We start from the raw sequence: 52154 nt of genomic DNA, 5'->3' as shown, positions 1-52154 counted from the left end.
GGTCCTTCCCCAGGAAAGTGGCCCCCGCCGGGCCGGGGGGCCCCGGTTCCCCCCGCGGGCCCCAGCCCCGCCAGTCGCGTGCCGAACGGCGGGTGCCCGGCGGTGGCGGGGGCGGCGCGCAGGTCGGCCGGTGTCGCGACGGAGGCGGCGGACACCTCGGTCGAGCCGTAGAAGTTGTAGAGCACGTCGCCGAAGGCGTCCTGGAACGCGGTGACGAGCGAGGCGGGCAGGGCCGACCCGCTGCTGGCCACGATCCGGAGGCTGCTGGTGTCGTACCGCGCCCGGACCTCCTCGGGCAGCGCCATGATGCGTTGCAGCATCACCGGAACGGCGAACACCGCGGTGCACCGGTGTTCCTGGATCGCCCGCAGGCACGCCTCCGGGTCGAACCGGCGCTGCATCACCAGCGTCGCGCGCAGCGGCATGCCGACCTGCAGCGCGGACAGGCCCCAGCTGTGGAACAGCGGCGCGGCCATCAGGATCCGCTCCCCCGCCCGCAACGGGATCCGCGACAGCAGCGCCACCGCGGCGCCGAGGCCCTTCGGAGTGGGGCGCCGCGCGCCCTTCGGCGTGCCGGTGGTACCCGAGGTGAGGACGACGATCGGCGCGGGCCGCTCCGGCGGGGCGAACTCGGCGTCCGGGGTGTCGGCGATGACCTCGGTCAGCGTCGGCTGGCCCGGCGGGCCGTCGTCGGCTCCGGTGAGCAGGACCGCGGTGAGCGGCAGCCCGGCGACCAGCGGCGCGAACTCGCCGTCGGCCACCAGCACGCGCACGTCGTGCCGGTCCACCGCGTGGGCGACCTGCGGCCGGGCGAGGCCGGTGTTGAGCAGCACGGTGCTCGCGCCGAGCCGCCCGCACGCCAGCAGCGTCTTCACCATCGCGCTGTGGTTGCGCGCCATGATCGCCACGGTGCCGTGCGGGCCGACGCCGACCGCCCGCAGTGCGGCGGCGAGCCGGTTGGCGTCGGTGCTGAGCGCGGCGAACGTGGTGCGGGCGCCGTCCTCGTCGATCACCGCGACACCGCGGGGTGAGCGGGCGGCGGCCGCGGTGTAGCCGCCGGCGAGGGTGGCGCCCCACCGGGCCAGCGCACGCAGCTGCCGGACCATGCGGTCGGGCCGGGCCGGCGTCAGGATTCCCGCCGCGATCAGCGTGTTGGCGACCTGCCGGGTCGACGGTGGGCGGTCCGGCGGCCACGCTTCCGCGGTGCCCCGCAGGTGGCGGTGGATCCGTTCGAGACCGTCCTGCGCCCAGGACCGCACGTCGGCCGGTCCGGGCGCGCGGCCGGGGCTGGGCACGCCGGGGCGGAAGTAGATGACCTTGAGCCGGGTGCCGTGGGGATCGTCGAACAGGCGTACCGACAGGCAACCGCCGGTGTCCGGCACCGTTTCCAGCACCAGCTGTTCCTCGCGGCGGCTCAGCAGCACCCGCATGTCGTGCTCGACCGGCCGCCCGCTCAGCGTCAGCCGGATCCGGTAGCGCGGGTGGCGTCCGGTCGTGCCCGTCCGCTCGACCGACCCGACGCCCCGGAAGAACCGGGGGTACAGTTCCGGCGAGCCGAGCAGCGGCCACAGCGCGGCCCGCGGCTGGTCGGAGAACAGGTCGAACGTGACGCAGTCGGGCATCCGCGGAAAGTAAGCCTGGCCCCCCTCCCGGTCAAGGCCGGCCACACGTTCTTGACACCCCAGCGCGAGCCGGTGAGCCGATTCTTGTCACCCCGGTGAGTGCTTCCGCCGACGGCCGCCGAACATTGTCCGTGCCGTGCGGGTCGGACCGGCGCCGTCCCATCGGCCGGTGACAACTTCCTTGGCCCGCAACGACTTTATCGGCGCACATATTGCCAATGCCGACGCCGCGAAACTAGCTTACCCATCGGTAGCAACCAATTCCGATGACCTCGCCGGCAGTTTCCCTTGCTGTCGCGTGGTTTTCGTATCACTGCCGATACACCGGAGGATAGGTGTGCGAACTAGAACCAGAATGAGAAGGATGGTCGCGGCGGCCGCGTCGGCGACCGTCGCGACCGGTGCGGCGCTCACGGCCGTGCTGGCCGGCGCCGGGACCAGTGCGGCCGATCCGGTCTCGCTGACCCTGAACTACAGCTGCCCGTTCCCGCTGATCGGTACCCAGACCCTGCAGATCGTGATCAGCGCGGACATTCCGACGACCGTGAACGTGGGCGAGCCGACCCCGGCCTTCACGGTCACCGCCGTGGCGACCGTCCCGCCGACCGCGACGCAGGGCCTGACCCTCGTCGGGGCGGCCACGGTCGAGGGCTCGGCCAAGGCGAGCTCGACCGTGACGGCGCCGGAGGCCACCATCCCGGTGACCGTGCCGGCGACGATCCCGGTCACCCCGGTGCCCGCGTCGGGCTCGTTCGACACGGTGGCCACCGGTGACGCGCCGTCCCTGACCTTCACCCAGGCCGGGCAGGCGACGATCACCGTCGGCGACATCCTGCTGACCCTGCACCCGAAGCGCGCCGACGGCACCGACACCGGGCTGGGCGTCTTCGACTCGCAGTGCACCCAGGTGGCCGGTCAGAACAACACGCTCGCCAACATCACGATCAACGGCGGCACGACGACCGAACCGACCACCACCGAGCCCACGACCACCGAGCCGACGACGACGGAGCCGACCACCACGGAACCGACGACGACGGAGCCCACCACGACCGAGCCCACGACCACCGAACCGACCACGACCGAGCCCACGACCAGCGAGCCCAGCACGACCGAGCCGACGACCACCACCAGCAACCCGCCGACCGGGATCGACTACAGCTACGCCCTCGAAGGCGATTCGGTGGTCAAGAAGCTCAACGCCACGGTGCCGCTGTCCGGCGGGATCGACGCGAACCTCGACCTGGCGTCCGGGAACTTCACGGCCGACCTGTCGCTGGAGCCGTCGAAGCTGAAGGCCACGCTGTTCCACTTCATCCCGATCACCGCGAAGGTGGCCTTCGAGCAGGCGGGCAAGACGACCGGGACGCTGGCGGGCGGTGTGCTGAACTCCACCAGCCACACCACCATCAAGCTGCCCAGCGTGAAGGTCTTCGGCTTCCCGATCAGCAAGTCGCCGAAGTGCCAGAGCTCGGAGCCGTCGGAGATCAACCTCACCTCCGGCCCCGGGTTCGACCCGCTGGCGGGCGGTGACCTCAGCGGCACCTACGAGATCGCCCCGCTGGAGAACTGCGGTCCGCTGACCGGGCTGATCAGCCCACTGGCGACCGGCCCCGGCAACACGATCGACGTCACCCTGTCCCCCAAGGAGTCCTGATCCGCTGACGGAAACGGGCCCGCTCCCCTGTCCATCGGGGAACGGGCCCGTTTTCCGTTGCCGGCGGGCTCAGCGGAGCAGCGGCAGCACCTCCGCGCCGAGCCGCGTCACGTTCGCCAGCACCCGCTCCCGCGCGCCGGCGCCCTCGACGAACAGGATCGTGTGCGCGATGCCCGTCCGCTCCGCCGCCGCGGCCAGCCGGTCGGCGCACGCGCGGGGGCTGCCGACCGGGTGCAGCCGGCACAGCAGGTCCGTGTATTCCGCCGCGTCGCGCGGGCGGTACGGGCGGCCGTCCACCGGCACGTACCCGGCCAGCCCCTCGCGCAGCCAGCCCGGCATCGACGCGCGCAGCTCGGCCTCCGCGGCCGCGCGCGAGTCGCCCACCTGCGCCAGCACCGCGGACACGTGCGGAGCCGACGGGTCCTGTCCGGACGCGGCCGCCGCCTTCCCGTAGTGCGCCACCATCGCGGCCTTCTCGTCGTCGCCGATGTGCATCCCCAGCAGCATCGGCAGCCCGCGCGCGGCCGCCAGCTCCACCGTCTCCCGCGACGTGCACGCCACGGTCACCGGCGGCAGCGACACCGGCCGCGGCACCACCGGCACCTCGCGGAACGCGAAGAACTCGCCCGCGGCGCCCACCGCGGCCGAGGAAAGCGCTTGCACCAGCAGGTCCAGCCCCTCGGCGAACCCCCGCTCGTACCGGTCCGGCCCGGTGCCGAAGACTTCGAGGTCCACCCACGGCCCGCCGCGACCGACACCGAGCCGGAACCGCCCGCCGGACACCCGGTCCAGCATCGCGGCCTGCTCGGCCAGCGCGACGGGGTGTGCACTGGACAGCACGCTCACCGCCGTCCCGACCGTGATCCGCCGCGTCCGGCCCAGGGCGTGCGCGGCGAACGTCACCGCCGACGGGCACACCCCGTAGGACATGAAGTGGTGCTCGGCGATCCACGCGTCGTCGAACCCAGCCGCCTCCGCGCGCTCGACCACGTCCAGCGACCGCGCGAGCGCCTCCCCGTCGTCCTGCCCCGGAAACCGTCCGGCGAGGACAAAAACCCCGAACCGCATGACGGCGAACCTAGGGCATGGTCCGGAAGTGGCCTGCGTGGCGGTGCGGGTGGCGGAACCTGAGGCGGCCCCTGGCTGTGGGATCGCCTCCTCATGACCGCCAGGTCACCACGTCGGCGCTGTCCTCGCCAGGAACCACCTCAGAACCCGCGGCGGCGCCAGGTGACGGCCCACCGCAAGCGGCTCCGCCGCTTAGGAAACAGAATCTAGCGGTCCCGCCAGAACCCGCAGTGGTGCGCCGCGGCGAAGTCACCGATCGTGCGAGGGCCGTCCGGCGCGAGCGCGCGCACCTGCTCGTGCGCTGGGTCGTAGCGCGGCCAGTCCGCACCGGGCGCGCCGGTGCGCACGAACGACGCCCAGTCGGCGACCATCCGCGCCGACAACCGCCGCTGACCGTCGTCGAACGACGCGCCGCCGCCGAACAGGTAGGACAGCTCCAGGCTGTGCGCGGCGCCGAGCGGGAACGGCGTGCGCGACAGGGTGTCCGGGACCGGGGCGCGCGAGTCGCCGAACTCGTAGGCGTAGACCGGGCCGGTGCGGGACAACGCGCCCGCCATGTCCCGCGCCGGGCACGCGAACGCGGCGTCGGTGAGCGCCGCCGCCAGCGCGCGCGGGGCCGAGCCGCCGTGGGCCGCGAGCGGGTACTCGGCGGCCACGGCCGCGGCGTCCGCCCCGAACGCGCGCGCCAGCGCCGCCGGATAGCCGTCGGCGGTGACCGTCTTCCCGGTCGCCGCGTACTGCTGGGCCAGGAACAGGGTGAACTCGTCCCGCGTCACGCCGACGAGCACCGGCACCCTGGCCGCGTCGCCGTCGCGCATCGCGTCGACCGGGTTGACGGGCAGCGCGCCGCCGCCGGTCACCGGGCCCGCGACCGGGACACCGGCGAGGTCGTAGTAGCGCGGCGGGGTGAGCAGCCGGGACGGCGGCAGGGCACGCAGGCACGCGGCGGCGGTGGCCGGATCAGCGCAGCCGAGTCCCGCCGCGTACGCCGTGCTCGCCGTTTCCGCCACCGTGGCCGGGGCGTGCGCCTGGCACGGTCCGCTTTGGACGATCGCGGCGTGGAACAGTCCGGCCGAGCCCGGCGAGACCAGGTGGTCGCACACCGACATCGCCCCGGCGGACTCGCCGGCGAGGGTGACCCGCGCCGGGTCGCCGCCGAACGCGGCGATGTTGTCCCGCACCCACCGCAGCGCCGCCTGCTGGTCGAGCAGGCCGAAGTTGCCGGTGCCGCCGTCGTGCCCGAGCGCCGGGTGCGCGAGCCAGCCGAGCGCGCCGAGCCGGTAGTTGACGGTGACGACCACCAGTCCGCGCGCGGCCAGGTCCCGCGCGTCGTAGGAGTCGCCGTTGCCCCCGACGAACGCGCCGCCGTGGATCCAGACCAGCACCGGGAGCGGCCCGGCGACGGCCTCCGGCGTGGTGACGTTCAGGAACAGGCAGTCCTCGCTGCCCGCCTCACCCGGCTGGGGGCACCGCGGGCCCGGCGCGGTGGCGTCCCGCACGCCGGTCCACACGGGAGCGGGCGCGGGTGGCTGCCAGCGCGCCGCGGTGGCGTACGGGATGCCTTGGAACAGCCGGTGGCCGCCGCCCACCGTGCCGCGGACCTGCCCGGCGGCGAGGGACACGACGTCCGGCGGGGCGGGCGCGGGCGCCGAGCAGGCGGCCAGGACGACGGTGAGGAGCAGGAGCAGGCGCGTCACGGTCGGGCGGCCACCGGTCTCGTCGTCACCGGTGCAGCCTAGACGGTGCGGAAACGGCGGTCGCATGTGGATTCGACGTCACCGGAAAATGTTTCACCGACCAATACCGCAATTAGGTTTTCACCCGGCAGCGCGGGTCGTTTTACCCACGGCGGCGCCCATTCACCCGCCATTAACCGGAGGACTCTCGGTGACCGCCCGGAAACAGCTCGCCGATCACGACAGAGGGCCATTGCGACATTTGGCCGAACGTCGTTCACCAGGTGCGACGCGCAGGGTTGACAAGGTCGCCCGGCTGCGGTTTTCTCCTGACACCGATCACCTGGGGAAGCTAATCACCGCGTTCCGCTTTCGCCGCGATCCCGCGCGGAACGGGGCATGGACACGAATCGGGCGGGCAAGGAAGAAATGGATACAGCGGGCTCCGGCCCTGGGGCATGGCATCCGCGCGGCTGGAGCCTGCGCACGAAAATCTCGGTCGTGCTGTTGCTGCCGGTGGTGGTCGCGCTGGCGCTGGCCGGGGCGCGGGTGCGGGCCGAGCTCGCCGAGGCGAGCAAGCTCAGCGCGGTGCGCGACCAGCTGCCCGCACTGCAGGCGACCCTGGACCTCACCGCGCTCGTCGAGGACGAGATGGTGCTCGCGGTCGCCTCGCCCGCCAGCAGCGAACTGGGCAGGCAGATCTCCACCGTCGACGCGAAGACCGCCGCGGTGCAGAAGCAGGCCGAGTTCGCGCAGCTGCCCACGGACACCGCGCGCACGCTGGACACCGCGCTCGGGCGGCTGGCCGGACTGCGGATGGCCGGCGCCGCGACGGGTTCGGCGACGGTGGCGATGACCGTCGGCTACCACGACATCGCCGTGGACCTGAGCCGGATCCTGCCGGAGTCCATCGCCGCGGCGGGCAGCTCCGCGATGGACACCACGGCGGCGACCGCGGGCGCGCTGATGCAGCTGCGCACCACCCGCGCGGTCGAGGAGGCGCTGATCCGCGCGTCGGGCACCGGCCCGGTCAACGACACGCTGCTGGCCGCTGCCGCCCGCGCGGCCGCCGAGGAAGGCGTGCTGGCGAGCCAGGTCGAGCGCGGCCTGCCGCAGGACGTGCTCGGGCGGTTCCGGTCCATCACGGGCAGCAACAGCAACCGCCAGGCCGTCCTGCTGGACGCGCTCACGACCGGCAACGGGAGCAGGCTGCCCGGCCTGCTCACCGCGCTGTCGACCGAATCGGCGGCACTGTCCGACCTGCTGGCGGGACAGGTGCGCGATCTGGCGACCACCGTCGGCGAGCGCACCAACGAGGCCCGCTCCAGCGCCCTGCGCGACACCGCGCTCGTGCTGGGCGCCCTGCTGGGGGCGCTGGCCATCGCGTTGCTCGTCGCGCGCTCGCTGGTGACGCCGGTGCGCCGCCTGCACGCGGCCGCGCTGACCGCGGCGCGCCGCGAGCTGCCGGAGACGATCGAGAAGGTCCGGGCGGGCGAATCGGTGTCCTGGGAGTCGATCGAGCCGGTCCCGGTGGACGGCGACGAGGAGATCGGGCAGCTGGCGCAGGCCTTCGGCGACATGCACCGGCAGGCCGTGCGACTGGCCGCCGACCAGGCCGAGCTGCGCCGCCAGGTCAGCGAGATGTTCATGACGCTGGCCCGCCGCAACCAGTCGCTGGTCGAGCAGCAGCTCACCCTGATCGAGGACCTCGAAGCCGACGAGCGCAACCCACAGCGCCTGGAGGAGCTGTTCCGCCTGGACCACATGGCGACCCGGCTGCGCCGCAACGGCGAGAACCTCCAGGTCCTCGCGGGCGGCAGCCCGGCCCGGCGGGACCACGGCCCGGTCTCCACCGCCGAGCTGCTGCGCGCCGCGACCTCCGAGGTGAAGGACTACCGGCGGGTCACCATCGTCAATGCCCCCAACGGCGCGCTGCGCTCGCACGCCGCCAGCGACGTCGTGCACATCCTCGCCGAGCTGCTGGAGAACGCGATCCGGTTCTCCCCGCCGGAGCACAAGGTGCTGCTCGCCGCCGACCGCGGCGCCGACGGCGGACTGCTCGTCGAGGTGGTCGACAGCGGGCTGGGCATGCAGCCGGACGACCTGGCCGCGGCCAACCAGCGGCTGGCCTCGGGTGACACGGTCAGCCCGGAGACCACCCGGCGGATGGGCCTGTTCGTGGTGGGGAGGCTGGCCGCGCCGCTCGGGGTCACGGTGCGCCTGCGGCCGACGCACCCGGGCGCGAAGCACGGCGGCATCACGGCCAGCGTGCACGTCCCGGGCGCACTGGTCCTCGCCGACGGCCTCGCCGCGCCCGACCCGGCGCCCGTGCGCCGCGAGCCGGTGCCCGCGCAGGCCCGCCCGGCCGCCACGCCCGTGCGCACCCCGATCTTCGACGGGGTGGTGTCCGGGTGGTTCACCGCGCAGCCGGGACCGGACTTCAGCAGCCCGGCCGACGAAAGCTGGCGCGCCGCGGAGATCGCGACCGAGCAGCCGGTCGCCGTGCAGGTCACCAGCGCCGGGCTGCCGACGCGCCGTCCCGGCGCGCAGCTCGCGCCGGGCGCGGCCATGCCGCGGCAGGCCGCGGCACCCGATCCGGCCGGTTTCCGCGACCCGAACGCGGTCCGGAACAACCTGGCCAGGCACTACAACGGAATGCGCGCCGCCCGGGCCCGCACGGGGAACGGGAACGGGCAGGCGCCACAGGGGAAGGCGGAACCACGATGACCGAAGAGCACGGCCCGGGCTGGCTGGTGTCGGCGTTCACCCAGGAGGTGGCCGGGGTCGCGCACGCCGCGCTGGTGTCCGCGGACGGCCTGCTGGTGGCGGCGAACGAGAGCCTGCCCAAGGACCGGGCCGACCAGCTCTCGGCGATCGCGTCCGGTCTCGCGAGCCTCGCCGTGGGCACGGCGGAGTTGTTCACCGCCGGCCGCGTCGTGCAGTCGGTGATCGAGATGGAGGACGGGTTCCTGCTGCTGATGAGCGTCGGGGACGGGTCGAACCTCGTCGTGCTCGCGAGCCCGGGTTGCGACATCGGGCTGGTCGGGTACGAGATGACGCTCCTGGTCGACCGCGTCGGCCGCATGGTCGAGACGCCGGCGCGCCAGGTCGCGTACCGGGCAAGGCCGTGAGTGAGCCCGACAGCTTCGGGGACCGCAGGCCGAACTCCCGCTCGCCGTCCCTGGCTCGCCCGTACGCCTGGACCGAGGGCCGCACACAGCCCGCGGTCGAGCTGGCCATCGAAGCGCTGGTGCAGACCACGACCGAAGGTCAGACCCTGCCCTACAACCGCGCGAGCGCGCCGTCGGTGGTGACGCAGCTGTGCCTGCGGCCCCGTTCGGTCGCCGAGATCGCGGCGCACCTGAACATCCCGCTCGGTGTGGCGAAGGTGATCGTCAGCGACCTGCTCGGCGCCGGGCTGGTGACCGTGCGGGACACCCTCGGCGACAACGCCACCTGGGACGAACGCCACGACCTCCTGGAAAGGGTCCTGAGTGGACTACGCACGCTCTGAGACGCGGAACCGCATCACCTCGGCCAAGATCGTGGTGGCGGGCGGGTTCGGCGTCGGCAAGACGACGTTCGTCGGGTCGATCTCGGAGATCATCCCGCTGCGGACGGAAGCCGCGATGACCGAAGCGTCGGTCGGCGTCGACGAGGTCGGCGCGATCCCCGGCAAGGCGGCGACGACGGTGGCCATGGACTTCGGCCGCATCACGCTCGCGCAGGACCTGGTGCTGTACCTGTTCGGCACGCCGGGCCAGCACCGGTTCTGGTTCATGTGGGACGACCTGGTGCGCGGCGCGATCGGCGCGGTGGTGCTGGTGGACACGCGGCGCCTGGCGGAATGCTTCCCCGCGATCGACTTCTTCGAGACCCGCCGCCTGCCGTTCGTGGTGGCGCTCAACCAGTTCCCCGGCGCGCGGCGGCACTCGGCCGACGACGTGCGGGAAGCGCTTTCCGTCGCGCCCGAGGTCCCGATCGTCAGCTGCGACGCCCGATCGATGGAGTCGACGAAGCAGACGCTGATCACGACGAGCGAGCACGCCATCGGCCGGATGCGGGCGCGCCTGCGCCGTTGAACGAGGAGTCTGCAATGGATCACGTCCACCACTTCGAAATGGGCACCTGGGTGATGGTGCTCGCCTACCTCACTTCGGTGGCGGGCTGCGCGCTCGGCCTGGCCTGCACGCTGCAGGCCCGCACCGCGATCAGCCAGCGGGCGCGTCTCGCGTGGCTGGCGCTGGCTGCCGTGTCGATCGGCGGCGTCGGCATCTGGGTCATGCACTTCATCGCGATGCTCGGGTTCGCCACGCCCGGGTTGCCGGTGCGCTACGACATCCCGCGCACGATCCTGTCCGCGGTGCTGGCCGTCCTGTCGGTGTTCGCCGGGCTGCTGGTGTTCGGCGTGCGCGAGCGGTTCCGGTGGTGGCGGCTGCTGGCGGCCGGGCTGATCACCGGGCTCGCGGTGAACCTCATGCACTACACCGGCATGTGGGCGGTGCAGATCAAGGGCACGATCGGCTACCAGGGCGGCCTGGTCGCGCTGTCGATCGTGATCGCGGTGGTCGCGGCGACGGCGGCGCTGTGGTTCACCGCCGCGCTGGACAAGCTGCAGTGGCGGCTGCTCGCCGGTCTCGTCATGGGCGCGGCGGTCACCGGCATGCACTACACCGGCATGGCGGCGGTGCGGGTGCAGGTCGACGTCAGCGCGCCCGACCCGTCCGGCGCCGAGGTGTTCTCGTTCCTGTTCCCCGTGTTCGTGCTGGCCGCGATCGCGCTCGCGGTGCCGGTCTGCGCCGTGCTGATGGCGCAGGCGCCGCCGGAGCCCGCCGGGGAGGACATCACCCCGGACGAGCAGCCGCTCCCCGCCGGTGCCGCTGCGGGCTCACCCCGTGAGCTCGTTTGAAGGCGGCGCTGAGCGCGAACGGACTCGAGTAGCCGACGCGGCGGGCGACGGCCGCGAGCGTGGTGTCCGGGTCGCGCAACAGGTCCGCGGCGAGCGCGAGCCGCCAGCCGGTGAGGTAGGCCATCGGCGGCTCACCGACCAGTTCGGTGAACCGGCGGGCCAGCGCGGCGCGGGACACGCCAGTGGCGGCGGCGAGCGTGGCGACGGTCCACGGGTGTTCCGGGCGGTGCTGCAGCAGGCGCAGCGCCCGGCCGACGACCGGATCGGCGTAGGCGCGGTACCACGGGCCCGATTCGGGGCCGGCGAACCATTTCCGCAGCACGTCGATGAGCAGCAGGTCGAGCAGCCGGTCGAGGACGGCCTCCTGGCCCGGCTCGTCGCGGGAGATCTCGGCGCCGAGCAGGGTCATCACCGGTGAGTCCGGCACGGCCACGACGACCAGGACGGGCAGCGCGCCGAGCAGGCGGCGGCTGACCTCGCCGCTGAGCTGGTAGGTGCCGACGAGCAGCGTGGTCGGGCCGTGCGGGTCGTTGCCCCAGGTGCGCAGGCCGAGGCCGGTCATCACGACCTCCTGCCCGCCCGGCGTGGTGCAGACCTGCTCGGGCCCGACGACGACCTGCGGCGTGGTGTCCGGGTGGTCGCAGAAGGTGTAGGGGTCGGGGCCGCGCAGCACCGCCACGTCACCGGCGGTGAGCTTGCGGGTGGTGCCGTCGTCGAAGCACACCCACGCGCTGCCGCGCAGGACGGCGACGAGCGTCAGCGGCGCCTCGTCCTGGATCCGCATCGACCACGGCGGCGCCAGCTGGGCGCGGAGGAGGAAGGCGCCGCGGGCGCGGGGCCCGTCCAGGAGGCCTGCCAGCTCGTCCACGGGCCCAGCGTAGACGAACGCGCATGCGGACGAGCGCGCTCAGCATGGTCCGCCCGTCTGCCGGCCGGTTTCCTTGGTGGCATGACGAATTTCCTGGTGATCGGCGGAACGGGCAAGACGGGACGACGGGTCGCGGACCGGTTGCGGGCGCGCGGCGAGCAGGTGCGGATCGCGGCGCGGTCCACCGGGTTCGACTGGGACGAGCCGGGCACGTGGGAACCGGCGCTGAAGGACGTTACGACGGCATACGTGACGTACGCGCCGGACGCCGGTTTCCCCGACGCGGCGCCGAAGATCGGCGCACTGGCCCGCCAAGCCGGCGAGCAGGGCGTGCGGCGGCTGGTGCTGCTGACCGGCCGCGGCGAGGAAGGCGCGCGGCGCAGCGAGGAGGCGATCCAGGACGCCGGTCCGGAGTGGACGGTGGTGCGGGCGAGCTTCTTCGCGCAGAACTTCAACGAGGACTTCCTCGCCGAGTCGGTGGTGGCCGGCGAGTTCGCGTTCCCGGCGGGCGAGGTGTCGGAGCCGTTCATCGACGCCGACGACATCGCGGACGTGGCGACGAAGGCGCTCACCGAGGACGGGCACGCGGGGCTGGTGCACGAGATCACCGGGCCGCGGCTGCTCACCTTCGCCGAGGCCGCGGCGGAGATCTCGGCCGCGCTCGGCCGTCGGGTGCGGTACGTGCCGGTGAGCGCCGCCGAGTTCGCGGCCGGCCTCGTCGCGGCCGGCGTGGAGCCGGAGTTCGCGGGGCCGTTGAGCGAACTGCTGGCCGAGGTGCTGGACGGCCGGAACGAGTCCGTGACCGACGGGGTGCGGCGCGTGCTGGGCCGTCCGCCGCGTGACTTCGCGGACTTCGCCCGCACGGCGCACTGGGGCTGACCCCAGGGACGATTCGGGGGTTTCCACCGATGCGCGCAGCCGCGGGCGCGGGCATCGTGGTGACATGACGACGACAACGACGACACTGACGAGGTCCCGGCACAACCGCGTGATCGCCGGGGTGTGCGCGGGCCTGGCCTACCGCCTCGGGTGGAAGCCCCGCACGATGCGCCTGCTGTTCGTGCTGTCCTTCCTGCTCCCGGGCCCGCAGTTCCTGGTCTACCTGGTGCTGTGGATCATCATCCCGAACGAGAAACGCTGACCCGTATCACCCGATCGGGTTTGAAATTCACGAAGGGGGTTACTCCTTCGCATGGCCAGAACGGGAATCTACCGTGGACGCGGCACCGCCGTGCGAGTGGTCACCGGGATCGGGGCGCTGTTCGCGCTCGTCGAGGCGATCTACATCGTCCTGGTCCTGGCCGGCGCCAACACGGCGAACGCCTTCTACCGTTTCATCGATTCGATCGCCCAGCCGCTGGCGCTGTTCTTCCCGGGGCTCTTCCCCATCGCGAACGGGCAGCTCAACGTGCTGGTCAACTACGGTCTGGCGGCGGTCTTCTGGCTCGTCGTCACCGGCCTCATCGCCCGCCTGCTCCGCTGACGGTGCGTCGTCCTCGTCGGGCTCCTCCGGTGGAGGGGCCTGGCGGCGGGCGACCACGATGAGCACCACGATGATCGCGATCGGCCCGACGATGATCAGCGTCTCGTCCCACCCGCCCTGGTGGGCCAGGATCATCCGCTCACGCATTCACGCTCCCGAGACCAGTGCGATGCCCACCGCCGTGTAGCAGACCATCACGGCGAGCATCGGGTACTGCCCCACCTTCGCATAACCGTCCCGCAGCACGCCCAGCGCGCGGTCGTGCGCCGAAGTCACCGCCAGCACGTGCCCGGCCACGATCCCGGCGATCTGCGTGAACGCGATCGCCGCCGGGGAGACCACTGTGTAGTCCACGCCGCCGCCGAACCCGCGCTGCCCCTCGAACACGGCGAACGAGAAGTAGTGCGCGACGGTGTACCCGACCATGATCGGCACCAGCGACGGCGCGAAGGCGTCGTAGGGGCCGGTGACCGAGCGCCGCAGGTACGGCCGGGTCAGGCGGATCGCGCCGGCGTAGGCCAGCGCGGTGAGCCCGATCGCCGCCGCCAGCCCCGCGGTGCCGAGGAGGACGCGGTTGCCGTCGCGGGTCAGGTCGCCCCAGACCGGCAGCCGGGTGAGCCCGTCGAACGCCGTGGAGCCCAGCACGACGAGCACGAACGGGGTCAGGCCGCGGTCGCGTTCGAGCGTGCGCAGGCCGTCCAGCGGATTCCGCAGCACCAGGCGGCCATCCGCGCGGCGGCCCCACGGCGACAGCGCGGCGATCAGCGCCGAGTAGACCTCGAACCCGTCGCCGCGGTCGAACCAGCGCGCCCCGAACACCGCACCCGCCCCGACGTGCACGACCGCGTAGGCGGTGACGAACACCGCGACCGCGCGCGGCGAGTCGGAGTGCGGGTACACCAGTTCCAGCCACAGGAACGCGACCAGGCCCGCGACGGCCGGGCAGAACCCCCAGCGCGGCAGCGGCAGGCGGCCGGGGAAGATCGCGGCGAGTGTCCGCAGTGGATTGACCAGCCGCCAGACCGGGCCGCACAGCACGGAAAGCGGCACGAGACCGACCCAGAACCACACGTAGAACCAGGCGCCCGCCGGGTTCTTCGCCGAGTCGTCCGCGCCGGTCCAGGCGAACACCAGGAACACCGCGAACAGCGCCAGCCCGAGCAGGCGCAGCGCGATCCGCGTGACGCGGGCGTCGGCGATCCGCTCCAGCGCCCGTGGCCACGCGCGCCCGGCTTCCGCGCCACGCAGCTTCGGCCGCTTCCACAGCGCGGTGAGCGCGAAGAACGACACCAGAACCGCGGCCGCGCCGGCGTAGAGCGCGAGCCACAGCGGGACCGGCAGGTCGGAGCGCCCGCCGAGACCGTGGGCGAGGATCACGCCGTCACCCGGAGCTCGGTCAGCGCGGCCCCGCTGTGGTGCAGTTCGACCTCGAACACCCCGGGGATGTCCGCGGTGAAGGTGACCGAGGCGGGCTGCCCGGCCATCACGTCGGCCGTGCGGTCGTAGCCGTGCACGTGCAGCTCGTCCGGGGCGTCGGTGGTGACCTGGATGGTCACGGTCCGGCCCGCCGCGACCTCGACCCGGTCCGGCCCGGACGTCCGCTTGCCGCCGGTCACGGTGAACACCGCCACCTCCGGCGCGGCGCCCGGCTGCTGCTGCGGCGCCGTGCTCCCGCACCCCGTGGTCACCAGCAGCGTCGCCAGCACCGCCACGACGAACCTGCGCATTCCCCGTCCTTCCTCCGCCCGGCTTGCCCGTCGCGTCCGGGAACCCGTAAAGTATGTGACCAACGGTAACAGTTACTTCGGGTAGCACGCATGCCCGGCTTCATCGAGGAAGGTCCACCGTGCTCGTCGCCCAGGAGTCCAGCCCGCCCGCGGGCGGGGCCGCGCTCGGCCAGATCGTCATCGCGGGCCTGATGTTCTTCGTGATCTTCCTGCCGCTGGCCGTGTTCGTCATCCGGGAGCGCGCCGGCCGCACCACGGTGGTCGGCAGGCTGGCGGACTGGTCGGCCGGGCTGAGCGGGCTGCCGCGGTGGGCGGCGCTGCCGATGTTCGTGGCGTTCCTGTCCGGGATGGCCGCGTTGATCGGCGTGTACTGGGACGTGCCGATCCACATGGAACTCGGCCGCGACGAGGGGCCGCTGGCCAACCCGTCGCACTACCCGATCTACTTCGGACTGATGGGCATCTTCGCCAGCGGGGTGCTCAGCGCCGCGCTGGCGAAGGGGAAGCTGCCGGTGCGCACGTTCCCGATCGGACCGCACTGGCGCGCGCCGATGGGCAGCATCCAGATGATGGCGACCGGTCTGGTCGGCATCGCCGGGTTCCCGCTGGACGACGTGTGGCACCGCTTGTTCGGCCAGGACGTCACCGAGTGGGGGCCGACGCACGTGCTGATGATCGGCGGCGGCGTCGGCGTGGTGATCGGCCTGCAGCTGCTGCTCGGCGAGGCGCGGCAGGTCGGCGCGAGCGGGCCGGTGGTGCGGCTGCTCGGGCCGCTGCTCGCGGGCGCCTGGCTGATGGGGGCGTCGGCGTTCCTGATGGAGTTCGACCTCGGGGTGCCGCAGTTCCCGATGCTCGCCCAGGTGGTGCTGGTCGGGCTGATCGGCAGCTGGACACTGGTCTACGGGCGCCTGGCCGGCGGGCCGGGCGGGGCGCTGCTCGTGGTGGCCGTGGTGCTGGTGACCAGGGCGGTGTTCGCGGTGTTGCCGCTGGTCAACGACCTGCACGTGGCCCTGCTGCTGCCCTACGCCGCCGAGGCTGTGGTGATCGAGGTGGTGGCGGTCCTGCTGCGCGGGCGGCAGGGGTACGCGTTCGCCGTGGTGGCCGGGCTGGCCAGCGGGGTGTTCGGCATATTCGGCGAGTGGGCGTTCTCGCAGTGGCTGATGCCGGACCCGTGGCCACTGTCCCACATGGACAGCTTCGTGCTGTGGGGCGCGGCGGCGTCGGTGGCGGGCGCGCTGATCGGGGTGTGGCAGTACCAGCGGGTCGAGGCGGTGGCCGCGCGGCGCCCGTCGGACCCGGCGCCGTCGGGCGATCCCGCGGTGCGGTTCCGGACGCGGCACCTGGGCGGGCTCGTCGGCGCGCTGCTGGCGGTCGGCTTGTCGGCGGCGGTGATCCCGCCCGCCGACCCGCCCGCGGGTCTGGTGGCGAACATTCAGCTCACCGACACGGGTGAGAGCCTGCCGATCTCGAACCCGCACGGCGGCGGGCAGCCGCGGTGGGTGACCGCGACGGTGACGATCAACCGGGCGGACCTGGTGTCCGATCCGGTGTGGCTCAACGGTTTCTCGTGGCAGGGCGGGGACTTCTACAGCGCGCCGCTGGAGCGCACGGCGGAGGGCACGTACCGCACGACGCAGCCGCTGCCGGTGTTCGGGCAGTGGAAGACCGGCATCCGTGTGCACTACGGCTCGCGGGTGATGGCGATCGCGCCGATCTACGCGCCCGCCGACCCGGCCGCGAACGCCGGGGAGATCTCCGCGACGTCCGGGCCGCGCCCCTTCATGTCGGAGATCGAGTTCCTGCAGCGCGAACGCAAGACGGACACGCCGCTGGTGCTGTGGACCGTGGCATACGTGGTGGTGGGCCTGGTGTTCGGCGGCATGTGGGTCCTGTTCGCATGGCTGTACACCTCCGCGGCCGGCGGCGCACCGTCCCCCGCGCGACGGGTGCGGGTCAGCAGCTGACCCGAGGCGGCCGGTGCCTTCCGGGGGCGCACCGGCCGCCTCGCACTCCCCGGGCCGCTCCCTGGGAGGCCACGGCGCGCAGCCACGCCGCACCTCCGCCCACCACCGGGCACAGCCGCCCGCCGCCACGCCACCACTGCCCAATCGCGCACCGCACCGGCCGCCTCCCCGAGCAGCACGAGCCGCCACCTGCGCAAGGCCATCGCCACCCCAACCGAGCCGCCGCACCTCCACCCGTCAGGGGTGCCAGCAGCCACCAGCCACCCCTCCTACTACCCCACCTCCGCCAGGCGCCGCGTCAGGAAGCGGCGCTCGGCATCCGTCGTGACGAGCCGCAGCGCCTCCCGGTACTCCGCCGCCGCCTCGGCGCGCCGGCCCAGTCGGCGGAGGAACTCCGCGCGGGTGGCGGGCAACAGGTGGTATCCCGGCAGGTCCACATCGGACAGCACGCGCAACCCCTCGGCCGGCCCCTCCGCCATCCCCACCGCCACCGCGCGGTTCAGCTCCACCACCGGCGACCGGGTCATCGCCGCCAGCCTGCCGTACAGCGCGGCGATCTGCGGCCAGTCCGTGTCCGCCGCCCGCGCCGCCTTCCCGTGGCACGCCGCGATCGCCGCCTGCACCTGGTACGGGCCGGGCGCCCCGCGCCGCAGGGCGCCCTCCAGCAGCGCCACGCCTTCGGCGATCTGGGCGTGGTCCCACCGGTCGCGGTCCTGGTCCGCCAGCAGCACCAGGTCCCCGCGCTCGTCCACCCGCGCATCCCGCCGCGAGTCCTGCAGCAGCAGGAGCGCGAGCAGCCCGGTGGCCTCCGGCTCGTCCGGCATCAGCTCGTGCAGCACGCGCGCCAGCCGGATCGCCTCCGCGGACAGTTCACGGCGCAGCAGGTCCGCACCCGCCGTCGCCGAGTAACCCTCGTTGAACAGCAGGTACAGCACCGCCAGCACGGCAGGCGTCCGCTCGGGCAGCAGGTGCGCGGGCGGCACCCGGTACGGGATGCCGGCGTGGCGGATCTTCTGCTTCGCCCGCACCAGCCGTTTCCGCAACGCGGGCTCGGCGACCAGCAGCGCCCGCGCGATCTCGGCGGGCGTCAGCCCCGCGAGGGTCCGCAGGGTCAGCGCCACCTGCGCGTCCAGCGACAGCGCGGGGTGGCAGCAGGTGAACATCAGGCGCAGCCGGTCGTCGGGCACGCCGCTGTCGTCTTCGAACGGTTCGGGTTCGGGCATCGCCGCGACCTCCCGCAGCTTGGCCGCCCCCACCGCGTCCCGGCGCAGCCGGTCCAGAGCGCGGTTGCGGGCGGTGGTGGTGAGCCAGGCCCCGGGGCGGCGCGGCACGCCGTCCCGGGCCCACGCCCCGACTGCTTGGGTGAACGCGTCCTGCGCGCACTCCTCGGCGAGGTCCCAGTCGCCGGTGAGCCGGATCAGGGTCGCGACCACCTGCCCCCACTCGTCGCGGAACGCGCGGACGAGGGCGGTGTGGACGTCGGTCATGGCTGCCAGATCGGGCGGACCTCGATCGACCCGTAGGTGGCCGCCGGGTGCTTCGACGCGATCTCGACCGCCTCGTCCAGGTCGGCGCACTCGATGAGGCAGAACCCGCCGACCTGCTCACGCGTCTCGGCGAACGGGCCGTCGGACAGCAGCACCTCGTCCGACCGCACCCGCACGGTGGTCGCCTCGTGCGGCGGCCGCAGCCCGGCCCCGCCGCGCAGGACACCCCGCTCGGCCATCTCCTCGCTCCAGCCGCCGCAGCCGTCCTCGGCGTGCTCGGCGGCCTCCGGGCCCCCGCAGATCAACAGCATGTACTGCATCGCAGTCCTCCTCGCCGGTCGTGTTCTCACCACACCGACGAACGGGACCCGCGATCAGGGACGCACGGCGGCGAGGAATTCCCGGATCAGCCCATGATCCTTGGTGCCGCGGGTGGACTCCACCCCGCTGGAGACGTCGACGCCCCACGGCCGCACGGTCCCGATCGCCTCCGCCACGTTTCCCGGCCGCAGCCCGCCCGCCAGCAGCCACCGGCCGGTCTGGCCGCGCAGCGCCGACCAGCCCCACTGCTCCCCCGAGCCGGCCCGAGGCGAGTCGAGGATGAGCATCTCCTCGCCGAACGCGCCGACCTCGACCCGCTCACCAGCGGTGGAGGTGGCCCGCACCAGCCGCACCCCCAGGCCGGCGAGTTCGGCGAAGTCACCGGCCGTGTAGCCGTCGCCGTGCAGCTGGACGGCGCCCAGCCCGGTCTTGACGGCGATGTCCCGGACGTCGGCGACGGGCATCCCCAGGAACACCCCCACGCTGAGGACTTCCGGGGGCACGGCGGCCACCAGGCGGGTGGCCTCCTCCACGGTCACCTGCCGGGGGCTCGGCGTCAGGACGAACCCGACGGCGTCGGCCCCGGCGGTCACCGCGCAGTCGACGTCGGCCTCGGTGCGCAGGCCGCAGATCTTCACGAACACCCCACCAGGGTAGGCGCCGCGGAAGTCTAAACTGCGGCGATGTCCTTGATCGGTACGCGGTTGCGCAGCCTGGCCAGGCGATACGCGGTCTCGCGGCGGACACACGAGGACCTCCTCGCCCGGTGCGCCGCGGCCGAGGCCGAACGGGACCAGCTCGCCGCCACCTACCGCACGTGGGTGCCGCCGGGGCACTTCTACTCGCCGCAGCCGGACCCCGCGCAGGTCCTCGCCCGCGCCGGCGCGCTGTTCGACACCGCCGCCGACCCTGTCGGCCTCGACCTGCGCGAGGACGAGCAGCTCGCGTTGCTGCCCGTCCTCACCGAACTGCTGAAGGACCACCCGTTCCCGGCGGACCGGTCGCCGGAGTACCGCTACTTCTTCGGCAACCCGGAGTACTCCTGGTCCGACGCACTGGTCCTGCACGGGATGCTGCGCCACCTGCGCCCACGGCGGCTGATCGAGATCGGCTCCGGCTACTCGTCGGCGATGACGCTGGACACCGTCGAGCACTGGCTGGACGGCGCGGTCGAGCTGACGTTCGTCGAACCCCACCCGGAGCTGCTGCGGTCGCTGCTGCGCCCCGGCGACGAACAGCGGGTGACCGTGCGTGAGCAGCCGGTGCAGGACGTGCCGCTGGAGACGTTCCTCGCCCTGGAGGCCGGTGACGTGCTGTTCATCGACTCCACCCACGTGGTCAAGGCGGGCTCCGACGTCAACCACCTCTTCTTCGAGGTGCTGCCCCGCCTCGCCGACGGGGTGTGGATCCACGTGCACGACGTGTTCTTCCCGTTCGAGTACCCGCTGGAGTGGGTGACGGAGGGCCGCGCCTGGCAGGAGGTCTATCTGCTGCGCGCGTTCCTGACCTACAACCCGCGCTTCGAGGTCCGCTGGTTCCAGCAGTACCTGTGGGCGCGGCACCGCGAGCTGCTGACGGCGGCCGTCCCGGACATGGCGCGCAATCCGGGCGGGAACATCTGGCTGCGGAAGGCGCCCGATTACGCCTCCACGGCCCCGGGTACTCGCGACGCATGACCGAGAGCCGCGCCGATCCGCTCGTCCGCCTCGATCACGTCGCGGCCGCGCTGGAAGACCTGCGGGGTCAGGCGGCCACCCAGCCGCTGGAGGAGGTCGCGCGGGGCATCGCCGAGAGCGCCGTGGCGACCCTGCCGGACGCCGACTCCGCGACGATCACCGCGATCGCCGAGGACGGTCACCTGTACCTCCTCGCGGCCACCGACGAGGGCATCGTCGGCATCGACGAGTGCCAGTACAAGACCCGCCGCGGCCCGTGCGTCGAGGCGGCGACCCAGCGGCGCCCGGTGCGCGCGATCGTCGGTGAGCACGAGGAGGAGTGGCCGGAGTTCACCGCCTCGGCGAAGGCGGCCGGCATCAGCACGTACCTGTCGGTGCCGGTGCTGCTGCCCGGCGAGGTGGACGGCGAGGAGGAGGTCGTTGGTGGGCTGGACCTGTACAGCTTCACCGCGCAGGCCTTCGACGACTACGACGAGCAGGTGATGCGCCTGTTCACCTCGGCCGCGTGCGAGGCGTTCACCAACGCCCGCCGCTGGGCGGCGACGCAGCGCAAGATCGCCCAGCTGGAGACGGCGCTGACCTCGAGGGCCGAGATCGACCAGGCGAAGGGCGTGCTGATGGCGATCCACGGGTGCAGCGCGGACGAGGCGTTCGGCCGGCTGGTCGAGGAGTCCCAGCGGACGAACACGAAGCTCGCCCTGGTGGCGAGAAAGCTGCTCGAATCGCTGCGACGCTGAGGCAGCGGAGCCGACGGCCGACGTCGGTGAGGTAGCGCGCGGAGTCGAACGGCCGGCGGCGCAGAGGCGGCGCGCAGAGGGAACGGCCGGCGGCGCAGAGGCGGCGCAGAGGGCCTCAGCGCCGCCACCAGCGCCGTGGGCTCGCTGCCTTTGCGCCCGCGGGCTCGCCGCCTCAGCGCTGCCGGGCCGCCGCTTATGCGCTGCGGGCCCGCTGCCCATGGGCTGCCGGCCGTCCGTCTCAGCGCCGCCGGCCGTTCCGGCGGCGGCGCAGGAGCGGCGGCCCTGAGGGTGCCGGCCGGCGGCGGCGCTGGAGGCGGCCGGGCGCGCCACGGCGTTTCCCGCGACGTGCCCGGCCTGCCGGTCAGCCGATCGGCAGCTTTCCGGTCAGCTGGCGCAGCGGGTTGCCGCCCGTGAGCGGGGACAGGGCGCTCTGCTTGCCCGTCACGGGCTCGAGCACGCCGGGGGTGCCGGCCTTGCCCGCGAGGCCGTTGAGCGTCATGCCGACGGCCTTGAGCTGCGGTGCGGAGACCCCGCCCGCGGAGGCGGCGCCCGCCCCGGACAGAACCGCGGAGGCGGCCGCGAGACCGATGACACCAGCACGAAGTGTGCGCGACACTGAGTTTCCCCTTCATCGAAAATGATTCTTCGAACGAGACGAGAAACCTAGCCATTCGAGGCCCGCAACGCACTGTCCCTGCCACTCGTCCGAGTGGTCCTGACGCGAATTACCTTCGACCGTGGCTGCACGGTTTGCGAAATCACGCTTAGCCGCGCCAGCCGCAGAAGACCGCGCAGGCCGACGCCCGCGGGCGTCGGCCTGCGGCGCTACCCAAGCAACGCACCTCACCGCACGAAAGAAGCAAGCAAGCCGCGCCCCGCGGCCACATTCGCGCCGCTTCGCGATCTCGACATCCTTGCGGCGCACCGCGTGAGTGACCCCGCGCCTGCGCGCCAATTTCGCAACCCTCGCCCGCGGATCGGCGCTCCCGGAGCAACACACCATTCCGCCACGCAAGAGCAAGCCGCGCATCAACGGCCATACTCATGCCGCTCCGCGATTTCGCCGTCCTTGCGGCGCACCACGTGCGCGACGCCGCGCTTGCGGGCCAGTTCGCGGCCCTCCGCCTGGACCTCGGCCTTCGTGTCACCCGCACCGCGTGAGTGACCCCGCGCCCGCGCGCCAATTTCGCAACCCTCGCCCGCGGATCAGCACTACCCAAGCAACACACCATTCCGCCACGCAAGAGCAAGCCGCGCGTCAACGGCCATACTCATGCCGCTCCGCGATTTCGCCGTCCTTGCGGCGCACCACGTGCGCGACGCCGCGCTTGCGGGCCAGTTCGCGGCCCTCCGCCTGGACCTCGGCCTTCGTGTCGCCCGTGCTGGACGCCCGGCTGTTGCCGACCACCTGGTTCTTCCACCGCCCGTCCGCGTAGAAGGTCTCCACGTCACCCTCGGCGAGCTCCGCCGGTTCCGCTGCCGTCGAGCCGTTGCCGGACCCGTTCGCGGCGTAGGTGGCGTAGAGCTCGGGGTCGGGCTTGGGTGCGCTGCCGGGGCCGCCGAGGGGTTTGGGGTCCATCAGGTATTCGATGCGGTCTTCGCCGCTGGACCAGGTGCCTTTGTTGCCGTCGGGGCCGTCGGAGAGGTGCCAGATGGTGTTGTTGTGGGTCTGGTCCTCCTCGTCGAGCAGGGCGCCGGGGGCGATGTCCGATTCGAGGCCGTCGGCCTGGAGTTCTTCGATGGCGCGCAGCCACTGCTTCTGGTGCACCGTGTCGCGGGCCAGGTTGAACTTCAACATCTCCTTCACGCCCGGATCGTCGGTCATGTTGTACAACCGGGCGGTCTGCAACCGGCCCTGCGCCTCCGCGGCGGCGTTGGCCCGGAAATCGGCCAGCAAATTCCCCGAAGCCACGATGTACTTGCCGTTCCACGGGGTGCCGTTCGAATCGGCCGGAACCGCGCCACCACCGGACACGATCGCCTGCTGCGGGTCCATTCCGCCCAGCACCGCGGCCATCACCGGGTCCTGGGCGGCTTCGGCGGTGGCGGTGGCGGGCGCGCCCTCCAGCAGCCGGGCGACCATGGTGGCCAGCATTTCCACGTGACCGATCTCCTCCGTCGCGGTGTCCATGATCAGGTCCTTGTACTTGCCCTCGATGCGGCAGTTCCAGCCCTGGAACAGGTACTGCATCGTCACCGTCATCTCACCGTAGGCACCACCGATGAGCTCCTGCAGCTTGCGCGCGTAGTACGGGTCCGGACGCTCCGGCTTCGCCTCGAACTGCAGGAACTTGGTGTGTCGGAACACGGGTCCTCCCTCGCCGGTGACGATGACGAGGGAGGACTTTCCCGCTCCGGCGGCGGCTAACCGTCAGCCCAGCAGGTCCGGCCGCTCCCAGTCCTTGCCCAGCACGAGCTGCGCGAGGAACGCGAACACCGTGGCGTACCAGAGCTTCGCGTGGTGCGGGGTCAGGATCCAGTGGTTCTCGTCCGGGAAGTAGAGGAACTTGTGCGGTGTCGAGCCGTCCTCGGCGGCCGAGCGGGACACCAGGTCCCACCACAGCCGCAGCCCCTCGCCGATCGGGACGCGGTAGTCCTTGTCGCCGTGGATGACGAGCATCGGCGTGGTGATCTCGTCGGCGAAGCGGTGCGGCGAGTTCGCCTCCGCCATCTCCGGGGTGAGCTCGCGCTGCCAGTAGTAGGTCGCGTCGGTCGTCGGCCCGAACTGGTCCAGCGCCCACAGCGAGGCGTGCGTGACGATCGCCTTGAACCGGTCGGTGTGCCCGGCTACCCAGTTGGCCATGTAGCCGCCGAACGATCCGCCCATCGCCGCCGTACGGGTCTCGTCGACCCCCGCGTGCTGCTCCGCGGCGTCGGTGAGCGCCATCAGGTCGGTGAACGGCGCCGCGCCCCACGCGCCCCAGCCGCGCTTGATGAAGTCGTAGCCGTAGCCGGTGGAGATCGCCGGGTCGGGCAGCAGAACGGCGTAGCCCTGTGCCACGGCGAGCCACGGGTTCCACCGCCACTGCCAGGCGTTCCACGATCCGAGCGGGCCGCCGTGGATCCACAGCAGCAGCGGCGCCGGCGAGCCGGGGCCGGCGTCCCGCGGGAGCGCGAGCCACGCCCGCAGCGGCGTGCCGTCCTCGGCGGTGGCGGTGACCTCGTCGAGCCGTCCGGGGATCTCGGCGTCCAGGCCGAGGGCCTCGGCCGGCCCGGGCAGCGGCTCGATCGCGCCGCCGTCGAGGGCGATCCGCACCGGGGCAGGCGGGTGGTCGACCGCGGAGCGCAGCGCGTAGACCCACTGTCCGTCCGGCGAGATCCGCGGCTCGCTGTAGGCGCCGTCGTCGGCGGTCAGCCGGGTGACCTCGCCGGTGGCCGCGTCGACCTTCCACAGCGGCGCCCTGCCCTGGTCGTCGGCGCCGACGACGAGCGCCGAGCCGTCGGGCAGCCACCGCGCCGAGTGCGGCCACCGGTCCCAGCTCCGGGTCAGCGGCCGGAGTTCGCCGCCGTCGAGCGGGACCAGCGCGAGCCAGTAGTCGCCCGGCTCGTGCGGCGTCGAGCGGCGGTAGACGGCGACCGCGACCTGCGTGCCGTCCGGCGAGATCCGCGGCGACTCGTACTCGTGGTCCGCGTCGTCGGCCAGCACTCGGCGCTCGCCGGTGGCGACGTCGATCGCGACGACGGTGGGCCGCTGCGAACCGCCCGCTTCGGGAACCGTCCAGGTGGTGACGACGGTGCGCCCGTCCGGCGAGACGTCCCACGCGGCCTCGTCGGTGAGCGCGCGCCCCGCGTGCCCGGTGAGGTCACGCAGCTCGAGCCGCTCCTCCCCCGCCGGCACTCCGTCCGCGACGACCAGCCGGGTGCGGTCGGGGCCGAGGTCGTGGTCCCAGAAGCGGATGGGGTACTCCTCGTGCAGGATCGCCGACACCCCGGCGTCCTTGCGGGCCTTGCGGAGCTCGGCGTCGTGCTCGGCGCTCGTGGCCGAGGGCATCATCGGCGCCCCGGCGAGCACCGTGCCGGCCTCGGCGGCCACGGCGACCCCGCGGACACCGCCTGCCGGCGCCGCGATCACGCGGGCGTCCCCGCCGGACGCGGGCTGCAGCCACAGGGCGCTCTTGGGACCGTCCTCGCCCTCGGCCGCGGAGTCCGGCCGGGCCGAGACGAACAGCAGGTCGCCGGACGGGGTGAAGGCGGCGCCGGACTCGCCTTCGGCGCTGCGGGTCAGCCGCCGCGCCGGGCGCTCGCCGGCGGGGTCCATTTCCCACAGCGCCGTGGTGTAGCGGTTCTTCTTCAGGTCGGGCGTCGCCACGCCGACGACGAGTCGGCGGCCGTCCGGGGAGAGCACCAGCCCCGACAGCCGCGGAAGGCGGACGTAGGTGTCGAGGTCGGCGAAGGCATCGTCGGTCACTTCGCCTTCATACCACCGATGACCGACGGTTTCGCGGCTTTTCGATCAGCCGCTTCCCGGCCGGACCGCCGGATCCGCCCACCGGGCTTGTAGATCGACAACAGCACCGCCGCCAGCAGGCACGCCGGCGACACGATCGGCGGGAACACCAGGTCCGGCGCCGTCCCGGGCAGTCCGGCCAGCAGCGACTCGCCGTAGGCCGCGGCTTCGCCGACGCCGGGGCGCAGCGACACCACCGCCAGCGTCACCATGGCGAGGTTGAGCACCAGCTTGATCGCCACCCACCAGTACCGCACCAGCCCGTACCGGCTGCCCAGCCCGAGCATCACGCCGCTGCCCAGGCACACCAGTCCGGCAACCAGCAGCGGCCACACCGCGAACAGCCGCAGCGCCTGGTAGCACACCGCGGCGAGCGCCGGATCGTCCGTCAGCATCGCGGTGAACACCAGCACCGCCAGCACCACGTCGATCCCGATCCACGCGCCGGCCGAGATGATGTGCGTCGCCAGCCACGCCTTCCGTCCTCCAGCTGTGAGTCTCATGCCCTCGACTGTCGCGAAAGCGGACGTCCCGGGCATCCGCCGCAGAGCGCGACCTGCGCCTACGTCGCCACCCGTACGCGCCGCGGCTTCGTGCGCGTCAGGCCGACCCCGGCCAGCACGACCAGCATCCCGGCCACGACCCGCGGCGTCACCGGCTCGCCGAGGACGACGGCCCCGAGCGCCACCGACACGACCGGCAGGAGGTACCCGACGACGGCCGCGCCGGTCGGGCCCTCGTCCTCGATGAGGCGGTAGTTGAGGTAGAAGGTGAACCCGGTGCCGAACACGCCGAGCAGGACGACGGCGAGCACCGCCAGGCCGTCGAACCCCGGCCCGGCGCCCTCCACGGGAAGCGCGAGCGAAGCCAGGCCGGACGCGACCGCCAGCTGCGCCGCCGAGATCGCGACCGGGCCGCCCGTCCCGGCCAGTTTCCTTGCCATGTAAGCGAAGGCGATCGCATAGCTCGCCGCCGCGGCCACCAGTGCCAGCGCTCCCCATCCGAACAGCCCGGCCCGCTGCCACGGCGCGAAGATCAACAGCACCCCGGCGAACCCGAGCAGCAGCCCGCCGAGCCGCGCCGGGTGGATCCCGCGTTCGGCGCCCAGCATCAGTCCGATGAGCAGTGACCACAGTGGAGTGGTCGCGTTGAGCACTCCGGCGATGCCGGAGTCGACCGTCTGCTCACCGATGCTGAACAACGCGAACGGCACCGCGTTGCAGAAGAACGCGGCGACGGCCAGCCGGCCCCACATCACCCGCCCGCGGGGCATGCGCTGCCCCGCGATCCGGGCGAGGACGAACAGCACGGCGGCGCCGAGCACGCTCCGCAACACCGCGATCTCGATCGGCGTGAACCCGCGCAGCGCGAGTTTGATCCACAGGAACGCCGAACCCCACAGCAGGGCGAGCACGCCCATCCGCACCCACGTCTTGATCACGCCACCAGCGTGCGACCGGGAAAGCGCAAGGACAAGTGAAAGATTTTGAAGTTTCGTTTAGCTCAGCTTACGGCCGAACAGCAGCTTCCACGGCATCAGCGCCGACTCCAGCTGCACCGCGAGGCTCATCTTCGACACCCCGTCGGCGCGCTCCTCGAACCGGATCGGGATCTCGGCGATCCGCATCCCCTGCTTCACGGTGCGGTAGTTCATCTCGACCTGGAACGCGTACCCGTTGCTGCGGATCGTGGCGATGTCGATGCGGCGCAACGTCTCCGCGCGCCACGCCTTGAACCCGGCGGTCGCGTCCTTGACGTGCAGCCGCAGGATGGCGTTGACGTAGAAGTTCGCCCACGCCGACAGCGCCTTGCGGTGCCAGCCCCACTCGCCCGCGAGCGAACCGCCTGCCACGTAACGGGATCCGAGCACCACGGCGGCGTCCGAAGTGGCGAGCTCGTCGATCATCCGCGGCACGGCCTCGACCGGGTGCGACAGGTCGGCGTCCATCTGGATCACGATGTCCGCGCCCTCGTCGAGCGCGCGGGTGATGCCGGCGACGTAGGCGCGGCCGAGACCGTCCTTTTCGGTCCGGTGCAGCACGCCGATGTGGTCCGGGTGCTCGGTCGCCAGCTTGTCGGCCACGTCGCCGGTGCCGTCCGGCGAGTTGTCGTCCACCACGAGCACGTGCAGGCCGGGCAGCCCGAGGCCGGTCAGCTGGCCGACGAGCTTGGGCAGGTTGTCCCGCTCGTTGTAGGTCGGGACGACGACCGTGACCTTCGGGGAGCTCTCTCCCATGATCAAATCCTTCGTGCGCGGGTGGAGGTTCGGCACCGAACGGTATCGCACCCGGTTTCGCACCTCTTCCGGGTAACGCGGACACCGTTTTCCGGGGTTGCGAGCGGGTACGACGAACCAGCGGCGGTCTCGTGCGTCTGAACTGGCGGGAGGTCCGGGGAGGAGGGGAGCATGCGGAGCAGTCGCGGGGCGCTCCTGGCCCTCGTCCTCGCCGTGGTGGTGGCCGGCGGGGTCGTCGCGTGGATCGCGCTCACCGGGCGGCCCGCGCCCAAGCCGAGCTGCACGGTGGTCATGGCCGACGGCTCGTCCTTCGACCTGACGGTCGAGCAGGCCCGCAACGCGGCCACGATCGCCGCCGTCGGTCGTCGCCTCGGCATGCCGGACCACGCGGTCACGGTCGCGCTGGCCACCGCGATCCAGGAATCGCGGCTGCGGAACCTGCCCGGCGGCGACCGCGATTCGGCCGGCTTGTTCCAGCAGCGGCCCAGCCAGGGGTGGGGTGACTACGAAGAGGTCACCGACCCGGTGTACGCGGCGACGGCGTTCTACGAGCGGCTGCGGGACCAGCCCGGGTGGGCGGACCTGACGGTGACGCAGGCGGCGCAGCTGGTGCAGCGGTCGGCGTTCCCGGAGGCCTACGCGCAGTGGGAGACGGAGGCCGCGGCGGCGGCGGGGGCGCTGACCGGGGCCAAGCCGGGCGCGCTGACCTGCGCGAACCTCTCCCCCGGCGCGCCGGAGGCGAACATCGCGGCGGTCGCCAGGGCCGAGCTGGGCACCGCGACCCTGAGCGGACCGCACCCGGCGGCCGAGGGCTGGGCGTTCGCGACCTGGCTGGTCGCCAACGCCACGCGCTTCGGCCTGGACGGCGTCACGTTCGACGGCGTGACCTGGACGGCGGACTCGGGCGCCTGGACGACCACCGGTCCCCGCGACGGCGTGCTCAGCCTGCACCGCGCCGGCGCCGGGTGAAACTACGATCGTCGCGTGACCGACGACCTCCTCCCCCGCGCCGCGGCGATGGGCCGGGACTTCCGCGCCGGGCTGGACGAGCGCCCGGTGTTCCCCCGCGACCTGGATCCGGACGCGGTCCGTGCCGCGCTCGGCGAGCTGCCGGACGGGCCCGCCGACCCCGCGGCTGTGCTCGACCAGCTGCGTGATGCCGTCGAGCCCGCGCTGGTCGCGAGCGCCGGGCCGCGGTACTTCGGGTTCGTCATCGGCGGGTCGCTGGAGGCCGCGGCGGCGGCCGACGTGCTCACCACGGCGTGGGACCAGAACGGGTTCAACGCGCTCACCTCACCGGCCGCCGCGCTCGTCGAGGAGGTCGCGGGCGGGTGGCTGAAGGAGCTGCTCGGCCTGCCGCCCACCGCGTCGTTCGGGTTCGTCACCGGCGCTCAGGGCGGCAACACGGTGGGACTGGCCGCTGCCCGGCACGCCGTGCTGGAGCGCCATGGCTGGGACGTCGAGCGGCAGGGCCTGCACGGCGCGCCGCGGGTGCGGATCGTCGCGGGCAGCGGACGGCACGCGACGATCGACCGGGCCCTGCGCCTGCTCGGCTTCGGCACGGACGCGCTCGCCGAGGTGCCGACCGCCGCGTCCGGTTCGATCGACGTCGCGGCGCTGGCCGACGCACTGTCCACATCGGATGCGCCGACGATCGTGTGCCTGCAGGCAGGCGAGGTCAACACCGGCGCGTTCGACGACTTCCGCACCGCGATCGCCGCCGCGCACGCGCGCGGGGCGTGGGTGCACGTCGACGGCGCCTTCGGGTTGTGGGCGGCGGCGAGCCCGCGGTTGCGGCACCTCACCGACGGCGTGGCGGAAGCCGATTCCTGGGCGACCGACGGTCACAAGTGGCTCAACGTGCCCTACGACAGCGGCTACGCGTTCTGCGCGCACCCCGCCGCACACGCGGCCGCGACCTCCTACACCGCCGCCTACCTCGTCGGCGACCGGCCGGAGGCGCTGCGTTCCCCGGGCGACTTCGTGCCGGACTCCTCGCGCCGCGCCCGCGGCTTCACCACGTGGGCGGCGCTGCGGCAACTGGGCCGTGCGGGCGTCGCGGAACTCGTCGAGCGGTCCTGCGCCCTCGCGCGCCGGTTCGCCGCGCGGCTGTCCGAGGCCGGGGCCGACGTGGTCAACGACGTCGTCCTCAACCAGGTCCTCGTCGGTTTCGGGGACCACACGCCGCAGGTGCTGGAGGCGGTGCAGCGGTCCGGCGAGTGCTGGATGGGCGGCACGGTCTGGCGGGGCAGGCGGCTGATGCGCGTCTCGGTGTCGAACTGGCGCACCACGGAGGCCGACGTCGACCGCAGCGTGGCCGCGATCCTCGCCGCCTGGCGGGAGGTTCAGGGACGCTGAGCGAGCACGCCGAACATCGTCACGGACAGGTGGAAGTCCCCGCGCGCGGCGCCGTCGGCGAGCTCGGCGAGCAGCCGTTCGCCCTGCTCGCCGGTGACCACGCCGTTGCCGACAGCGTGCTCGACCATCATCGGCAGCAGCGTGTCGCGGACCGACTCGTGGTCGGAGATCAGGGCCTGTGAGCCGCGGTCGGCGATCGTCAGCCCGCCCGCGCTGAGCCAGCCCGCGAGCTTGCGCCCGGCGGCCGGTTCGGCGGTCTGCGTGAGCATGCCGGCCAGCACGGCCCGCGCCGTGTCCGGGTCGCCGGGGTGGATGATGCCGGTGGCCCAGTCGGTGTCGATCAGCGCCACGCGCCCGCCGGGGCGCAGGACCCGCACGATTTCGGCGACCGCGGCGGCCGGGTCGGTCAGGTGCTGGAAGACGCGCTCGCACAGCACGGCGTCGAAGGTCGCGTCCGCGAAGGGCAACGCGGAGACGTCGCCGGGCACGAAGCGCGCGGACGATCCGGCGGCCCGCTCCCTGGCGAGCGCGAGCATGGCTTCGTTGGGGTCGAGCCCGACGGCCTCGCCGTCCGGTCCCGCCGCGGCCGCGAGCACCTGCACCTCGGAGCCGGTGCCGCAGCCGATTTCCAGCGCGCGCTCGCCCGGCCGGACGGCCAGGGCCTCGTGCGCCCACGCACGCAACCGCCGCACGCCCGGTGTCGCGGCCTGCAGGTCGAGGATCTCGGCCTGCCGCGCGACCACGGCCGGGTCGATCCGGTCGGCTCGGAAGGAGATGTCGGTGTCCGCCACGAGCGCGGATGCTAGTCCGATGTGACGACCGCCACGACCAGATTCCGTAATTCGTAGCTGTCGATCTCGGCTTTCACGGTGACCCGGGGCGGGCTCACCATGCGCAGGCCGGGCAGGGCGAACAGGCGGCTGAGGAAGACGTCGGTCTCCAGGATCGCGACGTGTGCTCCGGGGCACTTGTGCGCGCCGTCGCCGAAGGACAACCCCGGCGCCTCGCACGGCTCGAGGTTGGCCGCGTCGATCCGCACCTCGACGAGCTCGCCGGGCGGGATGGTGTCCTCGTCGAGCCGGAGCGGCGCGGTGGTGCGCCGTTTCAGCCCGCCGATGACAGGTTCGGTGCGCAGGATCTCGTGCAGCAGGCCGATCCGCTCGTCCTCGTCCGCTTCGCGGTAGCGGGCGCGCAGGGTGTCGTCGGTGAACAGGTGCCAGGCCGCGACGGACACGAATTCGCGGGTGGTGACCATGCCCGCGGCGGCGAAGGTGAGGCACTCGCCGAGGATTTCGCCCGCCGAGCAGCCCTCGTCGAGCAGGTGGGAGATGAGGTCGTCGCGGCGGTTGCGGCGCCGGGCGCGCACGGCCGGGCGGACGTCGGCGACGTAGATGGCGAGCCAGTTGCGCATCTGGCGGAAGAACCAGCGGATCCCGGTCAGGCTGGTGAACCCGGGCCGCCCGAACTCCTCGGGGAAGAACCGGTCCAGGCGGCGCTGGATGCCCGGCCTGCTCTCGGTGAGGCCGACGACCTCGGAGGCGACGCCGATCGCGAGACCGAAGGCCAGGTCCGGCAGTTCGGCGCGGCCGTTCCGGGTCAGCCGCGCCAGTTGCTCGTCGGCGATGCGGGCCATCAGGTCGCGGTAGTGCTCGCTGACGCGGCGGGGCGTGAAGAAGCGGGCCGTCTGGCGGCGATGTTCGCGGTGTTCCGGGCCGTCGCGGTAGAGCACGGGGCGGCGGAACCGCGTCGGCAGCTTGTCGACCGTGTCGATGCCGAGGCCGGCCTGCACGGTTCCGCCGCTGCGCAGCACCGCGCGGGCCTGCTCGTAGCCCGTCACCCGCCAGGTCCCGTCCGGACCGCGGCGCACCGGGCAGCCGTCCCCGGCCGGGCCGCGGTCGATCTTCCGCCCGCCCACGGGATCAAGACAACACGACCGGCCGGGCGGCCGACAGGGCCGCCCGGCGCAGTCAGTGGTGGTACTGGTGGACGACCGCGTGCCCCTTGCCGCGCCCGATCATCCACTTGTTCACCGGTGTGGTCAGCACGAACGCCACGACCAGCGAGAACGCCAGCGCGCCCCAGAACAGGCCGTTGCCGAGGCCGGCGTCCATGGCTCCCGGCACCGTGACCATGACCAGGTTGTCCAGGATCTCCATCACGGCGATCGAGACGGTGTCGGCGGCGAGTGCGACCTTCAGCGCGGCCCGGAAGGGCACGCCTGCCTTGAGCACGCCGCGCATGGTGAGCGCGTACCCGAAGACGAACGCGAGCGCCACGGCGAGCGCGACGGTGGCGACGCCGTGCAGCCCGAGCGCGGTGCCGATGACCATGCCGAGCACCTCGCCGATGGCGCAGCCGGTGAGGCAGTGCAGGGTGGCCTGCGCCGCGGCGGCCCAAGTGGCCGGCGGCCGGTGCCCGGCGTGCTCCGCGTGCCCCGTGTGCTGGTGCGTCGAGTGGTCCATGTCGTTCCCTCCGTTCAATACCCCTAGGGGGTATCACTGGAGTGAAGATAGCCCTCTTGTCCGGATCGCGCAACACTGCCCCCTCGACTTCAGCCCGCGCTCAGCGAGGCGACCTACGCAAGTGGCTCGACGTCTTCGAAAGCGCCGCACGAACACAACGCGCTGCTCAGACCGCGCGCGATCACCTCCGCGCGGCGCGCACCGACTGGACGATCACCGCGAGCACCGCCAGCCCGCCCACGGCGAACCCGTAGACGATCGCGGTCGGCCGCAACCCGGCCGACGTCGCCGCGAAGCCGGCGATCACCGCCGGGATGCTGAACGCGAGGTAGGCCACGACGTAGACCACCGCGAACAGCTCGCCCCGTTCGGCCGGTGCGGCGAGTCGCGCGAGCGTGCCGAAGCTGGCCAGCGCCGACGCCCCGAACCCGACCCCGGACACCACCGTCCCGGCGGCGGCGAGCGCGAGGACGTCCGCCAGCACGCCCGCGAGGGTGATGCCCATGCCGACCGCCAGCAACGCGGCGCCGGCCTGCAGCACCGCACCGACCGGGGCCCTGCGCAGCAGCAGCGAGGTCAGCGCACCCGTTCCGCACAGCAGGGTCACGACGAGCCCGCCGACGAGGTGGTTGGACATTCCGAACAACCCGGCCGCCACCGACGGCCCGAGCGACAGGTAGAGACCGCCGAGGGCCCAGCTGGAGATCAGGATCGGCACCAGCGCGAACAGGTCCGGCCGCAGCCGCGCCGGGACGCCGAGCCGCGGGGTGAGCGAGGCCAGCGCGCCGGGGCGGCGGGCCGAGGTCTCGGGCAGGCCGGCGGTCAGCAGCAGCGCGACAACCATGCCGGCGAGCAGGAGCGCGTAGACGAGGTGCGTCGGGGCGGGCGCGAACTGGACGAGCGCGCCGCAGCCCAGGGCGCCGAGGGCGAGCCCGCTCGTCGGGGCGACGCTGCTGATCACGCCCGCGCGGCCAGGCGCGTGCGGCGGGTTCAGGTCGACCAGCGTCGCGCCGAGCACGGACATGGCCGCACCGGTGGCGACGCCCTGCACGACGCGCGCCGCGAACAGCGCGGAGACGTCCCCGGCGACCAGGAACAGCACGAGCGAGACGGCTTCCCCGACGATCGCCGCGGCCAGCACCGGCCGCCGCCCGACGTGGTCCGACAGTGCGCCGACGACCAGCAGCGACGCGATCAACCCCAGGACGTACACCGCGAAGACCACGGTGAGCGTCATCGACGAGAAGCCCCATTCCTGCTGGTAGACGACGTAGAGCGGCGACGGGACGCTGGAGGCGGCCATGAACAGCACGAAGATCACCGCGACCGCCGTGAACGCCACCGGGTGCGGCAACCGGGCTCTGGGACGTGCCGCGACGGCGACGGCGGGGGAACTCGACATCAGCACTCCTCGGAAAAGCAAAGATCGATGCGTTAGGACGACCATAGCGCAAACGCAGCGATCGATGCGATAATTTCTCCATGCCCGCCACCACCAGCACAACCCGTCCCGGCGGCCGGTCCGCGCGAGTGCGTGCCGCCGTGCACCGCGCCGTCGTGGAGTTCCTGGCCGAGAACCCCGCCGAGGCGCTGACGCTGCCGTTGATCGCGACACGCGCGGGCGTCCACCCGACCACGCTGTACCGGCGATGGGGGTCGGTCGCGGACTTGATGGCGGACGTGGCGAGCAGCCGGTTCAGCGGCGACATCGTCGTGCCGGACACCGGCTCGCTGCGCGAGGACCTGCAGCGGTGGGCGTCGGACGTGGCGACCGACCTCGCCGACCCGGACGTGTTGGCGATCATGCGGGCCGCGATCGGCTCGGGCCCGGATGGCGGCTGCGCGTGCACCGCGGACCGGCACGCCCAGCTGACCGCGATCCTCGATCGCGAACGTTCCCGCGGCGGGACCGCGCCGGAGACCGCGCACGCCGCGGACGTCCTGCTCGGGCCGCTGTACTACCGGGCGATCTTCGCCGGTCAGCCCGCGGATCCCGGCTGGACCACCGAACTGGTCGACACGCTGCTGAAGTAATCCGCTTGCCGCAAGTTACTCAGGCGAGTAACTTTTTACTCATGCAGGTAATCAATGAGGTGCAGCCGGACCTGGGCCTGAGCCCGGCCGAGGAGGCGCGCCGTTCGCAGATCATCGCGGCGACCCTGGCGACGATCTCGGAGCTGGGGTACCGCCGGACGTCGTTCGCCCGCATCAAGGAACGTGCGGGGCTGAGCAGCACGCGGTTGATCGGCTACCACTTCGGCACGAAGGCGGGGCTGATGCAGGCGGTGGTGACGACGGCCATGAGCATCCGGGACAGGTACCTGGAGGAGCGGGCCGGCGACACGACCGACCGGGCCGCGATGCTGCGCGCGTTGATCGAAACGGAGGTCACGTTCGTCCGCGACCACCCCGAGTGTGTGCGGGTGCTGCGCGAGGTCGCCGCGAACGCGGACGACCCGGACGGCTGGCCGGTGGCGGGCCCGTTGCTGAGCGGTTTCCGGACGGGCCGCATCGAGCGGCTACTGACCCAGGGGCAGCGGGAGGGCGCCTTCGGCGAGTTCTCGGCCGAGGTCGCGGCCCGCACGATCGCGCAGAGCATCGACGGCGCGATCCAGGCCTACACCGAAAACCCGGCCTTGGACCTGGAGTCCTACGGGCGGCAACTGGCCGACTTCTTCGAACAGGCCGTGGCGGCGAAGAGCTGAGGGGCTCCCGTTTCGCGGGCAACCCCGGGACCCGCGAACGGACCTCGCCGCGCCGGCCCGCCCAGTCCCGCAATTTCACCCCGGCAAGCCCCCAGTGCCGGTGTCACAACCGGGACGACCTTGCCCCTACCCGCTCACGAAATTCCGCCACGGACCGCCACCCCGCGCCGAGACTGGCCACCGCCGCGAGCACTGTCCCCAACCCCAGCCGCGTCAGGGCAACTGGCACAACGCCGACTCCCCCCATCCGATCCGGCACCTACGCCCAACTCCCGTCACACTCAGCCCTCAACGCGACCGCCACCACCGCAAGGCGTTCCCCGATCCCCCGCCGCGTCAGGGTCGCAACCCGGACAACGCCGTCTCCACCACCTGGTCCGCGAACTCCACCGTGAGCGGCCCCCGCTGCATCCACCGCACCGTCACCGGACCCCAGATCACGTCCACCGCCACATCCAGGTCCACATCGGACAGCTGCCCGGCTTCCACCGCCTTGCGCAGCCGCTCCTTCTTCAGCTCCCGCACCGGCTCGTCGAGCCGCTCCGCGTACATCCGCGCCAGCTCCGGATCGTGCATGATCTCCGAGCTGAGCGCGCGCATCGTGAGGTCGAAGCGCTCGTCGGTCAGCTCCTTGACCGTCGCGCGCAGCACCGTCTTCAGATCCGCCTCCAGGTCACCAGTGTCGGGCAGCCCGCCACCGTCCCCTTCGGACAGCATCAGGAACGCGTCCAGCAGCACCGCCCCCTTCGAGGGCCACCAGCGGTAGATCGTCTGCTTCCCGACGCCCGCCCGCGCGGCGATCCCTTCGATGCTCAGCTTCGCGTACCCGACTTCACCCACCAATTCGAACGCGGCAGCCAGGATCGCCTGCCGCGAGCTCTCGTTGCGACGACTCGCATCTGGCACGTCCCCACACTACCACAGACCAAGACGAGACGGTCCGTCTTGACACCTGGCGGCCCGAGACGCTACGGTTCGTCTCACAGCGAAAGGAGCCCAGATGACCACCACCTCCCCTTCCCGCGTCTGGTTCATCACCGGTGCGAGCCGCGGCCTCGGCCGCGCCTTCACCGAAGCCGCCCTCGATCGCGGTGACCGGGTGGTCGCGGCCTCCCGCACCGTCACCGCCGAGGCGACCGACCGGCTGCTGCCCGTCCAGCTCGACGTCACCCGGCGCGGGGACGTGTTCCGGGTCGTCGAGCAGGCCGTCGACCACTTCGGTCGCCTCGACGTCGTGGTCAACAACGCGGGCACCCTGTCCATGGGCATGGTCGAGGAGTTCACCGAGGACGAGGCCAGAGCGGCGATGGAGACGAACTTCTTCGGCGCGCTCTGGGTGAGCCAGGCTGTGCTACCGGTGATGCGGCGCCGGCGGTCCGGTCGCATCCTGCAGATTTCGAGCATCGCCGCGCTGGGCGGGTTCCCGATGACGGGTCTCTACAGCGCGAGCAAGTTCGCCTTGGAGGGCATGAGCGAGGCGCTGGCCAAGGAGGCGGCCTCCTTCGGCGTCAAGGTCAGCATCGTGCAGCCCGGCGGCTACTGGACCGACCTCTACACCGCACCCGCGATGGCCTCGCCGGTCGACGCCTACGCACCGCTGCGGCAGGAGATGGAGCAGCAGTGGACCGAGGGTTCGGTGGACAGCGATCCTGCGCTCGCCGCGGAGGCGCTGCTGAAACTCGCGGACAGCGAGGATCCGCCGTTGCGCCTGCTGCTCGGCAGCATGGTGTACGACCTGGCGCACGACCTCACGCGGCAGCGCCTGGACGGCTGGGCGGACTGGGAGGAGGTGAGCCGCGCGGCCGAGAAGGCGATCCCGATGCCGGTCACACCAGGAACGTGAACAGGGGGCTGTCCGGCGGGACGCGCTCGATGCGGTGCGGGCCGGCCGCCATCCGCTTCATCATCGGTTCGAGGTTGTCCGGCGAGCCCAGCTCGATGCCGACCAGAGCAGGGCCGGTCTCGCGGTTGTTGCGCTTGACGTACTCGAACAGCGTGATGTCGTCGTCGGGGCCGAGCACGTCGTCGAGGAAGCGGCGGAGCGCGCCGGGCTCCTGCGGGAACTCGACGAGGAAGTAGTGCTTGCGCCCCTCGTAGATCAGGGCCCGCTCGACGATCTCGGCGTAGCGGCTGACGTCGTTGTTGCCGCCGGAGACGATGCACAGCACGGTCGAGCCCGGCTCCAGGTCGAGGTCCAGCCCGAGCGCTGCCGGTGACAACGCGCCGGCGGGCTCGGCGATGATGCCGTCGGACTGGTAGAGGTCGAGCATCTCGACGCAGATCTTGCCCTCGGGCACGGCGATCATGCTCGGTCGGCGTTCGGCGGCGAGGGCGTAGGTGTGCTGCCCGACGAGCCGGACGGCGGCGCCGTCGACGAACGGGTCGATGGTCTCCATGGCGACGGGGCCGCCGTGCTCGAGTGCGAGAGCCATGCTGGCCGCGCCCTGCGGCTCGGCGCCGATCACCCGCACCTCGGGGTGGGTCTCGCGGAGCCAGGCGAGGGTTCCGGCGAGCAGGCCGCCGCCGCCGACCGGCACGATCACGACGTCGGGGGCGCGGCCGAGCTGCTCGATGGCCTCCTTGACGACGGTGCCCTGCCCGGCGATCGTGCGCGGATCGTCGAACGCGGGGATCATCGTCGTGCCCGTGCTCGCCGCGTACTCCTGCGCGGCGGCGGCAGCGTCGTCGTAGGTGTCGCCGTGCATCACGATCTGCACGTGCTCACCACCCAGCCGGGCAACGCGGTCCCGCTTCTGCCGGGGGGTGGTGCGCGGCAGGTAGACGCGGGCGAGGACCCCGAGGGCGGCTGAGGCGAACGCCACACCCTGGCCGTGGTTGCCTGCGCTCGCGCACACGACGCCGCGGGCGCGTTCCTCCGGTGAGAGCTGGCTCACCAGGTTGTAGGCGCCACGGCCTTTGTAGGAGCGGACGGCGGACAGGTCCTCGCGCTTGAGCCAGACGTCCACGCCGTGCTGCAGCGAAAGCCGTTCGTTGCGGTGCAGTGGCGTCGGCTGGATGACCCCGGCGAACCGGGCGGCCGCCATCGCCACGTCGGCCGCCCGCACGGGGTCGGGCCCGTTACCCACGACTTGGTTCCTCCTGTCGGCGTAGACGTCATTCGTACCAAAGCCGTGCCGGGTGCCCGCACCCGGAGCGGCCGGTGCCAGATAATGCGTGCCGTGGGTGCCGAGCGGGGACAACTGGTGGAGGAGTACGGCCCGGCGTGGTCGCCGGGACCGTTCGAGCGCGGCACCGACGGGCCGTACGTCGTCCTCGCCGGCGTCGACGGCTCCCCCAGCGCGTCCCGGGCGGGCGCCTACGCGGCCGGGCTGGCGCGGCGGCAGCGGTCGCGGCTGGTGCTGGTGTACGTGCTGGCGCCGACGGCGTGGACCGGCATGGCGAGCGGCTACCTCGCGGCGGCCCAGGAGCAGGCCTACGAAGCGACGATCGACGAGATGCGCGGACCGATCCGCAATCTGGCCGACGAGGCGCGCCTGCCCATCACGTTCATCGTCCGCCGCGGCGACGCCTTCACGGAACTCCGCCGCGCGGCGGTCGAGCTGCACGCCGACCTCGTCGTGGTGGGCGCGTCGGAGAGCCGGGGCCACCGGATCGTCGGCTCGGTGGCGAACCGCCTCGTGCGATCCGGCCTGTGGCCGGTGACAGTGGTGCCCTGACCACTGCTTGTGGCGCCCGATGCGCTGTCGCCGGCCAGGCACCCTCACCACAGCCCACGAGGCCGGCCATTTTCCGGCCGCGATCCGCGACGCCCCCTCTGCGCGGCCCCGGCACCGACCACTTTCCGACGGCGATCGCGACGCCCACCACGCAGCCCACCACCCGCACGATTCAGCACGCGGTCAACGCCATTTCGATGCGGCCCCCACCCTCATGTGAAGCCGCCCCAACCGATCACGGCCCGCCTGCCGTCGGCAACACCTAGCCAACCCGCGCGAACAGCCAACCCGCCCGAGCAGCCATCCCCCCGCGAACAGCCAACCCGCGCGAGCAACCATCCCGCCCGAGCAGCCAACCCGCCCGAGCAACCATCCCGCCCGAGCAACCAACCCGCCCGAGCAACCATCCCGCCCGAGCAGCCGTCTCGCGCGAGCAGTGATCCGGCGCGAACAGCCCTCTACCGCGGCCCCGGCCGCGCGGGCAGCTCGACCACTCACGAACGTGCGATGCGGTCCAGCGCCTGCTCGAACAACCCGACCGCCGCCGCGTGGAGGCGGTCTCCGATGGCGCGTGGCGCCTTGCCGGCGCAGGCACGCGCGTGCGTGCCTTCCAGCACGATGCCCAGCTTGAAGCACGCCAGCACCGCGTACCAGGCGATTCCCGAGGTGTCCCGTCCGGAGCTGGCGGCGTAGCGGGCCACGATCTCCTCCTCGGTGGCGAGGTCGCCGGCTGTGGCGAGGCCGCTCCATCCGAGCATCGGGCGGGTGCCGGGCCAGGTGGCCAGCAGCCAGCCGAGGTCGAGGAGCGGGTCGCCGATCGTGCTCATCTCCCAGTCCACGATGGCCGCGACCGTCGCGGCCCGGCGGTCGAACAGGACGTTCGCGAGGTGGTAGTCGCCGTGGAGGATGCCTGGCGACCACCGCTGGGGCACACGCTGCGCGAGCCAGTCGGCGACCGCCTCCACGCCCGGCAGGTCCGGCCCGGGGTAACCGTCGTGGCCCGCGTATGAATCGAGCTCCGCGAGCCATCGCGGCACCTGGCGTTCGAGGAACCCGTGTGGGCGACCGAAATCCGCCAGGCCGGCCCGCTCGTGGTCGACTTCGCTCAGCGCCGCCAGCGCGTCGGCCATCGCCAGCCCCATCTCGTGCCGCAGCTCGGGGCGGGCGGCGTGCGGCTCGGGCAGTTCGACGGTCGCGTTGAACCCGTCCACCGGCTCCATCAGGTAGAAGACCGCGCCGGGCAGGACGGTCTCCTCCGGGCAGGCCGCGATCAGCTCCGGGTGCGGCACCGCGGTGCCCGACAGCGCGGCGAGCACCCGCATCTCCCGGCGCAGCACGTCGTTGCTGCGCGCCCGCCGGTGCCGGGGACCGCTGCGCAGGACGTAGGCCCGGCCGCCACGGCGGAACGAAACCATCAGGTTCTGAGTGCCACCGGCGATCGGCGCGAGGTCCTCGACGGGCCCGCCCGGCAGCCCTTGACGGTCCATCCACGCGCCGAGCGCGCGCAACTCCCCCGGCGACAGGATCTCGGCCTCAGGCATCGGGCCCCCTCTCCGCTCCTGATGCAACATGGCAGAAGCACCCGGGCCAGGGAAAGCCCAGAAGATTCCGGCGGAGCGACGGCCGTCTGCCTCGCCGGAGGCACGCCCGGCCTCCGCCGCCAGATCCCCGCGTGGTCCTTGGCTGGTGCTCAGCTCGGGCAAGCAGCCTCGCAGGACGCCCGACCCGCACCTTCTGCCGCTGCGCGCGAGGGCCGCCAGTGGCCACGGCTGAGCCCCAGGGCTGCCGGTTGACAGTGCGGGATGGCGCGGATGGTCGCGAGACCGGCGGGCCAGCGGCACGCGAGCCCACCACAGCCGAAACAAGGCCCGCCAACGGCCACGGCCGCGGCCAAGCACCACCGAGCCGCAACAGCCGCGCGAGTGATCGCAGACCGGCAGGCCAGCAGCACACGAGCCCACCACAGCCGAACCGGGACCCGCCAACGGCCACGGCTGCAGCCAAGGGCCGCTGGGCGGCAGCAGCCGCGCGAGTGACCACGTCACAGACCGGCGGGCCAGGGCTGCCGGCCACTGCCGAACCCGGGCCCGCCAACGGCCACGGCCGCGGCCAAGCACCACCGGGCCGCAGCAGCCGCGCGAGTGATCGCAGACCGGCGGGCCAGCACCGCGCCAGCCCACCACGGCCGAACCCGGGCCCGCCAACGGCCACGGCCGCGGCCAAGCACCACCGGGCGGCAGCAGCCGCGCGAGTGACCACGTCGCAGACCGGCGGCCCGGGGCTGCCGGCCGGCAATAGCGGGAGTTCGCGGCACTGGCGTGACCGGCGGCCTCGCGCCTCAAGCCAGCGTGCTGAAGAACTTGCGCACGTCCTCGACGAACAGGTCGGGCACCTCCATCGCCGCGAAGTGGCCGCCTCTGTCGAACTCGCTCCAGTGGCGGATGTCGAACCGCTGTTCGGCGACCGCGCGCACCGACAGGGTGATGTCGTGCGCGAAGACCGCCACCCCGACCGGCACCGGGCACGGGCGGCCTGCCTGGGCGACGTACGTGCTCTCCTTCGCCAGGCGGGCGGCCGAACCCGCGGTGCCGGTCAGCCAGTACAGCATCACGTCCGTCAGCAGGCGGTCGTCCGGGATGCGCGACTCCGGGTCGGTCCACTTCGCGAACCGTTCGGCTATCCACGCCAGCTGCCCGACCGGGGAATCGGTCAGGGCGTACGCGATCGTCTGCGGCGTGGTCATGTGCAGGACCTGGTAGCCGGGCCGGTTCGCGGCGTACGCCTTCGTGTGGGCGAGCCTGCGTTGATCCTCTTCGGACAGTCCGGCGATCCCGCCGGACGGCGGCAGTGTCGGCAGGTAGTTCAGGTGCACACCCACCACCTGGTCCGGCGCGGCGACGGCGAGCTGCTGCGAGATCGCCGAGCCGAAATCGCCGCCCTGGGCGCCGTACCGCTCGTACCCCAGCCGGCGCATCAGCTCGGCCCAGGCGCGCGCCACCCGCGCCACGTCCCAGCCCCGCTCGGCCGTCGGCCCGGAGAAGCCGAAACCCGGGATCGACGGGATCACCAGGTGGAAGTCGCGTGACAGTGGCCCGATCACGTCCAGGAACTCGACGACGGAACCGGGCCAGCCGTGCGTCACGACCAGCGGCAGGGCGTCCGCCCGCGGCGAGCGCACGTGCAGGTAGTGCACGGTCTGCCCGTCGATCTCGTCGGTGAACTGCGGGAACGAATTCAACAGTGCCTCCTGGGCGCGCCAGTCGTAACCGTCGCGCCAACGGCCGGCCAGCTCGCGGACCCGGGCGAGCGGGATGCCGTAGTCCCAGCCCGCGCCGGGCAACTCGTCGGGCCAGCGGACGCGGTCCAGGCGGGCGGCGAGGTCGTCGAGGGCGGACTGCGGGATGTCGATGCGGAAGGGTTTCTCGGTCATGCCCAGAACGTTAGACGCCCAAACGTTAGTCCGTCAAATGATTCGCCGGGCGAACGTTTCGGTTAGACTCCCGATCATGGAGACCACCGCCCCCGAGCGCCTGCGTGCCCTCCCCAGCTGGCTGCTCACGCAGACCGCGCACCACGCGCACCGGCTCGTCACCGAGGGCCTGTCCGAGGCCGGCGCCCGCGGCTACCACTACCGCCTGCTGGCCGCGCTGGAGGAGTCCGGGCCGGCGAGCCAGGCCACACTGGGCCGCCGCAGCGCGATCCACCTCTCCGACCTGGTGGCGACCATCAACGAACTGGCCGATCGCAGCCTGGTCAGCCGGGAGCCGGACCCGGCCGACCGCAGGCGCAACGTCATCACGATCACCCCCGCCGGGCGCAGGCAGCTCAAGCGCCTCGACAAGCAGATCGCGCGCATCCAGGACGACCTGCTCGCCCCGCTGAGCGGCGCGGAACGGGAGCAGCTGACCGCCCTGTTGTCCCGGCTGCTGCGCCACCACACCGAGGGCGCGTAACCTGACGGGCAGACTGAGACCGCGGTCACAACTTGCGCGGTTTCAGCAACACTCGCCCGGGTAGTCTCACTCGACCGTTGAGCAGACAGCGGAGGGAGCCCGCGTGACCGACTTCTGGATCGACCATGCCCTGCAACGGGTGCTGAACCACCCCACCGACATACGCACCCTGCGGGAGTCGGCCGCGACCTTCCTCGACGGCTGCACGGTGGAGACGGTCACCGACGCGCTGCTCGTCATCGACGCCCTGGCCAGCACGGCCTACGAACAGGGCTGCCTGCCCGCCACGATCCGGCTCGTGCGCGAGGGCACCGAAGCCGGCTGGCTGCGGATCTCGCTGTCCGCGCCCGGCGTCGAGCTGCCGTCCCCGGACAGCGGCTTCGGCACCGGCCTGCACGTCCTGACCACCTGCGCGGCCATGTGGGGCCGCAGCGGCGACGGGGACCGTACCGCTCTCTGGGCGCATCTGCCGCTCGTGGCTGCCGTACCGGCCGCACTTCACGTAGCGTTTACACATGGAGTCGCCCCTGATCACCGACCGGCTGGTCATCCGTGACTGGACGGCCGACGACGCCGACGCCGCCTTCGCGATCTACGGCTCGGAAGAGGTCACACACTGGCTGACCCCGGTGATGGACCGGGTCGGCGATGTCGCCGCGATGCGCGCGGTGCTGCAGGCCTGGCACGAGGCCCAGCCGAACCTGCCGCCGCCGCGCGGCCGCTGGGCCATGGAACGCCGGGAGAACGGCCAGGTCATCGGCGGCCTGGCCATCCGCCTGCTGCCGCCCTACGAGGAGGACCTCGAGCTCAGCTGGCAGCTGCACCCCGACGCGTGGGGGCATGGCTACGCCACCGAAGGCAGCCAGGCACTGATCCGGTGGGCGTTCACCCAGGACACCGACGAGCTGTTCGCCGTCGCGCGACCGAACAACGTTCGGGCGATCGCGACGGCGAAACGGCTCGGCATGCAGTGGGTCGGCGAGACCACCAAGTACTACGACCTGCGCCTGCAGGTCTACCGCATCCGCCCCGGCGACCTCGACGACGCGCCGGGGACTTGACCACCGGACCGGCCGCGCGGTTCACTGGCTGACGGGTCGACGTCGCCGCAAAACCGAACGGGATTCTGCCGGGTCTGACAACCGACCCGCAGGCAATCCGGAATGACCGGCGGAATCCGGGCAGGCCGGACAGAACGACGTTCGGAAGGTGTGCAGCCGATGAGCTTCAACCTGGCGATCATGCTGCGGGAGTCCGCGACGGCCACGCCGGGCAAGGACTTCCTGCGCTTCCCGTCGGGTGCGATGACCTACGCCGAGGTCGACGAGCGCTCCGGCCGGGTCGCCGTCGCCCTGCGCGAAGCCGGCCTGCGGCCCGGGGACAAGGTCGCCGTGCAGCTCGCCAACGTGCCCGAGTTCGTGATCGCCTACTTCGGCATCCTCAAGGCGGGCCTGACGATGGTCCCGCTCAACCCGCTGCTCAAGGCCGCCGAGATCGCCTACCACCTGGACGACTCCGACGCGCGCATGATCATCGCCCACGCCGCGGGCGCGCCCGAAGTCACCACGGCGCTCAAGGAGGTCCCGGACGTCCGCGCGGTGGTCGTCGGCGACCTCGACGCCGGCGCCTGGCCGGAGGGGACGCTGTCCTTCCCGGCGCTGCTGGAGCCCGCGGACGACGGCGACATCTTCCCCGGCGCGGCGGACGACACGGCCGTGCTGCTCTACACCAGCGGCACCACCGGCCGCCCCAAGGGCGCCGAACTGTCCCACTTCCAGCTCTACATGACCTGCACCCTGGGCAGCGAGCGATTCGGCGCGGAACCCGAGGACGTCGCGCTGGCCGTGCTGCCGTTCTTCCACGTCTACGGCCTGTCGAGCATCCTCAACGCCTCGGCCCGGCACGGGCGCACGATCTCGGTGGTGCCGCGGTTCGAGGTGTCCGCGGTGCTGGAGGCGATCCAGCGGGACCGGGTCACGATCATGGCCGGCGTGCCCACGATGTACCACGCGCTGGCCTACGCCGACACCACCGGCTACGACACCAGCAGCCTGCGGATCGGCAGCTCCGGCGGCGCGGCGATCCCGGAGGAGGTGCTGCGCCGCTTCGAGGAGAAGTACGGGATCCCGGTGCTGGAGGGGTACGGGCTGTCCGAGTCGGCGTCGACCACGACGGTCAACCCGGGCGCGGACAACCGCAAGATCCTCTCGATCGGCAAGCCGATCTGGGGCGTGGAACTGCGGATCGTCGACGACCAGGACCGCCCGCTGCCGTCCGGGCAGGTGGGCGAGATCGTGCTGCGCGGGCACAACATCACGAAGGGTTACTACAAGCGGCCGCAGGAGACCGCGGAGGCGTTCCGCGGCGGCTGGTTCCACACCGGCGACCTCGGCTACGTCGACTCCGACGGGTTCGTGTTCATCGTGGACCGCAAGAAGGACCTGATCATCCGCGGCGGGTTCAACGTCTACCCGCGCGAGGTGGAGGAGCTGCTGTACCGGCACCCGGCGGTCGGCGAGGCGGCGGTGATCGGCGAGCCGGACGAGCGGCTCGGCGAGGAGGTCGTCGCGGTGGTCTCGCTCAAGCCGGGCGCGAGCGCCGAGCCGGACGAGATCGTGGCGTGGGCGAAGGAGCGCATCGCCGCGTACAAGTACCCGCGGCGGGTGCGGATCGTCGATGAGCTGCCGAAGGGCGCGACGGGCAAGATCGCGAAGCTGGAGTTGCGGGCGCGTCTGCGAGGATGACGTCATGCGGTACGACGTCAACACCTCGATCCTGTTCACCGAGCTGGCGCCGGAGCGCCGTCCGGCCGCGGCGGCGGGGGCCGGGTTCGCGGGTGTGGAGTCGTGGTGGCCGTTCGACGGCGTGCCCGGGGACAGCGAGGTCGACCGGTTCGTCGCGTCCATCGCCGACGCCGGGGTCGAGCTGGTGTCGCTGAACGTGCCGCACGGCGATCTCGCCGCGGGCGAGCGGGGGCTGGCCGGGTTCGCCTCGCGAACGGCCGAGTTCCGCGACGGGGTGGACGTCGCGGCCGGGATCGCGGAGCGGCTCGGGTGCTCGCGGTTCAACGTCCTGCCCGGCAACCGGACCGGCGCCTCGCGGGACGTGCTGCTGGACAACCTCGCCTTCGCCGCAGACCGGCTGCCGGGCACGGTGTTGCTGGAACCGCTCAGCGGCGCGCCGGACTACCCGCTACTGCGCGCCGCCGACGCGCTCGCGCTCGCGGACGAGGTGGGGGCGGACAACATCGCGCTGCTGACGGACGTCTACCACCTGGGCAGCAACGGCGACGACCTGGACGCGCTCCTCACGCCGCCACTGTTGGAGCGCACCGGGCACGTGCAGGTGGCCGACGCGCCGGGACGGCACGAGCCGGGCACCGGCACGCTCGGGGTGACCGCCTGGCTGGACCGGCTGGCCGCCACCGGGTACGACGGCTGGGTGGGCCTGGAGTACGTGCCAACCGGGTCCACTGTGGATAGTCTCGGGTGGCTGTCCCGGCGCTGAGGGCTGCCTTGCCTGGCCACGCCAGTGGGCCCGACGAGTCCACAGCGGACAGCTTCGGCTGGCCGTCCCGCCGCTAGTGGCCTGAGTCGTTAATTCGGTGCCAGGCTAGGTTGTGGCGATGCCGGTTCGAAGCTGGTGCCACTGACCCTGTCCGACTGAAGGGGTGGACCCGGCGCAGGACGACCGCGCAGGCGCTGGCGTTGCGGGCCCGGATCGTACTGGCCTGCGCCGAGGGCGGAACGCGACGCACTGGTCGACCCGGTCGCTGGCGGCGCAGACCGGGATGACACAGTCGGCGTTCTCACGGATCTGGCGGGCGTTCGGCCTCAAACCGCACCAGGTGGACACGTTCAAGATCAGCAAGGATCCGTTGTTCGTGGACAAGGTCCGCGATGTGGTCGGGCTGTATCTGGATCCGCCCGCGAAGGCGGTGGTGCTGTGCGTTGACGAATCGATGGTGCGCAGGAACCCGAGGAATTCCAGCTGGCTCAACCTCGTCGAACGATTCTTCGCCGAGATCACCGTCAAACTGCTCCGCCGCGGCGTCCACGCCGACCAGATCCTCGACTCCCTCGCCGCCTACTGCCGACGAACTAACGACTCAGGACACTAGGCGGTCACTTCCTTCGAGGCCGCGTCGTCGGCCACGACCACCCGGCGCATCAGCTCCACCAGTGTCCGGCGCTCCTCTGTGGACAGCACGCCCAGCGACTCCTCCTGCGAGCGGTGCGCCACCTCTTGCAGGCGGCGCACCAACGCCATGCCGGACTCGGTCAGGGCGGCGCGCTGACGCCGCCGGTCGGCGGGATCGCGTTCGCGGCGGACGTAACCACGTTGTTCCAGCAGGTCCAGGTAGCCGACGAGGTGGCTGCGGTTGAGCCCGAGCCGGTCTGCGAGCGCGTGCTGTGCCAGCGGCCCGAAGTCCGACAACCCGGTCAGCACGGCGAAGTGCGGCAGCCGCAGGTCGTGCTCGGCCAGTGCGGTGACCAGCCCGCGGTGCCCGATCCGCGCGACGTGGCCCGCCAGGTACGAGGGCAGGGCGAGCAGGGTCGGCGGGCGCGTCTCGCGGTCGTCCATGCGGTCGATCCTACCTTCTGGACGTAATCATGTCGTCGTGTAATCATTACGTCATGACACGAAGTTCCGCACCCTTCGCCGCATTGCTGATCGCGGTGCTGTCGTTCTCGTTGCTGCAGACCATGCCGGTGCCCGCCCTGCCGACGCTGCAGGCCGAGTTCGGCACCTCCACCACCACCGTCTCCTGGGTGCTGAGCGCCTTCCTGCTCACCGCGTCGGTCGCCACCGGGCTGCTCGGCCGCCTCGGCGACATGTTCGGCAAGCGCCGCGTGCTGCTCGCCTGCCTCGCGGTGTCCGCGGCCGGCACCCTGCTCGCGGCGCTCGCCCCGTCGATCGGCGTGATGATCGCGGCGCGCGCGATCCAGGGCGTCGGCGCGGCGACCTTCCCGCTGGCCTTCGGCATCGTGCGCGACGAGTTCCCCCGCGAACGGGTGCCGGTCGCGATCGGCTGGATCAGCTCGACCTTCGGCATCGGGTTCGGCGTCGGGCTGGTGATCCCCGGTCTGATCGTGGACGCGCTGAGCTGGGAGTGGATCTTCTGGCTGATGTTCGCGGTGATCGTCGCCGGCATCGCCGCCGTCGCCGCGTTCGTGCGCGAGTCGCCGGTGCGCTCGCCGGGCCGCGTCGACTGGGCGGGCGCGCTGCTGCTCACCGGCGGCCTGGTCGCGCTGCTGCTGGCGATCAGCGAGGGCCGGGTGTGGGGCTGGGGCTCCGCGGCGATCATCGGGCTGTTCGCGGCCGCCGTGGTCCTGCTGGTCGTGTTCGCGCTGGTGGAAAAGCGCCTGGCCCAGCCGTTGATCGACATCGGGCTGCTCGGCCGTCCCGCGGTGCTGACGTCCAACATCACCGCGCTGATCATCGGCTTCGGCATGTACGGCGCGTTCACGCTGGTGCCGCTGCTCGTCGAGACGCCGCCGCAGGCCGGGTACGGGTTCGGCGCGTCGGTCACCGAGGCCGGGTTGTTCATCATCCCGATGGCCGTGACCATGCTGTTCGCCAGCCCACTCGCCGGGCGCATCGGCGCGAAGGCCGGGTTCAAGCTCCCGCTGGTGCTGGCGTGCGTGATCGGCGCGGCCGGGTTCGTGCTGTTCGCCGTCGCGCACGGCGAGCCGTGGCCGATCTACCTCGGCAACGGGATCCTCGGCATCGGCGTCGGGTTCGCCTTCGCCTCGCTGGCCAACCTCGTCGTCGGCGCGGTCGACCCGCGCCAGACCGGGGAGGCGACCGGCATCAACACGATCATGCGCACCATCGGCGGCACCTTCGGCGCGCAGATCGCGTCGACCATCGTCACCGCCGAGGTCGTCGCGGGCACCCGGTTCCCGGTGGAATCCGGCTACACCACGGCGTTCGTGCTGTCCGCGATCGCGATGGGCGCGGCGGCGCTGGTCGCGCTCGCCGGCCCGGGACAGCTCCTGCCCGCCCCCGCGCCACGCGAGATGGCCGCTCGATGACCGACTACGGACACGACCTGCTCTTCGGCGCGGTCCTCACCCCGGCCACCGGACGACCGCAACTGGCGCTGGACCTCGCGCGGGTCGCCGACCGCGCCGGGCTGGACCTGGTGAGCGTGCCGGACCACCCGTACCGGCCCGAGTTCACCGAGGCGTGGACGACGCTGTCGGTGATCGCCGCGCGGACCGAGCGGGTCCGGGTGTTCCCCAACGTCGCCAACCTGCCGCTGCGCCCGCCCGCGATGCTGGCCCGCGCCGTCGCGAGTCTGGGCGCCCTCAGCGGCGGCCGGGTGGACCTGGCGCTGGGCGCCGGGGCGTACTGGGACGCGATCGCCGCCGAGGGCGGGCCGTGGCGCGCGCCCTCGGAAGCGGTCGCCGCGCTCGGCGAGGCGATCGCCGTGATCCGTGCACTGTGGACACCCGGCGGCCCGGTCCACCTGCCGGGCAAGCACTACGGCCTGGACGGCGCCGAACCCGCTCCCGCGCCGGGCCGTCCGGGGATCTGGGTCGGCGCGCTCGGGCCGCGGATGCTGCGCCTGACCGGCACCCTCGCCGACGGCTGGCTACCGAGCATGACCCGCATCCCGCCCGCCGATCTCCCCGCCGCCAACGCCGCCCTCGACGCGGCCGCGGCGGACGCGGGACGCGACCCGGCCGCGATCCGCCGTCTCTACAACCTGTCCCCGCCCGCGCTCGGCTCGCCGCGCGGCTGGCCCGAGCGGCTCGCCGACCTGGCCCTCACCCACGGCGTGAGCGGGTTCCTGCTGCCGGCCGACTCCCCGGGCCTGCTGCAGCTCTTCGCGACCGAAATCGCCCCGGCAGTGCGCGAACTGGTCGCCGCCGCGCGGGACGGGCACGGACCGTCGCCCGCGCCGCTGGCCGCCCGGCCGACCCCGGACGACGGCTTCCGACTGAGCGCCGAACGGGTCTGGGACGAGGACGACCGCCCGTCGGCTCCCCCACCGGACCCGCGGCGCCGCCACGACGACCGGGAACAGGCCGCCGGGCAACGGCTGATCGAGGTGCACGACCACCTGCGCGCCGAGCTCGGGCAGCTGCGCGACCTGCTCACCGAGGTGGCCGCCGGGACCCTCGACCCCGGCGCCGCGCGCTCCCGCCTGCACACCCTCACCCTGCGCCAGAACAACTGGACGCTCGGCGCGTACTGCGAGTCCTACTGCCGCGTGGTCAGCATTCACCACCAGCGCGAGGACTCCGACGTGTTCCCCGCGCTGCGCCGGTTCGAGCCCGGGCTCGCCCCGGTGCTGGACCGGCTGGCGGACGAGCACCACGCCATCCAGGCCCTCGTCGAACGGGTCGACGCGGCACTGGTCGCGTTCGTCGGCACCGACGGCGACATCACCGCGCTGCACGCCGCGCTCGACCTGCTCACCGACGCGCTGCTGTCCCACCTGTCCTACGAGGAGCGCGAGCTGACCGAGCCGCTCGCCCGGCTGTGGGGCCGCGATCCGGGTGGCGGAGATGGCCTGGTCTGAGCCGCCGGCGTCACACCCGCAGCCTGGATTCGATGTCGAGCGTGTACTCCTGGGGGCCGACCGCCTCCAGCACTGTCGCCGACGTGCGGTTGACCGAGGAGCCGGAGAAGATCGTGCGCGTGTACGGGGGCGCCGGCAGCGTTTTCAGGACGATCTTCCCGAACCGGCTCAAAGCCCACCTCTCAGCAGTAAGGGCAGGCTTTCCTTCTCACGCTCGGGCAGTCAAGTGTTCGCCGTCCGGTCGCCGCCGCGACGCTTGCCGTACCCGCGGCGGGATCAGGCTGACCGCCATGACAGCCCTGAACCGTCGCGGGTTCCTGCAGCTGGCGGGCGGTTCCGCCGCCCTGTCCGCGCTCGCCCCGAGCATCGCCCGCGCCGCCGCCATCCCCGCCGGCCACCGCACCGGCACCCTGCGCGACATCGAACACGTCGTCGTCCTGATGCAGGAGAACCGTTCGTTCGACCACTACTTCGGCTCGCTGCGCGGGGTGCGCGGCTTCGGCGACCCGCGCCCGGTGACGTTGCCCAGCGGCAAGTCCGTGTGGCACCAGTCCGACGGCACGCGCGAGGTGCTCCCGTTCCGGCCCGAGGCGCGGGATCTCGGGCTGCAGTTCCTGGAGGACCTCGACCACAGTTGGGAAGGCGGCCACGCCGCGTGGAACCAGGGCCGCTACGACCGCTGGATCCCGGCGAAGACGGCGACCACGATGGCGTACCTGACGCGCGAGGACATCCCGTTCCACTACGCCCTCGCCGACGCGTTCACAATTTGCGACGCCTACCACTGCTCGCTGATCGGGCCCACCGACCCGAACCGCTACTACATGTGGAGCGGCTACACCGGCAACGACGGCGCCGGCGGCGGCCCGGTCATCGACAACGACGAACTCGGCTACAGCTGGACGACCTACCCGGAACGGCTCGAAGAGGCCGGCGTGTCGTGGAAGATCTACCAGGACGTCGGCGACGGCCTCGACGCCGAGCACAGCTGGGGCTGGATCAGCGACGCCTACCGCGGCAACTACGGCGACAACTCGTTGCTGTACTTCGACAACTACCGCAACGCTAAGCCGGACGACCCGTTGTACGAGAAGGCGCGCACGGGCACGAACGCCGCGAAGGGCGAGGGGTTCTTCGACATCCTCACCGCCGACGTGCAGGCGGGCCGGCTGCCCGCGGTGTCGTGGATCGTCGCGCCGGAGGCGTTCACCGAGCACCCGAACTGGCCGGCGAACTACGGCGCCTGGTACATCGCGCGGGTCCTCGACGCGCTCACCGCGAACCCGGAGGTGTGGAGCCGGACGGCGCTGTTCATCACCTATGACGAGAACGACGGGTTCTTCGACCACGTGGTGCCGCCGTACCCGGACCGGTCCACTGTGGACCTCTCCGGCGAGCTGCTGGACGGTCAGCCGTACGGGCTGGGCCAGCGGGTGCCGATGCTGGTCGTGTCGCCGTGGAGCAAGGGCGGCCGGGTGTGCTCGCAGGTGTTCGACCACACCTCGATCGTGCGGTTCCTGGAGCGGCGGTTCGGGGTGCACGAGCCGAACATCTCGCCCTGGGGGCGGGGGGTGGGGGGGGGGGGGG

Annotated in this window: 52 protein-coding genes and 2 pseudogenes; 27 read left to right on the top strand and 27 right to left on the bottom strand. The window is 72.5% G+C overall.

From position 1 onward, the window contains the following. Positions 1–1622 (bottom strand): AMP-binding protein (locus ACCP09_RS31415; RefSeq protein WP_433752326.1); only part of this gene is annotated, 1622 nt, incomplete at its 3' end. A gap of 364 nt (positions 1623–1986) precedes the next feature. Between ACCP09_RS31415 and ACCP09_RS31410 the strand changes: the two genes are divergently transcribed. Then, on the top strand, positions 1987–3279 hold the full coding sequence (locus tag ACCP09_RS31410) for a DUF6801 domain-containing protein (RefSeq protein ID WP_433752324.1): 1293 nt from the start codon (positions 1987–1989) through the stop codon (positions 3277–3279). Positions 3280–3348: 69 nt separating this feature from the next. On the opposite strand, the gene ACCP09_RS31405 is transcribed toward ACCP09_RS31410, so the two are convergent. Beyond that, positions 3349–4347 (bottom strand): LLM class flavin-dependent oxidoreductase, encoded by a 999-nt coding sequence (locus ACCP09_RS31405; protein WP_433752322.1) that lies wholly within the window; start codon positions 4345–4347, stop codon positions 3349–3351. Positions 4348–4553: 206 nt separating this feature from the next. Continuing rightward, positions 4554–6044 carry a carboxylesterase/lipase family protein gene (locus tag ACCP09_RS31400; protein WP_433752320.1) on the bottom strand — a complete coding sequence of 497 codons (1491 nt, stop codon included), beginning with the start codon at positions 6042–6044 and terminating at the stop codon, positions 4554–4556. A 480-nt stretch (positions 6045–6524) separates the two neighbouring features. Here ACCP09_RS31400 and ACCP09_RS31395 point away from each other — a divergent pair, with 480 nt between their 5' ends. Genes ACCP09_RS31395 through ACCP09_RS31375 form a run of 5 tightly spaced genes read left to right on the top strand, consistent with a single transcriptional unit; the run spans position 6525 to position 10932 of the window. Next, complete coding sequence (locus tag ACCP09_RS31395) at positions 6525–8750, top strand: HAMP domain-containing sensor histidine kinase (RefSeq protein ID WP_433752318.1); 2226 nt, start codon at positions 6525–6527, stop codon at positions 8748–8750. Then, a complete protein-coding gene (locus tag ACCP09_RS31390) occupies positions 8747–9154 on the top strand; it encodes a roadblock/LC7 domain-containing protein (protein WP_017983289.1) in 408 nt (135 codons plus the stop codon). The genes ACCP09_RS31395 and ACCP09_RS31390 overlap by 4 nt, the downstream gene beginning before the upstream one ends. Continuing rightward, positions 9151–9537 carry a DUF742 domain-containing protein gene (locus ACCP09_RS31385; RefSeq protein ID WP_017983290.1) on the top strand — a complete coding sequence of 129 codons (387 nt, stop codon included), beginning with the start codon at positions 9151–9153 and terminating at the stop codon, positions 9535–9537. Before ACCP09_RS31390 ends, ACCP09_RS31385 begins: the two co-directional genes overlap by 4 nt. After that, positions 9518–10105, top strand: coding sequence for a GTP-binding protein (locus tag ACCP09_RS31380; protein WP_400984899.1), 588 nt, complete (start codon positions 9518–9520; stop codon positions 10103–10105). The genes ACCP09_RS31385 and ACCP09_RS31380 overlap by 20 nt, the downstream gene beginning before the upstream one ends. A gap of 14 nt (positions 10106–10119) precedes the next feature. Continuing rightward, a complete protein-coding gene (locus ACCP09_RS31375) occupies positions 10120–10932 on the top strand; it encodes an MHYT domain-containing protein (protein ID WP_433752315.1) in 813 nt (270 codons plus the stop codon). Here the strand turns inward: ACCP09_RS31375 and ACCP09_RS31370 are convergent. Further along, entirely contained in the window at positions 10868–11800 is a 933-nt protein-coding gene (locus ACCP09_RS31370; protein ID WP_027935390.1) for an AraC family transcriptional regulator, read from the bottom strand. The genes ACCP09_RS31375 and ACCP09_RS31370 overlap by 65 nt on opposite strands. Positions 11801–11881: 81 nt before the next feature. Here ACCP09_RS31370 and ACCP09_RS31365 point away from each other — a divergent pair, with 81 nt between their 5' ends. The 3 genes from ACCP09_RS31365 (at position 11882) to ACCP09_RS31355 (ending at position 13283) form a co-directional block, all read left to right on the top strand. Beyond that, the gene (locus tag ACCP09_RS31365) at positions 11882–12679 is read left to right on the top strand and encodes an NmrA family transcriptional regulator (RefSeq protein WP_123685777.1); all 798 of its coding nucleotides are present in this window, start codon (positions 11882–11884) and stop codon (positions 12677–12679) included. Between the two features lie 64 nt (positions 12680–12743). After that, positions 12744–12941 (top strand): PspC domain-containing protein, encoded by a 198-nt coding sequence (locus tag ACCP09_RS31360; protein WP_433752312.1) that lies wholly within the window; start codon positions 12744–12746, stop codon positions 12939–12941. Between the two features lie 51 nt (positions 12942–12992). Next, positions 12993–13283, top strand: coding sequence for a hypothetical protein (locus tag ACCP09_RS31355; RefSeq protein WP_193354413.1), 291 nt, complete (start codon positions 12993–12995; stop codon positions 13281–13283). A 147-nt stretch (positions 13284–13430) separates the two neighbouring features. Here the strand turns inward: ACCP09_RS31355 and ACCP09_RS31350 are convergent, their stop codons facing one another. Both ACCP09_RS31350 and ACCP09_RS31345 read right to left on the bottom strand, forming a co-directional pair. Beyond that, a complete protein-coding gene (locus tag ACCP09_RS31350; RefSeq protein WP_433752310.1) occupies positions 13431–14660 on the bottom strand; it encodes a hypothetical protein in 1230 nt (409 codons plus the stop codon). Further along, a complete protein-coding gene (locus tag ACCP09_RS31345) occupies positions 14657–15010 on the bottom strand; it encodes a hypothetical protein (RefSeq protein WP_433752308.1) in 354 nt (117 codons plus the stop codon). Before ACCP09_RS31345 ends, ACCP09_RS31350 begins: the two co-directional genes overlap by 4 nt. A 119-nt stretch (positions 15011–15129) precedes the next feature. On the opposite strand from ACCP09_RS31345, the gene ACCP09_RS31340 reads away from it, so the two are divergent. Then, complete coding sequence (locus ACCP09_RS31340; RefSeq protein WP_433752306.1) at positions 15130–16974, top strand: hypothetical protein; 1845 nt, start codon at positions 15130–15132, stop codon at positions 16972–16974. 272 nt (positions 16975–17246) lie between these two features. Here the strand turns inward: ACCP09_RS31340 and ACCP09_RS31335 are convergent, their stop codons facing one another. Genes ACCP09_RS31335 through ACCP09_RS31325 form a run of 3 tightly spaced genes read right to left on the bottom strand, consistent with a single transcriptional unit; the run spans position 17247 to position 19426 of the window. Next, positions 17247–18461, bottom strand: a complete 1215-nt coding sequence (locus ACCP09_RS31335) for an RNA polymerase sigma factor (RefSeq protein ID WP_027935383.1) — start codon at positions 18459–18461, stop codon at positions 17247–17249. After that, the gene (locus tag ACCP09_RS31330; protein WP_017983299.1) at positions 18458–18781 is read right to left on the bottom strand and encodes a YciI family protein; all 324 of its coding nucleotides are present in this window, start codon (positions 18779–18781) and stop codon (positions 18458–18460) included. The genes ACCP09_RS31335 and ACCP09_RS31330 overlap by 4 nt, the downstream gene beginning before the upstream one ends. Before the next feature lie 54 nt (positions 18782–18835). After that, a complete protein-coding gene (locus ACCP09_RS31325; protein WP_123685772.1) occupies positions 18836–19426 on the bottom strand; it encodes a phosphoribosylanthranilate isomerase in 591 nt (196 codons plus the stop codon). 39 nt (positions 19427–19465) lie between these two features. On the opposite strand from ACCP09_RS31325, the gene ACCP09_RS31320 reads away from it, so the two are divergent. Continuing rightward, the gene (locus tag ACCP09_RS31320; RefSeq protein ID WP_433752303.1) at positions 19466–20458 is read left to right on the top strand and encodes a class I SAM-dependent methyltransferase; all 993 of its coding nucleotides are present in this window, start codon (positions 19466–19468) and stop codon (positions 20456–20458) included. Beyond that, positions 20455–21195 carry an ANTAR domain-containing response regulator gene (locus tag ACCP09_RS31315; RefSeq protein ID WP_433752301.1) on the top strand — a complete coding sequence of 247 codons (741 nt, stop codon included), beginning with the start codon at positions 20455–20457 and terminating at the stop codon, positions 21193–21195. Before ACCP09_RS31320 ends, ACCP09_RS31315 begins: the two co-directional genes overlap by 4 nt. A 361-nt stretch (positions 21196–21556) precedes the next feature. Here ACCP09_RS31315 and ACCP09_RS31310 read toward each other — a convergent pair whose 3' ends face one another. The 8 genes and pseudogenes from ACCP09_RS31310 to ACCP09_RS31275 all read right to left on the bottom strand — a co-directional run bounded on the left by ACCP09_RS31310 (position 21557) and on the right by ACCP09_RS31275 (position 27878). Then, positions 21557–21811, bottom strand: a complete 255-nt coding sequence (locus ACCP09_RS31310; protein WP_378336084.1) for a hypothetical protein — start codon at positions 21809–21811, stop codon at positions 21557–21559. A 413-nt stretch (positions 21812–22224) separates the two neighbouring features. Further along, positions 22225–22380: a DUF2188 domain-containing protein gene (locus tag ACCP09_RS31305; RefSeq protein ID WP_378336086.1), complete on the bottom strand. Its 156-nt coding sequence runs from the start codon at positions 22378–22380 to the stop codon at positions 22225–22227. A gap of 73 nt (positions 22381–22453) precedes the next feature. Beyond that, positions 22454–22642: a DUF2188 domain-containing protein gene (locus tag ACCP09_RS31300; RefSeq protein WP_027935379.1), complete on the bottom strand. Its 189-nt coding sequence runs from the start codon at positions 22640–22642 to the stop codon at positions 22454–22456. Between the two features lie 36 nt (positions 22643–22678). Beyond that, positions 22679–23503 (bottom strand): annotated as a pseudogene (locus ACCP09_RS31295) (manganese catalase family protein); the annotation flags it as partial. 63 nt (positions 23504–23566) lie between these two features. After that, entirely contained in the window at positions 23567–25603 is a 2037-nt protein-coding gene (locus ACCP09_RS31290) for an alpha/beta fold hydrolase (RefSeq protein ID WP_433752299.1), read from the bottom strand. Further along, a complete protein-coding gene (locus ACCP09_RS31285) occupies positions 25600–26145 on the bottom strand; it encodes a hypothetical protein (protein WP_123685766.1) in 546 nt (181 codons plus the stop codon). The genes ACCP09_RS31290 and ACCP09_RS31285 overlap by 4 nt, the downstream gene beginning before the upstream one ends. Before the next feature lie 59 nt (positions 26146–26204). Further along, positions 26205–27062, bottom strand: a complete 858-nt coding sequence (locus ACCP09_RS31280) for a DMT family transporter (RefSeq protein WP_433752332.1) — start codon at positions 27060–27062, stop codon at positions 26205–26207. 78 nt (positions 27063–27140) lie between these two features. Continuing rightward, positions 27141–27878, bottom strand: coding sequence for a polyprenol monophosphomannose synthase (locus ACCP09_RS31275; RefSeq protein ID WP_027935375.1), 738 nt, complete (start codon positions 27876–27878; stop codon positions 27141–27143). 171 nt (positions 27879–28049) lie between these two features. Here ACCP09_RS31275 and ACCP09_RS31270 point away from each other — a divergent pair, with 171 nt between their 5' ends. Together ACCP09_RS31270 and ACCP09_RS31265 are read left to right on the top strand one after the other, a co-directional pair. Further along, positions 28050–28847 (top strand): hypothetical protein, encoded by a 798-nt coding sequence (locus ACCP09_RS31270; RefSeq protein WP_433752296.1) that lies wholly within the window; start codon positions 28050–28052, stop codon positions 28845–28847. Between the two features lie 15 nt (positions 28848–28862). Continuing rightward, positions 28863–30236 (top strand): pyridoxal phosphate-dependent decarboxylase family protein, encoded by a 1374-nt coding sequence (locus ACCP09_RS31265; protein ID WP_433752294.1) that lies wholly within the window; start codon positions 28863–28865, stop codon positions 30234–30236. Here the strand turns inward: ACCP09_RS31265 and ACCP09_RS31260 are convergent. From ACCP09_RS31260 to ACCP09_RS31245, 4 genes are all read right to left on the bottom strand, one after another. Next, positions 30224–31027, bottom strand: a complete 804-nt coding sequence (locus tag ACCP09_RS31260) for a methyltransferase domain-containing protein (protein WP_433752292.1) — start codon at positions 31025–31027, stop codon at positions 30224–30226. The two genes, ACCP09_RS31265 and ACCP09_RS31260, sit on opposite strands and share 13 nt — an antisense overlap. Before the next feature lie 11 nt (positions 31028–31038). Next, the gene (locus ACCP09_RS31255; protein WP_433752290.1) at positions 31039–32151 is read right to left on the bottom strand and encodes a cytochrome P450; all 1113 of its coding nucleotides are present in this window, start codon (positions 32149–32151) and stop codon (positions 31039–31041) included. A gap of 52 nt (positions 32152–32203) precedes the next feature. Next, on the bottom strand, positions 32204–32698 hold the full coding sequence (locus tag ACCP09_RS31250; RefSeq protein WP_027935370.1) for a DUF4396 domain-containing protein: 495 nt from the start codon (positions 32696–32698) through the stop codon (positions 32204–32206). 181 nt (positions 32699–32879) lie between these two features. Then, on the bottom strand, positions 32880–34100 hold the full coding sequence (locus tag ACCP09_RS31245) for an MFS transporter (RefSeq protein ID WP_123685762.1): 1221 nt from the start codon (positions 34098–34100) through the stop codon (positions 32880–32882). Positions 34101–34180: 80 nt separating this feature from the next. On the opposite strand from ACCP09_RS31245, the gene ACCP09_RS31240 reads away from it, so the two are divergent. After that, positions 34181–34732: a TetR/AcrR family transcriptional regulator gene (locus ACCP09_RS31240; RefSeq protein ID WP_123685761.1), complete on the top strand. Its 552-nt coding sequence runs from the start codon at positions 34181–34183 to the stop codon at positions 34730–34732. 41 nt (positions 34733–34773) lie between these two features. After that, positions 34774–35403, top strand: a complete 630-nt coding sequence (locus ACCP09_RS31235) for a TetR/AcrR family transcriptional regulator (RefSeq protein ID WP_433752286.1) — start codon at positions 34774–34776, stop codon at positions 35401–35403. 336 nt (positions 35404–35739) lie between these two features. On the opposite strand, the gene ACCP09_RS31230 is transcribed toward ACCP09_RS31235, so the two are convergent. Beyond that, complete coding sequence (locus ACCP09_RS31230; RefSeq protein ID WP_123687272.1) at positions 35740–36264, bottom strand: TetR/AcrR family transcriptional regulator; 525 nt, start codon at positions 36262–36264, stop codon at positions 35740–35742. Between the two features lie 139 nt (positions 36265–36403). Here ACCP09_RS31230 and ACCP09_RS31225 point away from each other — a divergent pair, with 139 nt between their 5' ends. Further along, entirely contained in the window at positions 36404–37246 is an 843-nt protein-coding gene (locus ACCP09_RS31225) for an SDR family NAD(P)-dependent oxidoreductase (protein WP_433752284.1), read from the top strand. On the opposite strand, the gene ilvA is transcribed toward ACCP09_RS31225, so the two are convergent. Next, a complete protein-coding gene (ilvA, locus tag ACCP09_RS31220) occupies positions 37230–38447 on the bottom strand; it encodes a threonine ammonia-lyase IlvA (protein ID WP_433752330.1) in 1218 nt (405 codons plus the stop codon). The two genes, ACCP09_RS31225 and ilvA, sit on opposite strands and share 17 nt — an antisense overlap. Positions 38448–38606: 159 nt before the next feature. Here ilvA and ACCP09_RS31215 point away from each other — a divergent pair, with 159 nt between their 5' ends. Beyond that, positions 38607–39080 carry a universal stress protein gene (locus ACCP09_RS31215; RefSeq protein WP_433752328.1) on the top strand — a complete coding sequence of 158 codons (474 nt, stop codon included), beginning with the start codon at positions 38607–38609 and terminating at the stop codon, positions 39078–39080. A gap of 494 nt (positions 39081–39574) precedes the next feature. On the opposite strand, the gene ACCP09_RS31210 is transcribed toward ACCP09_RS31215, so the two are convergent. Then, positions 39575–40621 (bottom strand): phosphotransferase family protein, encoded by a 1047-nt coding sequence (locus ACCP09_RS31210; protein WP_431903966.1) that lies wholly within the window; start codon positions 40619–40621, stop codon positions 39575–39577. Positions 40622–41418: 797 nt separating this feature from the next. Further along, positions 41419–42510 carry an epoxide hydrolase family protein gene (locus ACCP09_RS31205; protein ID WP_433752281.1) on the bottom strand — a complete coding sequence of 364 codons (1092 nt, stop codon included), beginning with the start codon at positions 42508–42510 and terminating at the stop codon, positions 41419–41421. Positions 42511–42586: 76 nt separating this feature from the next. On the opposite strand from ACCP09_RS31205, the gene ACCP09_RS31200 reads away from it, so the two are divergent. The 6 genes and pseudogenes from ACCP09_RS31200 to ACCP09_RS31175 form a co-directional block, all read left to right on the top strand. Next, complete coding sequence (locus tag ACCP09_RS31200; RefSeq protein WP_433752279.1) at positions 42587–43033, top strand: MarR family winged helix-turn-helix transcriptional regulator; 447 nt, start codon at positions 42587–42589, stop codon at positions 43031–43033. 103 nt (positions 43034–43136) lie between these two features. After that, positions 43137–43589 carry a hypothetical protein gene (locus ACCP09_RS31195; protein WP_027935358.1) on the top strand — a complete coding sequence of 151 codons (453 nt, stop codon included), beginning with the start codon at positions 43137–43139 and terminating at the stop codon, positions 43587–43589. Continuing rightward, positions 43549–44094, top strand: coding sequence for a GNAT family N-acetyltransferase (locus ACCP09_RS31190; protein WP_378362350.1), 546 nt, complete (start codon positions 43549–43551; stop codon positions 44092–44094). Before ACCP09_RS31195 ends, ACCP09_RS31190 begins: the two co-directional genes overlap by 41 nt. Before the next feature lie 159 nt (positions 44095–44253). Beyond that, positions 44254–45777: a long-chain-fatty-acid--CoA ligase gene (locus ACCP09_RS31185; RefSeq protein ID WP_433752276.1), complete on the top strand. Its 1524-nt coding sequence runs from the start codon at positions 44254–44256 to the stop codon at positions 45775–45777. 4 nt (positions 45778–45781) lie between these two features. Then, complete coding sequence (locus tag ACCP09_RS31180; RefSeq protein WP_433752274.1) at positions 45782–46540, top strand: hydroxypyruvate isomerase family protein; 759 nt, start codon at positions 45782–45784, stop codon at positions 46538–46540. A gap of 238 nt (positions 46541–46778) precedes the next feature. Further along, positions 46779–46991 (top strand): annotated as a pseudogene (locus ACCP09_RS31175) (IS630 family transposase); the annotation flags it as partial. Positions 46992–47149: 158 nt separating this feature from the next. Here the strand turns inward: ACCP09_RS31175 and ACCP09_RS31170 are convergent. Continuing rightward, on the bottom strand, positions 47150–47617 hold the full coding sequence (locus ACCP09_RS31170) for a MarR family winged helix-turn-helix transcriptional regulator (RefSeq protein ID WP_378362347.1): 468 nt from the start codon (positions 47615–47617) through the stop codon (positions 47150–47152). A 53-nt stretch (positions 47618–47670) separates the two neighbouring features. On the opposite strand from ACCP09_RS31170, the gene ACCP09_RS31165 reads away from it, so the two are divergent. After that, positions 47671–49071, top strand: coding sequence for an MFS transporter (locus tag ACCP09_RS31165; RefSeq protein ID WP_433752272.1), 1401 nt, complete (start codon positions 47671–47673; stop codon positions 49069–49071). Continuing rightward, positions 49068–50567 carry an LLM class flavin-dependent oxidoreductase gene (locus ACCP09_RS31160; protein ID WP_433752270.1) on the top strand — a complete coding sequence of 500 codons (1500 nt, stop codon included), beginning with the start codon at positions 49068–49070 and terminating at the stop codon, positions 50565–50567. The genes ACCP09_RS31165 and ACCP09_RS31160 overlap by 4 nt, the downstream gene beginning before the upstream one ends. 10 nt (positions 50568–50577) lie before the next feature. On the opposite strand, the gene ACCP09_RS31155 is transcribed toward ACCP09_RS31160, so the two are convergent. Further along, positions 50578–50739, bottom strand: a complete 162-nt coding sequence (locus tag ACCP09_RS31155) for a hypothetical protein (RefSeq protein WP_378362344.1) — start codon at positions 50737–50739, stop codon at positions 50578–50580. Positions 50740–50857: 118 nt separating this feature from the next. On the opposite strand from ACCP09_RS31155, the gene ACCP09_RS31150 reads away from it, so the two are divergent. Then, the coding region (locus ACCP09_RS31150) for a phosphocholine-specific phospholipase C (RefSeq protein WP_433752268.1) at positions 50858–52154 on the top strand (1297 nt) is incomplete at its 3' end.

Origin of the sequence: Amycolatopsis sp. 3B14, from assembly GCF_050958625.1 — a bacterium.
In the GTDB taxonomy this organism is placed as follows: Bacteria; Actinomycetota; Actinomycetes; order Mycobacteriales; family Pseudonocardiaceae; genus Amycolatopsis_E; species Amycolatopsis_E thermoflava.
This window is presented reverse-complemented; position numbering and strand designations above follow the sequence as displayed.

Coding starts and splice junctions, on each gene's coding strand:
- ACCP09_RS31410 (WP_433752324.1), top strand. CDS start 1,987: ATGGTCGCGGCGGCCGCGTCGGCGACCGTCGCGACCGGTGCGGCGCTC.
- ACCP09_RS31405 (WP_433752322.1), bottom strand. CDS start 4,347: ATGCGGTTCGGGGTTTTTGTCCTCGCCGGACGGTTTCCGGGGCAGGAC.
- ACCP09_RS31390 (WP_017983289.1), top strand. CDS start 8,747: ATGACCGAAGAGCACGGCCCGGGCTGGCTGGTGTCGGCGTTCACCCAG.
- ACCP09_RS31375 (WP_433752315.1), top strand. CDS start 10,120: ATGGATCACGTCCACCACTTCGAAATGGGCACCTGGGTGATGGTGCTC.
- ACCP09_RS31365 (WP_123685777.1), top strand. CDS start 11,882: ATGACGAATTTCCTGGTGATCGGCGGAACGGGCAAGACGGGACGACGG.
- ACCP09_RS31360 (WP_433752312.1), top strand. CDS start 12,744: ATGACGACGACAACGACGACACTGACGAGGTCCCGGCACAACCGCGTG.
- ACCP09_RS31355 (WP_193354413.1), top strand. CDS start 12,993: ATGGCCAGAACGGGAATCTACCGTGGACGCGGCACCGCCGTGCGAGTG.
- ACCP09_RS31345 (WP_433752308.1), bottom strand. CDS start 15,010: ATGCGCAGGTTCGTCGTGGCGGTGCTGGCGACGCTGCTGGTGACCACG.
- ACCP09_RS31335 (WP_027935383.1), bottom strand. CDS start 18,461: ATGACCGACGTCCACACCGCCCTCGTCCGCGCGTTCCGCGACGAGTGG.
- ACCP09_RS31330 (WP_017983299.1), bottom strand. CDS start 18,781: ATGCAGTACATGCTGTTGATCTGCGGGGGCCCGGAGGCCGCCGAGCAC.
- ACCP09_RS31320 (WP_433752303.1), top strand. CDS start 19,466: ATGTCCTTGATCGGTACGCGGTTGCGCAGCCTGGCCAGGCGATACGCG.
- ACCP09_RS31315 (WP_433752301.1), top strand. CDS start 20,455: ATGACCGAGAGCCGCGCCGATCCGCTCGTCCGCCTCGATCACGTCGCG.
- ACCP09_RS31285 (WP_123685766.1), bottom strand. CDS start 26,145: ATGAGACTCACAGCTGGAGGACGGAAGGCGTGGCTGGCGACGCACATC.
- ACCP09_RS31280 (WP_433752332.1), bottom strand. CDS start 27,062: ATGGGCGTGCTCGCCCTGCTGTGGGGTTCGGCGTTCCTGTGGATCAAA.
- ACCP09_RS31275 (WP_027935375.1), bottom strand. CDS start 27,878: ATGGGAGAGAGCTCCCCGAAGGTCACGGTCGTCGTCCCGACCTACAAC.
- ACCP09_RS31270 (WP_433752296.1), top strand. CDS start 28,050: ATGCGGAGCAGTCGCGGGGCGCTCCTGGCCCTCGTCCTCGCCGTGGTG.
- ACCP09_RS31250 (WP_027935370.1), bottom strand. CDS start 32,698: ATGGACCACTCGACGCACCAGCACACGGGGCACGCGGAGCACGCCGGG.
- ACCP09_RS31245 (WP_123685762.1), bottom strand. CDS start 34,100: ATGTCGAGTTCCCCCGCCGTCGCCGTCGCGGCACGTCCCAGAGCCCGG.
- ACCP09_RS31240 (WP_123685761.1), top strand. CDS start 34,181: ATGCCCGCCACCACCAGCACAACCCGTCCCGGCGGCCGGTCCGCGCGA.
- ACCP09_RS31235 (WP_433752286.1), top strand. CDS start 34,774: ATGCAGGTAATCAATGAGGTGCAGCCGGACCTGGGCCTGAGCCCGGCC.
- ACCP09_RS31225 (WP_433752284.1), top strand. CDS start 36,404: ATGACCACCACCTCCCCTTCCCGCGTCTGGTTCATCACCGGTGCGAGC.
- ilvA (WP_433752330.1), bottom strand. CDS start 38,447: ATGGCGGCCGCCCGGTTCGCCGGGGTCATCCAGCCGACGCCACTGCAC.
- ACCP09_RS31210 (WP_431903966.1), bottom strand. CDS start 40,621: ATGCCTGAGGCCGAGATCCTGTCGCCGGGGGAGTTGCGCGCGCTCGGC.
- ACCP09_RS31205 (WP_433752281.1), bottom strand. CDS start 42,510: ATGACCGAGAAACCCTTCCGCATCGACATCCCGCAGTCCGCCCTCGAC.
- ACCP09_RS31200 (WP_433752279.1), top strand. CDS start 42,587: ATGGAGACCACCGCCCCCGAGCGCCTGCGTGCCCTCCCCAGCTGGCTG.
- ACCP09_RS31190 (WP_378362350.1), top strand. CDS start 43,549: ATGGAGTCGCCCCTGATCACCGACCGGCTGGTCATCCGTGACTGGACG.
- ACCP09_RS31185 (WP_433752276.1), top strand. CDS start 44,254: ATGAGCTTCAACCTGGCGATCATGCTGCGGGAGTCCGCGACGGCCACG.
- ACCP09_RS31180 (WP_433752274.1), top strand. CDS start 45,782: ATGCGGTACGACGTCAACACCTCGATCCTGTTCACCGAGCTGGCGCCG.
- ACCP09_RS31170 (WP_378362347.1), bottom strand. CDS start 47,617: ATGGACGACCGCGAGACGCGCCCGCCGACCCTGCTCGCCCTGCCCTCG.
- ACCP09_RS31165 (WP_433752272.1), top strand. CDS start 47,671: ATGACACGAAGTTCCGCACCCTTCGCCGCATTGCTGATCGCGGTGCTG.
- ACCP09_RS31160 (WP_433752270.1), top strand. CDS start 49,068: ATGACCGACTACGGACACGACCTGCTCTTCGGCGCGGTCCTCACCCCG.